Annotated in this window: 55 protein-coding genes (2 of these 55 only partly in view); 26 read left to right on the top strand and 29 right to left on the bottom strand. The window is 62.2% G+C overall.

Annotated elements, in window-relative coordinates; genetic code table 11:
- From eno to ispD, 3 genes are all read left to right on the top strand, one after another.
- Positions 1-1,136 carry the 3' portion of a phosphopyruvate hydratase gene (eno, locus tag AC07SI_RS22680; RefSeq protein ID WP_065903054.1) on the top strand. The gene continues 154 nt to the left of window position 1, outside the view, so only the last 1,136 of its 1,290 coding nucleotides appear in the window; its start codon lies off the left edge, out of view; its stop codon occupies positions 1,134-1,136.
- A gap of 171 nt (positions 1,137-1,307) precedes the next feature.
- Complete coding sequence (gene ftsB, locus AC07SI_RS22675) at positions 1,308-1,586, top strand: cell division protein FtsB (protein WP_003172294.1); 279 nt, start codon at positions 1,308-1,310, stop codon at positions 1,584-1,586.
- Positions 1,583-2,290 (top strand): 2-C-methyl-D-erythritol 4-phosphate cytidylyltransferase, encoded by a 708-nt coding sequence (ispD, locus tag AC07SI_RS22670; RefSeq protein ID WP_065903051.1) that lies wholly within the window; start codon positions 1,583-1,585, stop codon positions 2,288-2,290. Before ftsB ends, ispD begins: the two co-directional genes overlap by 4 nt.
- A 263-nt stretch (positions 2,291-2,553) precedes the next feature.
- Here ispD and AC07SI_RS22665 read toward each other — a convergent pair whose 3' ends face one another.
- Positions 2,554-3,450 carry a LysR substrate-binding domain-containing protein gene (locus AC07SI_RS22665; protein WP_495006547.1) on the bottom strand — a complete coding sequence of 299 codons (897 nt, stop codon included), beginning with the start codon at positions 3,448-3,450 and terminating at the stop codon, positions 2,554-2,556.
- Between the two features lie 109 nt (positions 3,451-3,559).
- Here AC07SI_RS22665 and AC07SI_RS22660 point away from each other — a divergent pair, with 109 nt between their 5' ends.
- The 8 genes from AC07SI_RS22660 to rpoS all read left to right on the top strand — a co-directional run bounded on the left by AC07SI_RS22660 (position 3,560) and on the right by rpoS (position 10,759).
- Positions 3,560-4,672 (top strand): S-(hydroxymethyl)glutathione dehydrogenase/class III alcohol dehydrogenase, encoded by a 1,113-nt coding sequence (locus AC07SI_RS22660; RefSeq protein ID WP_010212435.1) that lies wholly within the window; start codon positions 3,560-3,562, stop codon positions 4,670-4,672.
- 88 nt (positions 4,673-4,760) lie between these two features.
- The gene (gene fghA, locus AC07SI_RS22655) at positions 4,761-5,606 is read left to right on the top strand and encodes an S-formylglutathione hydrolase (protein ID WP_106804951.1); all 846 of its coding nucleotides are present in this window, start codon (positions 4,761-4,763) and stop codon (positions 5,604-5,606) included.
- 54 nt (positions 5,607-5,660) lie between these two features.
- Entirely contained in the window at positions 5,661-6,134 is a 474-nt protein-coding gene (gene ispF, locus AC07SI_RS22650) for a 2-C-methyl-D-erythritol 2,4-cyclodiphosphate synthase (RefSeq protein ID WP_012722614.1), read from the top strand.
- On the top strand, positions 6,131-7,189 hold the full coding sequence (gene truD, locus AC07SI_RS22645) for a tRNA pseudouridine(13) synthase TruD (RefSeq protein WP_120447788.1): 1,059 nt from the start codon (positions 6,131-6,133) through the stop codon (positions 7,187-7,189). The genes ispF and truD overlap by 4 nt, the downstream gene beginning before the upstream one ends.
- The gene (gene surE / locus AC07SI_RS22640) at positions 7,177-7,926 is read left to right on the top strand and encodes a 5'/3'-nucleotidase SurE (RefSeq protein WP_065903045.1); all 750 of its coding nucleotides are present in this window, start codon (positions 7,177-7,179) and stop codon (positions 7,924-7,926) included. Before truD ends, surE begins: the two co-directional genes overlap by 13 nt.
- A gap of 41 nt (positions 7,927-7,967) precedes the next feature.
- Entirely contained in the window at positions 7,968-8,603 is a 636-nt protein-coding gene (locus tag AC07SI_RS22635; protein ID WP_177343936.1) for a protein-L-isoaspartate(D-aspartate) O-methyltransferase, read from the top strand.
- A gap of 208 nt (positions 8,604-8,811) precedes the next feature.
- Positions 8,812-9,648 carry a peptidoglycan DD-metalloendopeptidase family protein gene (locus tag AC07SI_RS22630; protein ID WP_495006546.1) on the top strand — a complete coding sequence of 279 codons (837 nt, stop codon included), beginning with the start codon at positions 8,812-8,814 and terminating at the stop codon, positions 9,646-9,648.
- A gap of 106 nt (positions 9,649-9,754) precedes the next feature.
- On the top strand, positions 9,755-10,759 hold the full coding sequence (rpoS, locus tag AC07SI_RS22625; protein WP_025855149.1) for an RNA polymerase sigma factor RpoS: 1,005 nt from the start codon (positions 9,755-9,757) through the stop codon (positions 10,757-10,759).
- A gap of 197 nt (positions 10,760-10,956) precedes the next feature.
- On the opposite strand, the gene AC07SI_RS22620 is transcribed toward rpoS, so the two are convergent.
- Positions 10,957-11,166: a cold-shock protein gene (locus tag AC07SI_RS22620; protein ID WP_002554837.1), complete on the bottom strand. Its 210-nt coding sequence runs from the start codon at positions 11,164-11,166 to the stop codon at positions 10,957-10,959.
- A gap of 389 nt (positions 11,167-11,555) precedes the next feature.
- On the opposite strand from AC07SI_RS22620, the gene dcd reads away from it, so the two are divergent.
- A complete protein-coding gene (dcd, locus tag AC07SI_RS22615) occupies positions 11,556-12,122 on the top strand; it encodes a dCTP deaminase (RefSeq protein ID WP_065903042.1) in 567 nt (188 codons plus the stop codon).
- 108 nt (positions 12,123-12,230) lie between these two features.
- The gene (locus tag AC07SI_RS22610; RefSeq protein ID WP_010212420.1) at positions 12,231-12,428 is read left to right on the top strand and encodes a hypothetical protein; all 198 of its coding nucleotides are present in this window, start codon (positions 12,231-12,233) and stop codon (positions 12,426-12,428) included.
- Positions 12,429-12,443: 15 nt separating this feature from the next.
- On the opposite strand, the gene pdeM is transcribed toward AC07SI_RS22610, so the two are convergent.
- The 15 genes from pdeM to AC07SI_RS22535 all read right to left on the bottom strand — a co-directional run bounded on the left by pdeM (position 12,444) and on the right by AC07SI_RS22535 (position 31,959).
- Positions 12,444-13,094 carry a ligase-associated DNA damage response endonuclease PdeM gene (gene pdeM / locus AC07SI_RS22605; protein ID WP_495006545.1) on the bottom strand — a complete coding sequence of 217 codons (651 nt, stop codon included), beginning with the start codon at positions 13,092-13,094 and terminating at the stop codon, positions 12,444-12,446.
- A complete protein-coding gene (locus AC07SI_RS22600) occupies positions 13,094-15,574 on the bottom strand; it encodes a ligase-associated DNA damage response DEXH box helicase (RefSeq protein ID WP_495006544.1) in 2,481 nt (826 codons plus the stop codon). The genes pdeM and AC07SI_RS22600 overlap by 1 nt, the downstream gene beginning before the upstream one ends.
- Positions 15,575-15,728: 154 nt before the next feature.
- Positions 15,729-16,493: an ABC transporter ATP-binding protein gene (locus tag AC07SI_RS22595; RefSeq protein WP_065903037.1), complete on the bottom strand. Its 765-nt coding sequence runs from the start codon at positions 16,491-16,493 to the stop codon at positions 15,729-15,731.
- A gap of 13 nt (positions 16,494-16,506) precedes the next feature.
- Entirely contained in the window at positions 16,507-17,625 is a 1,119-nt protein-coding gene (locus AC07SI_RS22590) for a succinylglutamate desuccinylase/aspartoacylase family protein (protein WP_495006543.1), read from the bottom strand.
- Positions 17,626-17,634: 9 nt separating this feature from the next.
- Positions 17,635-18,345 (bottom strand): ABC transporter permease, encoded by a 711-nt coding sequence (locus AC07SI_RS22585; RefSeq protein ID WP_065903025.1) that lies wholly within the window; start codon positions 18,343-18,345, stop codon positions 17,635-17,637.
- Positions 18,342-19,070, bottom strand: coding sequence for an ABC transporter permease (locus AC07SI_RS22580; protein WP_065903023.1), 729 nt, complete (start codon positions 19,068-19,070; stop codon positions 18,342-18,344). Before AC07SI_RS22580 ends, AC07SI_RS22585 begins: the two co-directional genes overlap by 4 nt.
- A gap of 60 nt (positions 19,071-19,130) precedes the next feature.
- Entirely contained in the window at positions 19,131-19,910 is a 780-nt protein-coding gene (locus AC07SI_RS22575; RefSeq protein ID WP_065903021.1) for a transporter substrate-binding domain-containing protein, read from the bottom strand.
- A gap of 315 nt (positions 19,911-20,225) precedes the next feature.
- Complete coding sequence (locus AC07SI_RS22570; protein WP_495006542.1) at positions 20,226-21,866, bottom strand: ATP-dependent DNA ligase; 1,641 nt, start codon at positions 21,864-21,866, stop codon at positions 20,226-20,228.
- Positions 21,863-22,867: a ligase-associated DNA damage response exonuclease gene (locus AC07SI_RS22565; RefSeq protein WP_495006541.1), complete on the bottom strand. Its 1,005-nt coding sequence runs from the start codon at positions 22,865-22,867 to the stop codon at positions 21,863-21,865. The genes AC07SI_RS22570 and AC07SI_RS22565 overlap by 4 nt, the downstream gene beginning before the upstream one ends.
- A 180-nt stretch (positions 22,868-23,047) precedes the next feature.
- Positions 23,048-25,489, bottom strand: coding sequence for a penicillin acylase family protein (locus AC07SI_RS22560; RefSeq protein ID WP_495006540.1), 2,442 nt, complete (start codon positions 25,487-25,489; stop codon positions 23,048-23,050).
- Between the two features lie 225 nt (positions 25,490-25,714).
- The gene (locus AC07SI_RS22555) at positions 25,715-26,359 is read right to left on the bottom strand and encodes a glutathione S-transferase N-terminal domain-containing protein (protein ID WP_106804942.1); all 645 of its coding nucleotides are present in this window, start codon (positions 26,357-26,359) and stop codon (positions 25,715-25,717) included.
- A 93-nt stretch (positions 26,360-26,452) separates the two neighbouring features.
- Positions 26,453-27,238, bottom strand: a complete 786-nt coding sequence (locus AC07SI_RS22550) for an ABC transporter ATP-binding protein (RefSeq protein WP_495006539.1) — start codon at positions 27,236-27,238, stop codon at positions 26,453-26,455.
- Entirely contained in the window at positions 27,235-28,293 is a 1,059-nt protein-coding gene (locus tag AC07SI_RS22545; protein WP_495006538.1) for a FecCD family ABC transporter permease, read from the bottom strand. The genes AC07SI_RS22550 and AC07SI_RS22545 overlap by 4 nt, the downstream gene beginning before the upstream one ends.
- Before the next feature lie 131 nt (positions 28,294-28,424).
- The gene (locus tag AC07SI_RS22540; protein WP_065903009.1) at positions 28,425-29,552 is read right to left on the bottom strand and encodes an ABC transporter substrate-binding protein; all 1,128 of its coding nucleotides are present in this window, start codon (positions 29,550-29,552) and stop codon (positions 28,425-28,427) included.
- A 25-nt stretch (positions 29,553-29,577) separates the two neighbouring features.
- Positions 29,578-31,959, bottom strand: coding sequence for a TonB-dependent receptor (locus tag AC07SI_RS22535; RefSeq protein ID WP_495006537.1), 2,382 nt, complete (start codon positions 31,957-31,959; stop codon positions 29,578-29,580).
- Between the two features lie 197 nt (positions 31,960-32,156).
- On the opposite strand from AC07SI_RS22535, the gene AC07SI_RS22530 reads away from it, so the two are divergent.
- Both AC07SI_RS22530 and AC07SI_RS22525 read left to right on the top strand, forming a co-directional pair.
- Positions 32,157-32,867, top strand: coding sequence for a response regulator (locus tag AC07SI_RS22530; protein WP_106804937.1), 711 nt, complete (start codon positions 32,157-32,159; stop codon positions 32,865-32,867).
- Entirely contained in the window at positions 32,864-34,249 is a 1,386-nt protein-coding gene (locus tag AC07SI_RS22525; protein ID WP_495006536.1) for an ATP-binding protein, read from the top strand. The genes AC07SI_RS22530 and AC07SI_RS22525 overlap by 4 nt, the downstream gene beginning before the upstream one ends.
- Before the next feature lie 92 nt (positions 34,250-34,341).
- Here AC07SI_RS22525 and AC07SI_RS22520 read toward each other — a convergent pair whose 3' ends face one another.
- From AC07SI_RS22520 to AC07SI_RS22505, 4 genes are all read right to left on the bottom strand, one after another.
- Positions 34,342-34,551 carry an SEC-C metal-binding domain-containing protein gene (locus AC07SI_RS22520; protein ID WP_065890089.1) on the bottom strand — a complete coding sequence of 70 codons (210 nt, stop codon included), beginning with the start codon at positions 34,549-34,551 and terminating at the stop codon, positions 34,342-34,344.
- A complete protein-coding gene (locus AC07SI_RS22515; protein WP_065903001.1) occupies positions 34,548-35,030 on the bottom strand; it encodes an LEA/WHy family protein in 483 nt (160 codons plus the stop codon). Before AC07SI_RS22515 ends, AC07SI_RS22520 begins: the two co-directional genes overlap by 4 nt.
- Positions 35,031-35,148: 118 nt before the next feature.
- Complete coding sequence (locus tag AC07SI_RS22510) at positions 35,149-35,619, bottom strand: YchJ family protein (RefSeq protein WP_065902999.1); 471 nt, start codon at positions 35,617-35,619, stop codon at positions 35,149-35,151.
- A 4-nt stretch (positions 35,620-35,623) separates the two neighbouring features.
- Positions 35,624-36,121, bottom strand: a complete 498-nt coding sequence (locus tag AC07SI_RS22505; RefSeq protein WP_065902997.1) for a DUF6231 family protein — start codon at positions 36,119-36,121, stop codon at positions 35,624-35,626.
- Between the two features lie 191 nt (positions 36,122-36,312).
- Between AC07SI_RS22505 and AC07SI_RS22500 the strand changes: the two genes are divergently transcribed.
- Positions 36,313-37,008 carry a PA1041 family peptidoglycan-binding anchor lipoprotein gene (locus tag AC07SI_RS22500; protein ID WP_065902995.1) on the top strand — a complete coding sequence of 232 codons (696 nt, stop codon included), beginning with the start codon at positions 36,313-36,315 and terminating at the stop codon, positions 37,006-37,008.
- 155 nt (positions 37,009-37,163) lie between these two features.
- Entirely contained in the window at positions 37,164-37,922 is a 759-nt protein-coding gene (locus AC07SI_RS22495; RefSeq protein ID WP_065902993.1) for a collagen-like triple helix repeat-containing protein, read from the top strand.
- 160 nt (positions 37,923-38,082) lie between these two features.
- Here AC07SI_RS22495 and AC07SI_RS22490 read toward each other — a convergent pair whose 3' ends face one another.
- Entirely contained in the window at positions 38,083-38,547 is a 465-nt protein-coding gene (locus AC07SI_RS22490) for a CopD family protein (protein ID WP_106804935.1), read from the bottom strand.
- Positions 38,548-38,646: 99 nt separating this feature from the next.
- Between AC07SI_RS22490 and dinG the strand changes: the two genes are divergently transcribed.
- The 6 genes from dinG (at position 38,647) to AC07SI_RS22460 (ending at position 47,101) form a co-directional block, all read left to right on the top strand.
- Entirely contained in the window at positions 38,647-40,791 is a 2,145-nt protein-coding gene (gene dinG / locus AC07SI_RS22485; protein WP_065902986.1) for an ATP-dependent DNA helicase DinG, read from the top strand.
- A gap of 98 nt (positions 40,792-40,889) precedes the next feature.
- Complete coding sequence (locus AC07SI_RS22480) at positions 40,890-43,187, top strand: beta-galactosidase (RefSeq protein ID WP_495006535.1); 2,298 nt, start codon at positions 40,890-40,892, stop codon at positions 43,185-43,187.
- Between the two features lie 82 nt (positions 43,188-43,269).
- Positions 43,270-44,415, top strand: coding sequence for a serine hydrolase domain-containing protein (locus tag AC07SI_RS22475; protein ID WP_106805713.1), 1,146 nt, complete (start codon positions 43,270-43,272; stop codon positions 44,413-44,415).
- 144 nt (positions 44,416-44,559) lie between these two features.
- Positions 44,560-45,696, top strand: a complete 1,137-nt coding sequence (locus AC07SI_RS22470; protein WP_495006534.1) for an OmpA family protein — start codon at positions 44,560-44,562, stop codon at positions 45,694-45,696.
- Positions 45,697-45,723: 27 nt separating this feature from the next.
- Complete coding sequence (gene pdxH / locus AC07SI_RS22465; protein ID WP_495006533.1) at positions 45,724-46,371, top strand: pyridoxamine 5'-phosphate oxidase; 648 nt, start codon at positions 45,724-45,726, stop codon at positions 46,369-46,371.
- 265 nt (positions 46,372-46,636) lie between these two features.
- Entirely contained in the window at positions 46,637-47,101 is a 465-nt protein-coding gene (locus tag AC07SI_RS22460) for an outer membrane lipoprotein (RefSeq protein ID WP_003189251.1), read from the top strand.
- A 77-nt stretch (positions 47,102-47,178) separates the two neighbouring features.
- Here the strand turns inward: AC07SI_RS22460 and nhaA are convergent, their stop codons facing one another.
- The gene (gene nhaA / locus AC07SI_RS22455) at positions 47,179-48,354 is read right to left on the bottom strand and encodes a Na+/H+ antiporter NhaA (RefSeq protein WP_065902978.1); all 1,176 of its coding nucleotides are present in this window, start codon (positions 48,352-48,354) and stop codon (positions 47,179-47,181) included.
- A 215-nt stretch (positions 48,355-48,569) separates the two neighbouring features.
- Between nhaA and AC07SI_RS22450 the strand changes: the two genes are divergently transcribed.
- Positions 48,570-49,664, top strand: a complete 1,095-nt coding sequence (locus tag AC07SI_RS22450) for a PLP-dependent cysteine synthase family protein (protein ID WP_065902976.1) — start codon at positions 48,570-48,572, stop codon at positions 49,662-49,664.
- A 74-nt stretch (positions 49,665-49,738) separates the two neighbouring features.
- Here the strand turns inward: AC07SI_RS22450 and AC07SI_RS22445 are convergent, their stop codons facing one another.
- Both AC07SI_RS22445 and AC07SI_RS22440 read right to left on the bottom strand, forming a co-directional pair.
- Entirely contained in the window at positions 49,739-51,352 is a 1,614-nt protein-coding gene (locus AC07SI_RS22445; protein WP_065902974.1) for an NAD(P)/FAD-dependent oxidoreductase, read from the bottom strand.
- A gap of 106 nt (positions 51,353-51,458) precedes the next feature.
- The gene (locus AC07SI_RS22440) at positions 51,459-52,130 is read right to left on the bottom strand and encodes a COG3650 family protein (protein ID WP_065902972.1); all 672 of its coding nucleotides are present in this window, start codon (positions 52,128-52,130) and stop codon (positions 51,459-51,461) included.
- 181 nt (positions 52,131-52,311) lie between these two features.
- Between AC07SI_RS22440 and AC07SI_RS22435 the strand changes: the two genes are divergently transcribed.
- Positions 52,312-52,692 (top strand): hypothetical protein, encoded by a 381-nt coding sequence (locus AC07SI_RS22435; protein WP_495006532.1) that lies wholly within the window; start codon positions 52,312-52,314, stop codon positions 52,690-52,692.
- On the opposite strand, the gene AC07SI_RS22430 is transcribed toward AC07SI_RS22435, so the two are convergent.
- Positions 52,677-53,276, bottom strand: a complete 600-nt coding sequence (locus AC07SI_RS22430; protein WP_120447802.1) for a short chain dehydrogenase — start codon at positions 53,274-53,276, stop codon at positions 52,677-52,679. The two genes, AC07SI_RS22435 and AC07SI_RS22430, sit on opposite strands and share 16 nt — an antisense overlap.
- Positions 53,277-53,379: 103 nt before the next feature.
- On the opposite strand from AC07SI_RS22430, the gene AC07SI_RS22425 reads away from it, so the two are divergent.
- A complete protein-coding gene (locus tag AC07SI_RS22425; RefSeq protein WP_120447803.1) occupies positions 53,380-54,288 on the top strand; it encodes a LysR family transcriptional regulator in 909 nt (302 codons plus the stop codon).
- Here AC07SI_RS22425 and AC07SI_RS22420 read toward each other — a convergent pair.
- The 3 genes in view from AC07SI_RS22420 to bufB are tightly spaced (each overlapping or abutting the next) and all read right to left on the bottom strand, a layout consistent with a single transcriptional unit that may run on beyond the window.
- Positions 54,285-54,770 carry a DoxX family protein gene (locus AC07SI_RS22420; RefSeq protein WP_106804928.1) on the bottom strand — a complete coding sequence of 162 codons (486 nt, stop codon included), beginning with the start codon at positions 54,768-54,770 and terminating at the stop codon, positions 54,285-54,287. The two genes, AC07SI_RS22425 and AC07SI_RS22420, sit on opposite strands and share 4 nt — an antisense overlap.
- Positions 54,767-55,543: an HvfC/BufC family peptide modification chaperone gene (locus AC07SI_RS22415; protein ID WP_495006531.1), complete on the bottom strand. Its 777-nt coding sequence runs from the start codon at positions 55,541-55,543 to the stop codon at positions 54,767-54,769. The genes AC07SI_RS22420 and AC07SI_RS22415 overlap by 4 nt, the downstream gene beginning before the upstream one ends.
- Positions 55,540-56,130, bottom strand: partial view of an MNIO family bufferin maturase gene (bufB, locus tag AC07SI_RS22410; RefSeq protein WP_495006530.1) — the 3' portion only. Its footprint extends 288 nt past the window's final position; 591 of the gene's 879 nt are visible here — the last part of the coding sequence; the start codon falls outside the window, past its right edge — the gene reads right to left on this strand; its stop codon occupies positions 55,540-55,542. The genes AC07SI_RS22415 and bufB overlap by 4 nt, the downstream gene beginning before the upstream one ends.

Raw genomic sequence — 56,130 nt, 5'->3', positions numbered from 1 at the left:
GTGATGGCGACAAGAGCCGTTACCTGGGCAAGGGTGTACTCAAGGCCGTAGCCAACATCAACGGCCCGATCCGTGACCTGTTGCTGGGCAAGGACCCGCTGGACCAGAAAGCCCTGGACCACGCGATGATCAAGCTCGACGGCACTGAAAACAAAGGTAGCCTGGGCGCCAACGCCATCCTCGCGGTGTCCCTGGCAGCTGCCAAGGCCGCGGCCCAGGACCAGGACCTGCCGCTGTACGCCCACATCGCCAACCTGAACGGCACGCCGGGTGTCTACTCGATGCCGGTCCCGATGATGAACATCATCAACGGTGGCGAACACGCCGATAACAACGTCGACATCCAGGAATTCATGGTGCAGCCGGTGGGCGCCAAGTCGTTCTCCGAAGGCCTGCGCATGGGCACCGAGATTTTCCATCACCTGAAGGCTGTACTGAAGGCCCGTGGCCTCAGCACTGCTGTGGGTGACGAAGGTGGTTTCGCGCCGAACCTGGCGTCCAACGAAGATGCACTGAAAGTGATCTCCGAAGCGGTGGCCAACGCTGGCTACACATTGGGCACCGACGTGACCCTGGCCCTGGACTGCGCGGCCAGCGAGTTCTACGAGGACGGTAAATACAACCTGTCCGGCGAAGGCCACGTGTTCACCTCCGAAGGTTTTGCCGACTACCTCAAGGGCCTGACCGAGCGCTACCCGATCATCTCGATCGAAGACGGCCTGGATGAGTCCGACTGGGCTGGCTGGAAAGTCCTCACCGACAAGATCGGCGAGAAAATCCAACTGGTGGGCGACGACCTGTTCGTGACCAACACCAAGATCCTGAAAGAAGGCATCGACAAAAAGATCGCCAACTCGATCCTCATCAAGTTCAACCAGATCGGCACCCTGACCGAAACCCTGGAAGCCATCCAGATGGCCAAGGCTGCGGGCTACACCGCCGTGATCTCCCACCGCTCCGGCGAAACCGAAGACTCGACCATTGCCGACCTGGCCGTGGGCACCTCGGCGGGCCAGATCAAGACCGGCTCCCTGTGCCGTTCCGACCGCGTTTCCAAGTACAACCAATTGCTGCGTATCGAAGAGCAACTGGGCGGCAAAGCCAAATACAACGGTCGCAGCGAGTTTCGCGGCTGATTGTTAAATGGTAAAAAGTCCGCGGATTGCGTCGGAAAAATCACGACAGTGTGCATTTCGACGCTAATCTGATGACTATCTAGCACAAGCCTGGTTCTTCCAGGCTTCGTGCTATCAGTTGCTGCAAAAGTTTTGCATGGCGGTCTTTTTTCACTGGATACCCGATATTCGATGCGCAGTCCCAATTGGTTGTTCCTCGTCTTGCTCTTGTTGCTGGCTGGCCTGCAGTACCGCCTATGGGTGGGTAATGGCAGCTTTGCGCAGGTAAAAGACCTGACGCAGCAAATTGCCGACCAGCATGCCGAGAACGAGCGTCTGCTGGAGCGTAACCGCGTCCTCGATGCCGAAGTGCTTGAGTTGAAAAAAGGCACCGAGACCGTGGAAGAGCGCGCGCGTCATGAGCTGGGCATGGTCAAGGAGGGCGAAACCCTCTACCAGTTGGCCCAATGAGTCACCGTTTGCCGGCCTTCTGGGCCGTGATACCTGCCGCGGGCATCGGTGCCCGTATGGCCGCGGACCGTCCCAAGCAATATCTGCAACTGGGCGGGCGCACTATTCTCGAACACAGCCTCGGCTGTTTCCTTGACCACCCTACGCTCAAGGGCCTGGTGGTCAGTCTTGCGGTTGATGATCCCTATTGGCCCAGCCTGGCGTGTGCCACTGACCCGCGCATCCAGCGTGCGGACGGCGGTTCGGAGCGCTCGGGGTCGGTGCTCAATGCACTGCTGCATCTGAATGCGCTGGGCGCCGGCGACGACGATTGGGTATTGGTGCACGATGCGGCGCGACCCAACCTGAGCCGCGATGATCTCGACAAACTCCTGGCGGAGCTGGCGGACGACCCGGTGGGTGGCCTGCTCGCCGTGCCGGCCCGCGACACCCTCAAGCGTGTCGACAAGCACGGCCGGGTGCAGGAAACCGTGGATCGCAGCCTGATCTGGCAAGCGTACACCCCGCAGATGTTCCGCCTCGGTGCTTTGCACCGTGCGCTGGCTGACAGCCTGGTGGCGGATGCGGTGATCACCGACGAAGCGTCGGCCATGGAGTGGGCCGGTCAGGCCCCCCGGCTGATCGAAGGGCGCTCGGACAATATCAAAGTGACCCGGCCGGAAGATCTGGAGTGGTTGCGCTTGCGGTGGGCGAATCGGCGCTAGTCGGCGATATGTGGGAGCTGGCTTGCCTGCGAAGAGGCCGGCACCAACAGCCCAGCATTACCGGCTCCTACATTCAATCTCCATATGCCCAGGGGCCTGGGCTCACCCCAACCCCCTGTGGCAGCAGCCTTGCTCGCGAAAACGGTGTGATGCATTCGGTGGCTGACCCGCCGTCGTCGCAGGCAAGCCAACTCCTGCAGGATAAACGCGGTCAATGTGGGAGCTGGCTTGCCTGCGAAGAGGCCGGCACCAACAGCCCAGCATTACCGGCTGTACTCCGGCCGCTCAGCCAACCCTTCCTTCAAGAAATCCACTAATTTCCTTACCTTCGGCGACAAGTGCCGTTGCTGCGGATACAGCGCCCACACCGCTGTATTCGGCGGCTGATGCGCCTCCAGCAGTGACACCAGCGTGCCGCTGTGCAAATGCTCCAGGACGTAATAGTCCGGCAGCTGGCACAAGCCGACGCCTTGCAAGGCCGCGTCCAACACCGCTTGCCCACTGTTGCAGCGCCAATTGCCCTGCACCCGCTGGGAAAATTCGCGCCCGTCCTGGGCCAGTTGCCAGATATCCGAGCTGCCGATCAGGCAGTTGTGCCGGCTCAATTCCGACAAACTATGTGGCCGACCATACCGGGCGAGGTAGGACGGTGACGCGCACAGGTACATGCGCCGGGGAGCGAGGCGGCCGGCGACCATGCGTGAATCCTGCAAGCGTCCCAGGCGAATCGCCAGGTCCAGGCCCTCGTGCACCAGGTCGAGCTGGCGATTGGTCAATTCGATATCTACCCGCAACTGCGGATACAGCGCCATGAACCGCGTCACCAACGGCACGATAAAGCGCTCGCCGTAGGCCACGGCGCAGGTCATGCGCAACATGCCCTTGGGCTCGCTGGTCAGGTCACCCACGGCGCGCAGCGCTTCCTCGCGGCCATCCTGCAGGCGTTGGCAATGTTGCAGGAAAGTCTGGCCGGCCTCAGTCAGCGTCACTTTGCGCGTGCTGCGATAGAGCAAACGCGTCTGCAGGCGTTCTTCCAGGCGTGCCACTTGCCGGCTGATATGCGATGACGACACGCCCAGCCGCTCGGCTGCCGCAGTGAATTGGCTGCACTCGGCGACGGCGACGAACTCATCGATGCCTTCCCAGCGGTTTTCCAGCATGGTGATTATCCCTGTACAGCAATAAAGTTTTGCTTTCGCCTGGATTATTAATCAGGGAGCCATGTTTTACACTCACCGTCTCAGTTTTTAACCCGATGGAGAATCCCGGATGATCAAGTCCCGTGCCGCCGTAGCCTTCGAAGCCAAGAAGCCCCTTGAGATCGTTGAAGTGGATGTGGCCATGCCCAAGGCGGGCGAGGTGCTGTTGCGGGTGGTTGCGTCCGGTGTGTGCCATACCGATGCCTACACCCTGTCGGGCGCCGACCCGGAAGGTATCTTCCCGTCGATTCTGGGCCATGAAGGTGGTGCGGTCGTTGAAGCGATCGGCGAGGGCGTGACCTCGGTGGCCGTCGGCGATCACGTGATCCCGCTGTACACCCCGGAATGCGGCAAGTGCAAATTTTGCCTGTCGGGCAAGACCAACCTGTGCCAGGCCATTCGCTCCACTCAGGGCAAAGGCTTGATGCCTGATGGCACCACGCGCTTTTCCTACAAGGGCCAGCCGATTTTCCACTACATGGGTACCTCGACATTCTCCGAGTACACCGTGCTGCCGGAAATTTCCGTGGCGAAAATTCCTAAAGAAGCCCCATTGGAAAAAGTCTGCCTGCTCGGCTGTGGCGTCACCACGGGGATCGGTGCAGTGATCAACACCGCCAAGGTCAAGCCGGGCGACACCGTGGCCATCTTCGGTCTCGGCGGGATCGGCCTGTCGGCGGTGATCGGCGCGGTGAAGGCCAAGGCGGGTCGTATCATTGCCATCGATATCAACCCGGCCAAGTTTGAAATCGCCAAGCAACTGGGCGCCACCGACTGCATCAACCCGAAAGACTACGATCGCCCGATCCAGGACGTGATTGTCGATTTGACTGACGGCGGCGTGGACTTTTCCTTCGAGTGCATCGGCAATGTGCAACTGATGCGCGCCGCCCTCGAGTGCTGCCACAAAGGCTGGGGCGAGTCGGTGATCATCGGCGTTGCCGGTGCTGGCCAGGAAATCGCTACGCGCCCCTTCCAGCTGGTGACCGGGCGCGTCTGGCGCGGTTCGGCCTTCGGTGGCGTGCGCGGCCGCAGCGAATTGCCAAGCTATGTGGAAATGGCCCAGACCGGCGAAATCCCGCTGGATACCTTCATCACCCACACCATGGGCCTGGAAGACATCAACAAGGCGTTTGACCTGATGCACGAAGGCAAGAGCATTCGTACCGTCATCCACTTCTGAAGCAGCGGCAAGCTACAAGCGACAAGCTGAAAGTGAGCACGCCTTACTTGCAGCTGATTGCTTGCCGCTTGCAGCTGGGAGCATTCTCGTGACCCTGGAAAACATCTCATGCCAGAAGAGTTTTGGTGGCTGGCATAAACGCTACAAGCATCATTCCGATGTGCTCGATTGCGACATGACTTTCGCCGTCTACCTGCCGCCGCAAGCGGAGCAGGGCGGCAAGTTGCCGGTGCTGTACTGGCTGTCCGGGCTGACCTGCACCGACGAAAACTTCATGCAGAAGGCCGGCGCCCAGCGCATGGCCGCCGAACTGGGGTTGATCATCGTGGCGCCGGACACCAGTCCCCGTGGTCCCGGTGTGCCAGGCGACCCGGATAACGCCTGGGATTTTGGCCTGGGCGCGGGTTTCTATCTGAATGCCACCCAGCAACCCTGGGCCAAGCACTATCGGATGCATGACTACGTGGTGCAGGAATTGCCGGCACTGGTCGAGGCCCATTTCCCCGCTTCGGATAAACGCGGGATCAGCGGGCACTCCATGGGCGGCCATGGTGCGCTGGTGTGTGCCTTGCGCAACCCCGGGCGTTACCTGTCGGTGTCGGCATTTTCGCCGATCAACAACCCTATGGATTGCCCCTGGGGCCAGAAAGCCTTCTCCCGTTACCTGGGCGAAGAGCGCTCGAAATGGCGTGAATGGGATGCTTGCGTGCTGATCAGCGAAGCCTCGCAGAAGCTGCCGCTGCTGGTAGACCAGGGCGACCGCGACGACTTCCTCGCCGTGCAACTCAAGCCGGAAGCCTTGCAGCAAGCGGCCAAGGCCGCCAACCATCCGCTGGAACTGCGCCTGCAGCCCGGCTATGACCACAGCTACTTCTTTATCGCCAGTTTCATCGAAGACCATTTGCGACATCATGGTCGTGCTTTGCTCGGTTAATGTGAGGCAAAAGTAGGTAGAATCACGCCCTGAATTAAATCGGGGCGTTTTTTTATGCGTATTGGCCACGGCTACGATGTGCACCGTTTCGCTGAAGGCGATTTCATCACCCTGGGCGGCGTGCGCATTGCACACCACCATGGGTTGCTGGCTCATTCCGACGGCGACGTTGTCCTGCATGCCTTGAGCGATGCCTTGCTCGGCGCAGCGGCGTTGGGCGATATCGGCAAGCACTTTCCGGACACCGACCCCACCTTCAAGGGGGCGGACAGCCGCGTGTTGCTGCGCCATGTGGTCGGCCTGATCCATGCCAAGGGCTGGAAGGTCGGCAACGTCGACAACACCATTGTGGCCCAGGCGCCGAAAATGGCCCCGCATATCGAATCGATGCGCGCGCTGATTGCCGCAGACCTGCAAATTGAATTGGATCAAGTCAACGTGAAAGCCACCACCACCGAAAAGCTCGGGTTTACCGGTCGTGAAGAGGGCATCGCGGTGCACTCCGTCGCCTTGTTGCTGCGCGCATGAATGACCTGCAACTGCTGGGCCCACGGGCCTACGGCGAGGCCTTGGGCAGCGCGGTCCTCAAGGCCACGGCGGAAGATTTCCAGGTGGACGAGGTGCTGGACATCCCGCTGAGCGGCGAGGGCGAGCACCTGTGGCTGTGGGTGGAAAAGCGCGGTCTGAATACCGAAGAAGCTGCGCGGCGGATTGCCAAGGCCGCTGGCGTGCCGTTGCGCACCGTCAGCTACGCCGGGCTCAAGGACCGCCAGGCGTTGACCCGCCAATGGTTCAGCGTGCAACTGCCGGGCAAGGCCGACCCGGACATGAGCGGCGCCGAAAACGACACCCTCAAGATCCTCAAGACCGGTCGGCATAAACGCAAGCTGCAGCGGGGCGCGCATTCGGCCAACGGTTTCACCTTGCGCCTGACCCAGTTGGACGGTGACACCGCCGCCATCGACGCGCGGTTGCAACTGATTGCCCAACACGGCATTCCGAACTACTTCGGCGCGCAGCGCTTTGGCCACAATGGCGGCAACGTCGCCGACGCCCGCGAGTGGGCGGCGCGCAAGGCCTTGCCGGAACAGCGCAATGTGCGTTCGCGCTTGCTATCTACCGCGCGCAGCTACCTGTTCAACAAAGTCCTGGCAGCCCGTGTGGCTGATGGTTCGTGGCAGAAGGCCCAGGTCGGCGACCTGCTGGCCTTCACCGACAGTCGCAGCTTTTTTCCGGCGGGGGAGGCGGAATGCAGCGACCCGCGCCTGGCGATTCTGGACCTGCACCCCACCGGTCCACAGTGGGGCGAGGGCGACTCACCGGCGGCGGGTGCCACCCACGCGTTGGAACAGGCGATTGCCGCCGAAGAAGCTGACCTGCGCGATTGGCTGGTGAAAGCCGGCATGAGCCAGGAACGTCGCATTCTGCGACTGCCCATTGGCGGGTTGACGTGGCATTATCCCTCGCTGGACATTCTGCAATTGGAATTCGTCCTGCCGGCCGGATGCTTCGCCACTGTCTTGGTGCGCGAGCTTGTTGATCTGGTGCCGGTGGGGCAGACGGACAACCCATGCGTATTCTGATATCAAACGATGACGGTGCCACCGCACCCGGGCTTGCCGCGCTCTATGCTGCGCTGCAGGATTATGCCGAGTGTGTGGTGGTCGCCCCCGACCAGGACAAAAGCGGCGCCAGCAGCTCGCTGACGCTCGACCGTCCGCTGCACCCGCAGGTCCTGGCCAATGGCTTTATCAGCGTCAACGGTACCCCTACCGACTGCGTGCACCTGGCGATCAACAGCCTGCTGGACCAGGAACCGGACCTGGTGGTGTCGGGCATCAACCTCGGGGCGAACCTGGGCGATGACGTGCTGTATTCCGGTACCGTGGCGGCGGCCCTTGAAGGGCGCTTCCTGGGGCGTACCGCGTTCGCTTTTTCGTTTGCCTCGCGCCAATTGGACAACCTGCCCACTGCCGCCTATTTCGCGCGCAAGCTGGTGGAGGCCCATGGTTCCCTCGACCTGCCGCCACGCACGGTGCTCAACGTCAATATTCCCAACTTGCCCCTCGACCATATTCGCGGCATCCAGCTGACGCGCCTGGGCCATCGCGCCCGTGCGGCAGCGCCATTGAAGGTGGTCGACCCGCGTGGCAAGGAAGGCTACTGGATCGCCGCTGCGGGCGACGCTGAAGATGGCGGCCCAGGCACGGACTTTCATGCGGTGATGCAAGGTTATGTTTCGATTACCCCGTTGCAACTTGATCGCACCTTCAGTGATGCCTTCAGTGGTCTCGATGGATGGCTGGAGGGCCTGCGCTGATGGCTCGTGAACAAGACGACCTGCTGCGCCGTGGCATCGGGATGACGTCCCAGCGCACCCGCGAGCGTTTGATCCAGCGCCTGTACGAGGAAGGCTTGTCCAACGCCCAGGTGCTGGAAGTGATCCGGCGCACGCCTCGGCATCTGTTTGTCGACGAGGCCCTGGCCCACCGTGCCTATGAAGACACGGCATTGCCGATCGGCCATAACCAGACCATCTCCCAGCCTTATATGGTGGCTCGCATGAGCGAGCTGCTGCTGGCCGCCGGGCCGTTGGACAAGGTGCTGGAAATCGGTACCGGCTCCGGCTACCAGACCGCGGTACTGGCGCAACTGGTGGAGCGGGTGTTCTCGGTAGAACGCATCAAGGTGCTGCAGGACCGCGCCAAGGAACGCCTGGTGGAGCTTAACCTGCGCAACGTGGTGTTCCGCTGGGGTGATGGCTGGGAAGGCTGGCCGGCGCTGGCACCGTATAACGGCATCATCGTCACCGCCGTGGCCACGGATGTGCCGCAAGCGTTGCTTGACCAACTCGCGCCGGGCGGCCGCCTGGTGATCCCGGTGGGTTCCGGCGAAGTGCAACAATTGATGCTCATTATCCGTGAGGACGACGGCTTTTCCCGGCATGTGCTGGGGGCCGTGCGATTCGTACCGTTGCTGAACGGCCCGCTGGCCTGATCATTTGTTCATGGGCAGTGAATTCTGCTGGTGAGGATGTGTCTTACGGCGGGGTTCATCGAGTCAACAAGATGAGCGGCGGCATTCAACAGGATGAATTTTTCGTTTCAGTCGTGTGCCGGTAAAAAGCCAATGCCCAGTTATACTTGCGTCATATTTCAAGCCTGATACAGGCGTTCATGTTCAGCCACCACAAAGGGAGCGGCGGGTGAGTCTCACAGGTCTTGCGCAGCGTATGAGTAAAACAAGCTTTCAGCGACTGGTGCTTGGCCTTGTCTTGAGTTCCCTGTTGGCGGCGTGCTCCAGCTCGCCAAGCAGCGGCGCGCGGGTGGTTGACCGTAATAGCGCAGTGCCGCAAAAGCCGACGGTCACCACTGGCCAGTACGTGGTTCGCAAAGGCGACACACTGTTCTCGATTGCCTTCCGCTATGGCTGGGACTACAAGGCACTTGCAGCTCGCAACAATATTCCTGTGCCGTATACGATACATCCGGGTCAGACCATTCGCTTCGATGGGCGCACTGGTTCAACGCCTACGGCAGTGGTGACAAACAGCGGATCTTCGCCGTCGTCTTCGAGCAAGACCACCATCATCACCCGGCCTGCAGGCACCGCCGCGCCTACGGTTGCGAGCAAGCCGGCACCCGCGGCGCTGCCGCCGGCAGGGCCTGCACCGACCGGTTGGGGGTGGCCTTCAAACGGGGTATTGATTGGAAAATTCTCTTCAAACGGTAGTTTGAATAAAGGCATTGATATCGCCGGAGATTTGGGACAGCCTGTTTTAGCTGCGTCTGATGGGACAGTGGTGTACGCCGGGAGTGGTTTACGGGGCTACGGCGAGCTGGTCATCATCAAACACAGCGATACCTACGTCAGTGCCTACGGTCACAACCGCAGGCTGTTGGTTCGGGAGGGGCAGCAGGTCAAAGTCGGACAGACAATTGCCGAAATGGGGTCAACTGGTACAGACCGGGTGAAACTGCACTTTGAGATTCGCCGTCAGGGGAAGCCCGTAGATCCGCTGCAATTCCTACCCCGTCGTTGATGTGTTGCACAGCCTGTTCCCTCACGTAGAAGGAACAGGCTCCAGCGTTGCCAAGGATAAAGGCGTCGCTTGAGCTTGAGGTCGAACTCACCAAAGGACTATAACAATGGCTCTCAGTAAAGAAGCGCCGGAGTTTGACATCGACGATGAGGTTCTCCTTATGGAGACCGGTATCGCTACGGAATCGATGTCGAATGAGGGACCTGCTGTACCTTCAGTTCGTACCAAATCCAAGAACTCCACCGCGTTAAAGCAACACAAATACATTGACTACACCCGGGCGCTCGACGCGACCCAGCTGTACCTCAATGAAATCGGCTTTTCCCCCCTGCTGACCCCCGAAGAAGAAGTCCATTTTGCGCGCTTGTCGCAAAAGGGCGATCCGGCTGGGCGCAAGCGCATGATTGAAAGCAACCTGCGACTGGTGGTGAAAATCGCCCGACGCTACGTCAATCGTGGGCTGTCGCTGTTGGACCTGATCGAGGAAGGCAACCTGGGCTTGATCCGGGCGGTGGAGAAGTTCGACCCTGAGCGGGGCTTCCGCTTCTCAACCTATGCCACCTGGTGGATTCGCCAGACCATCGAACGGGCGATCATGAATCAGACCCGCACGATCCGGCTGCCAATCCATGTGGTCAAGGAGCTCAACGTCTACCTGCGGGCGGCGCGTGAGCTGACACAAAAACTCGATCATGAACCCTCGCCCGAAGAAATCGCCAACCTGCTGGAAAAACCGGTAGGGGAGGTCAAGCGCATGCTGGGCCTTAACGAGCGGGTGTCTTCGGTCGACGTCTCGCTGGGTCCGGATTCGGATAAAACCCTGCTGGACACCCTGACGGATGACCGTCCTACAGATCCTTGCGAACTGTTGCAGGACGATGATCTGTCCCAAAGCATTGACCAGTGGTTGTCGGAGCTCACGGACAAGCAGCGTGAGGTGGTGATCCGCCGCTTCGGCCTGCGTGGCCACGAGAGCAGCACCCTGGAGGATGTAGGCCTGGAGATCGGCCTGACCCGTGAGCGGGTGCGGCAGATCCAGGTAGAAGGGCTCAAGCGCTTGCGTGAGATCCTGGAGAAGAATGGCTTGTCGAGTGAGTCGTTGTTCCAATAGGCGACGCAGGACGAAATGTGGGAGCGGGCTTGCTCGCGGATGCGCAGTATCAGTAGGCAGATGTGCTGACTGATCCACCGCTTTCGCGAGCAAGCCCGCTCCCACATTGCTTTGTGCGTGGCATCACAGCACCAAATTGCAGACATAAAAAAACCCCGCTTTTGAGGGCGGGGTTTTTTCGACTAAGTCAGTACAAGTTAGATAACTTGAACTTCTTCAGCTTGCATGCCTTTCTGACCGCGGGTAGCGATGAAAGAAACCTGTTGGCCTTCTTTCAGGCTTTTGAAGCCGTCGGATTGGATAGCTTTGAAGTGAACGAACAGGTCGTCACCGGATTGTGGAGTGATGAAGCCGAAGCCTTTTTCATCGTTGAACCACTTAACGGTACCAGTTTGGCGATTAGACATGGTGTATCTCCTTGGACAAAGTTAACTGCGACTCAGGAAAAGCCCTGGCCGAGACTGAGTGCAAAGAGCAGGAAAAATTCTTGGAGATGGTTGGATCGAAATTCAACATATCGTGTAGAGATTCTCAGTGACACAAGCAGCACAGTGGCGCCACCTTAACCCTTTTTCCGGGACGTGCCAATGGTATTTCCGAAGGTTTCTCTATTTTCGTGACTGGCGGTGGTATTTACCGCCACCAGCGCCTGCAACCCGGGTCCCGGCCCCGCTGGCCGCGACTTACAGGAGCGTGCGCATTCATCAACAAATCCCCCACGCCCTTTGAACCCCAACGCTGGCCCCGGTAAGATGCCCCACAGAATTTTTCCACCTCGCTATTCAGGACACCCGCCATGAGCATCAAATCGGACAAGTGGATTCGCCGCATGGCGCAAGAGCACGGCATGATCGAGCCCTTCGTAGAGCGCCAGATGCGTGGCGAAGGCGCTGAACGCCTGATTTCCTACGGGGTTTCCAGCTACGGCTACGATGTGCGTTGCGCCGATGAATTCAAGGTGTTCACCAATATCAATTCGGCGACCGTCGATCCGAAAAACTTCGACGAAAAAAGCTTCGTCGACGTGAAGAGCGACGTGTGCATCATCCCGCCAAACTCCTTCGCCCTGGCGCGTACCGTGGAGTTTTTCCGCATTCCGCGCGACGTGTTGACCATCTGCCTGGGCAAGAGCACCTACGCTCGCTGCGGCATTATCGTCAACGTGACGCCGCTCGAGCCTGAGTGGGAAGGTCACGTGACCCTGGAGTTCTCCAACACCACCACGCTGCCGGCGAAGATCTACGCCAACGAAGGCGTGGCGCAGATGCTGTTCCTGCAGTCCGATGAGGCCTGTGAAGTGTCCTACAAGGACCGTGGCGGCAAGTACCAAGGCCAGCGTGGCGTGACCTTGCCGCGCGCTTGATCGAAAGGTCCTACACGCCAAGGGAATTAGTCTGCGGAAAGTGACTCTATTGGGTGTACTGCCTCGGCGCGTGCAAGACGCGCCGGGCCACGCTTGAGGAGTACTTTTATGAAGATCGACCCGCGAATCAGCGCCGAACTTGCCCGGCTTGAACCCAACCAGATTGGTGTTCTGGCCTGGTCCCTGATGGCCGATCCCGCCTACGCAGGCGGCATCCCCGGCCAACCCGAGCCGGATTACCCCCAGCCGACCGAGCCCGGTGAACCGACCCTTCCGGACGAGCCACCGCCCGCGCCTGTCGCCTGATAACTGGGAGGCCGGTCAACGCACTGGCCATACCTCGTGATCACCGATCACAAAGATCCGGTGGTCATTGTCCTGCTCCACCGCATAACCCCCCGTAAACGCCCCGAATGCCGGCAACAGGCTGACGTGGCTACCCAGCTGGAAGCACGGCAGGCGCAAGCGTTGCCGGCCTTTGCCGCGCAAGTGATACACCGGGTGCACATGCCCCGCGAGTACATGGTGGCTGGCATGCGCATCCGGTTCGTGTTGCAGTGCGAAGGGCCCCATCAGCAGCGGCTCCACGACCACCTCGATGTCCAAGTCCGCCGGCGGGTCGCCTGCGCGCTTGTCGTGATTGCCGCGAATCAAGGTCAGGTGCAGCCCTGTATGGCGTTCACGCCACGCCCGCAAGGCGCCCAGCGTGCCACTGGCATGCGAGCCGGGGCCATGCAGGAAGTCGCCCAGGAAGATCACGCGCGTGCAGGTAAAGGCCGCTAACAGCCGATCCAGTCGTTGCAGGTTCTCGGTGGTAGTCCCCTGTGGCACCGGTTGCCCGAGGCTGCGGTAGGCCGAGGCCTTGCCGAAATGCGCATCGGCGATCAGCAAACACTGATGCGCAGGCCAATACACGGCCTTGTCCGCCAGCAGCCATAACGTTTCACCTTCCAATTGCACGGTGTAATACATCAAGCCTTCCCGTTATCCGCGACTTTCTCCAGGTCCTTGACCATCCGCGCGATGCGCTCGGAGAGTTTTTCCGAACTCATGCTTTCACGCATCCGTTCCACCAACAGCGGAAAGGCCAGCGGCGTCGGCCGTTCGATCACGTGCAAGTCCAGTTGCAGCGCTGACAGACGCCGCAGTGTCTGTTCCAGCCGACGAATATCCAACTCATCACGCAGGACTTCTTCCCCCGCCTGGGTCAGCAACAGGTTCTGCGGGTCATATTGCTTGAATACCTCGAAGAACAGGCCGCTGGACGCCTGTACCTGGCGTGTACTTTTCGGCGCGCCGGGGTATCCGGCAAACACCAGTCCGGCGATCCGCGCAATCTCGCGAAAGCGGCGCAGGGCGAGTTCGCCTGCGTTCAGGCTGGCCACGACGTCGGCCAGCAAGTCTGCCGGGCTCAGCAATGCCTCATTCAGCAGGGCAGGCCACTCCACCGGTGTCGCGCTCAGCAGCTCCAAGCCGTAATCATTCACTGCAATCGAAAAGGTCACGGGTTGGCGTTGGCTGACCCGCCATGCCAACAGGCTCGCCAGGCCCAAGTGCACCTGGCGCCCGGCAAACGGGTAGAGAAACAGGTGCCACCCCTCGCGTGATTTCAGGGCTTCGGCCAACAACCCGTCGTGCGTCGGCAGGCCGGACCAGCGCAATTGCGTCTGCAACAAAGGTTGCACCGCGCGCATTTCCGGGCCGTCGTAGTGCCCGCGCGCCGCAGCGTCGAAGCGTTCCACCACGGCTTGCGCCAACTCGTTGGAAAGCGGCATGCGCCCGCCATTCCAGCGCGGCACTGCGGCTTTTTTGGCGCTGCTGCGACGTACATAGGCGGTCATGTTTTCCACTCGGACCAGCTCCAGCAAGCGCCCGGCAAACAGAAACCCATCACCCGGCTTGAGGCGCGCGATGAAGCCTTCTTCGACACTGCCGAGGTTCTTGCCGCCGCCGCCCTTGCTCCAGAATTTCAGCTGGATGCTGGCGTCGCTGACAATGGTGCCCACGCTCATGCGATGCCGGCGCGCGAGCCTGGCGTCGGGGACGCGCCAGATGCCGTGTTCGTCGGGCTCCACGCGGCGGTAGTCCGGGTAGGCAGTCAGCGACAGCCCGCCATGGCGCACAAAGCCCAGGGCCCAGGCCCAGTCGGCCTCGGTCAGGTCGCGATAGGCCCAGGCACCGCGCACTTCCGCCAGCAACGCATCAGGGGTGAAGCCACCTCCCAGCGCCATGCTCACCAAGTGCTGTACGAGTACATCCAACGGCTTGTGCGGCGATTCCCGCGCTTCGATGTGCCGCTGCGCAATGGCATCCTGGGCGGCGGCGGCTTCCACCAGTTCCAGGCTGTGGGTCGGCACCAGCGTCACCCGCGATGGCCGCCCCGGCGCGTGGCCCGAGCGCCCGGCGCGTTGCATCAGCCGCGCCACGCCTTTGGCCGAGCCAATCTGCAGGACTCTTTCCACCGGCAGGAAATCCACCCCCAGGTCCAGGCTCGAGGTGCACACCACGGCCTTGAGCTGCCCGTCCTTGAGTGCGCGCTCGACCCAGTCACGCGTCTCCCGGGACAGTGAGCCATGGTGCAGGGCAATCAAGCCGGCCCAGTCCGGGCGCGCCTCGAGCAACGCCTGGTACCAGATTTCCGATTGCGCGCGGGTATTGGTGAATACCAGGCAACTGCTGCTGGTTTCCACTTCGGCCACTACCTGCGGCAACATTTTCAAGCCGATATGCCCGGCCCAGGGGAAGCGTTCCGCGACGGGCGGCAACAAGGTGTCGACCAACAGCTGCTTGGCTGTCTGCCCCTGCACGTTGATCCCGCCACCTTGTGGGACCAATACCTCCAAGGCGTGAGCCTGATTACCCAGCGTTGCCGAAATCCCCCATACCATCAGTTCGGGATGCCAACGCCGCAGCCGTGCCAGCGCCAGCTGCAGTTGCACGCCGCGCTTGTTGCCGATCAGCTCATGCCATTCATCCACCACCACCATGCGCAGGTGCGCCAGGCTCACTTCGCTGTCCGCGCGGGCGAGCATCAGGGTCAGGCTTTCCGGGGTGGTGACCAGTGCGGTGGGCTGTCGGCGTGTCTGGCGTGCACGCTCGCTGCTGCTGGTATCGCCAGTGCGCAGGCCGATGCTCCAGGGAATCTGCAAGGCCTCGAGCGGTGCTTCGAGTGCGCGGGCGGTATCGGCGGCCAACGCCCGCATGGGCGTGATCCACAGCACCGTCAAAGGCTCTGCGGGCGCTTTGCGTTTGCCGCTGGCCGGCGGGCGAGTGATGGCGAAGCGATTCAGGGCGGCAAACCACAGCGCATAGGTTTTGCCCGCACCAGTGCTGGCATGCAGCAAGCCAGACTGGCCTGCCTTGACGGCAGCCCAGACCGCTTTCTGGAAGGCGAACGGTTTCCAGCCCTTGGCGGCGAACCATGTTTTGGCGAAGTCGTGGGGTTTTGCCATGCGACGGCTGACACTCTGGAAGGCCTATTCCACAGACCTTCACCGAGCATCAAAGGTTTAACGCAATCCTTGCAGGCGCGTCGCACCGCGGCGAGGGTGGCGCAAAGATCGCCGCAGGGCTCAAGGCCCTATCGCCAGGCCGGTTCCTACACGTTTATTTCAGGTTGCCGCTGAGAAATTGCTGCAGCCGCTCGCTTTTCGGGTTGCCCAGCACATCCGCCGGCGCACCTTGCTCTTCCACCAGGCCCTTGTGCAGGAACAGCACCTGGCTCGACACCTTGCGCGCGAAGCTCATCTCATGGGTCACCATGATCATGGTGCGGCCTTCCTCGGCCAGGCCCTGGATCACCTTCAATACCTCGCCCACCAGCTCCGGGTCGAGGGCTGAAGTAGGTTCGTCAAACAGCATCACTTCCGGCTCCATGGCCAGGGCGCGGGCGATGGCCACCCGTTGCTGCTGCCCGCCGGAGAGAAAGGCCGGGTATTGATCGGCCACGCGTGCCGGCAGGCCGACCTTGTCGAGGTAGCGACGGGCACGGTCTTCGGCGTCCTTCTTGCTGCAACCCAGCACCCGGCGCGGGGCCATGGTGATGTTTTCCAGCACGCTCATGTGGCTCCACAGGTTGAAGTGCTGGAACACCATCGCCAGGCGTGTGCGCAGGCGCTGCAGTTCGGCATCGTCAGCCACGCGCATGCCATGGCGGTCGCTGACCATGCGGATCGGCTGGCCATCGAGGGTCATGGCGCCGTCGTTGGGGGTTTCCAGGAAGTTGATGCAGCGCAAAAAGGTGCTCTTGCCCGAGCCGCTGGCGCCGATCAGGCTGATCACGTCACCGGTCTTGGCCTTGAGCGAGACACCTTTGAGCACTTCATTGTCGCCATAGCTTTTATGCAGGCCTTCAACGGTCAATTTGTACATGGGGCGTGCATCCTCAAGGCGAAAGTAGATAGCCGCTACGGTAGGCCTCTGAGCCGGCGACATGGCCGATGACCATCCCGGCAGTGGCCATGCGGCGTAGCGAACGGGCGTAAAGCAGGCCGGCCTTCTGGCAGTGCACAGGCGTTACGCGGTCGGTAATGGGGTCGATGATGTCGGCGATCAGTTGCCCGGCCTCCAGGTATTCCCCCGGCAGGGCGCTGAACACCAGCAGGCCGCCGACCGGTGTCGCCACCGGTTCCACGCCTGCCAGCGGCGTGGCGGGGTAGGGCAGCGCCGGCAGCGGGGCGGCTTCGCCCTCGATCGCGCCGAAGTGGATCAGGTAGTCGATGATCGCCTGGCAATCGAGGCTGGCCAGCCCATGGTTGACGTCGCCCTGGCCACGCAGCTCGACGGTGACGGAAAAGCTGCCCATGGGGATCGGGAAGCGCTCGCCGAAACGCTGCTGCAATTGCCACCACACCAGGGTGAAACACTCATCGAAGGATTGCCCGCCGGAATCGGTGGCGAGCAAGTTGGCTTCCGAGCCGAGATAGCGCGCCAGTGGCTCGACCTGCGGCCACGCCTCGGGCGTGGTGTACAGGTGCGCCACGGCTTCGAAATCGCAATGCAGGTCGAGCACCATGTCGGCATCGCAGGCCAGGCGTTGCAGCACCAGGCGCTGGGAGTGCAGCTGGGTCTCGGCGGTTTGCGCGGCGAGGGCGTTGGACAGCGCGGTGCGGATCAGTTCGACGTTGTGCCGCGGATCATCCCCGAGCAATGCCTCGACCTGGTTACCCACCGCGTCACTGAGGTCGACAAACAAGCGATTGAAGTTCTGCCCGCTTTCCAGCTCGTAGCGGCCCAGCGGAATATCCATCAACACCTGTTCCAGGCCCACCGGGTTGGCGATCGGCACCAGCACGATTTCGCCGCGCAGGCGCCCGGCGGCCTCCAGTTGCGCCAGGCGCAGCTTGAGGTGCCAGGCCACCAGCATGCCGGGCATTTCATCGGCATGCAGCGACGACTGGATGTAGATCTTGCCTTCAGCCTGTTCCGGGCCGAAGTGGAAACTGTGAATCTGCCGCGCCGTGCCAGGCACAGGCGCGATCAGTTCATGAACCTGATGACGCATGAAGGCTCCTTAATGACTCGGCCCGAGGAAGGCCAGCCAGCGGCGCTCCGCCAGACGAAACAGGCCGACCAGGGCAAAGGTCACTGTCAGATAGATCAGCGCGGCGATGCCGAAGGATTGGAAGGTCATGTAGGTCGCCGAGTTGGCGTCCCGTGCGACCTTGAGAATGTCGGGCACTGTCGCGGTAAACGCCACGGTGGTCGAGTGCAGCATCAGGATCACTTCATTGCTGTAGTACGGCAACGAGCGGCGCAGGGCCGACGGCATGATCACATACGCATACAACTTCCAGCCGCTGAGGCCATAGGCCTTGGCGGCCTCGACTTCGCCGTGGGCCATGCTGCGGATCGAACCGGCGAAAATCTCGGTGGTGTAGGCGCAGGTGTTGAGGGCGAAGGCCAGGATCGTGCAGTTCATCGCGTCGCGAAAAAATGCGTCCAGCACCGGCTGCGCGCGCACCGCGGCGATGCTGTAGATGCCGGTGTAGCAGATCAACAACTGGATATAGAGCGGCGTGCCACGAAACAGGTAGGTGTAGAACTGCACCGGCCAACGCACCAGGCGATTGCGCGAGACGCGGGCGATGGACAGCGGGATCGAGACCAGGAAACCAATCACCAGCGAGGCGCTGAGCAGCCACATGGTCATTGCCAGCCCGGTGATGTGCTGGCCGTCGCTGTACAGGAAGGGGCGCCAGTATTGCTGCAGGAGTTCGATCATCGCACGGCCTCCCGGGACCCAGCGGAGTAGCGGCGTTCAAGCCGACGCAGGACGAAATTGGATGCACTGGTGATCAGCAGGTAGATAAACGCCGCGATGACCAGGAAGTAAAACAGTTGATAGGTGCTCTTGCCGGCATCCTGGGCGGCCTTGACCAGGTCCGCGAGACCAATGATCGATACCAGCGCCGTGGCCTTGAGCATGACCATCCAGTTATTGCCGATGCCCGGCAGGGCAAAACGCATCATCTGCGGAAAGGTCACGAAGCGAAACCGCTGCCCGCGACTCAGCCCGTAGGCGGTTGCAGCTTCCAACTGGCCACGCGGGACCGCGAGGATCGCACCGCGAAATGTCTCGGTGAAGTAGGCACCGTAGATGAAGCCCAGGGTGATCACCCCGGCGCTGAATGGGTCGATCTCGATGTAGTCCCATTCCATGAAGTCGGTCAAACCGGTCAGCCAGATTTGCAGGCTGTAGAAAATCAGCAGCATCAGTACCAGGTCAGGTACGCCGCGAATCAAGGTGGTGTAGAGCTGGGCGGGAATACGGATCAAGCTGACGCTGGACAGTTTCGCGCTGGCCCCAATCAGGCCGAGCAGGACACTGACAGCCAGGGAGGCGACCGAGAGTTTTACGGTCATCCACGTCCCTTGGAGCAACAGCGGGCCGAACCCCTTCAAACTGAAGGCGCCCAGCCCCAGGGTTTGCAAAAGATCTTCAAACATGAATTCAGGACCTAATGGCGATAAAAAAGCGCCCACCGCAAACCGGTGGGCGCCAGGGTGTTATTTACCGCTGTAGAGGTTCAGATCGCCGAAGTGTTTCTTCTGGATGGTGGCGTAGGTGCCATCATCGTGTAACGCTTTGATACCTTTATCGAGCAAGGCCTTGAGGTCTTTGTTACCTTTTTTGATACCGACCGCAGTTTTCGACGGCAGCAGAGGGTCGTCGATAGCCTTGCTGACTTCGTAGTCAGCGCCGGCCGGCGACTTCAAGAAGCCCAGTTCGGCTTGCAGCATGTCCTGCACGGACGCATCCAGACGGCCGGAGGTCAGGTCGGCGTACACCTGGTCCTGGTTGGCGTAGGCCTTGGTGGTCACACCGGCTTTGTCCAGCACGGCCTTGGCGTAGGCTTCCTGGATAGTGCCTTGCTCGTAGCCCACCGATTTGCCCTTGAGGGACTCAGGCGTGGAGTAGTTCGCGCCTTTTTTGAACACCAGGGAGGTCGGGCCGGAGAACAGCTCGCTGGAGAAGTCGATCGCCTTTTCACGGGCTTCGGTCACGGTCATCGACGAAATCACGCCGTCGAATTTGTTGGCGTTCAGGCCTGGAATCATGCCGTCGAAGTCACTTTCGACCCACTTGCACTTCACTTTCAGCTCGGCGCAGATCGCATTGCCCAGGTCGATATCGAAGCCCACCAGGCTGCCGTCGGCGGCCTTGGATTCGAATGGCGCGTAGGACGGATCGACACCAAAACGCAGTTCCTTGTATTCCTTGGCCAACGCAGTACCAGCGGCCATGCACAGAGCCAGTGCAGAAAGGGTCAGCAATGCTTTTTTCATTATGTAATCCCTGGAAACCAAGATAAGCGCTTGTGGCGCGTTTAGGACTGTTACTGAACGGTGTCAGACGCAACACAAGTAGCAATTTCTGCACCATAGTTCCGAATGGTCGTTTTAAAAGGTGGGAAGAGGGAGATCTCAGTGTAGGAGATGCCCGAAAATGGGCACGCAAAAAACAGTGCACCCATTTGGGGCTGATGCAGATCGAAAACCTGGGAGCTGGCTTGCCGGGGATGGCGGCGGGTCAGCTTATTCATCTGTCACTGATCCGCCGCCATCGCAGGCAAGCCAGCTCCTACAGGGATTTGTGGGGTTTTAGCATCCGGTCAGCAGGTCTTGCAGCGTGGCCAGGTTGTCAGCCTCATCCACCGCCTTGTCCTGCCGCCACCGCAACATCCTCGGAAACCGCACCGCGATCCCACTTTTATGCCGCTTGGACAGGGCAATGCCCTCGAACCCCAGCTCGAACACCATGCTCGGCGTGACACTGCTGACCGGCCCGAACTTCTCTACGGTGGTCTTGCGCACAATCGCGTCGACCTTGCGCATCTCTTCGTCGGTCAGCCCTGAATAGGCCTTGGCGAAGGGCACGAGCGTGCGCTCGCTGCCGGGCGGGCCGTCCCACACGGCGAAGGTGTAGTCGCTATAGAGGCTGGCGCGCCGACCATGGCCGCGCTGGGCGTAGATCAACACGGCGTCGACGCTGAACGGGTCGACTTTCCACTTCCACCACAGGCCCATGTCCTTGGTGCGACCCACACCGTAAAGGCCTTTGCGCTCCTTGAGCATCATGCCTTCGACGCCCAACTGACGGGAGGCTTCGCGTTGCTGCGCAAGATCCTGCCAGGTCGCGCCCGTGAGCAGGGGCGATGGAATCAGCACGGGTTGGTTGCACTGGGCGATTACCCGCTCGAGTTGAACGCGACGTTCGGCCTGGGGCTGGTTGCGCCAGTCGGCGCCCTGGTATTCCAGCAGGTCATAGGCGAGGACGGCGACCGGTGCATCGTCGAGCACCTTTTTGCTCAGGGTCTTGCGGCCAATTCGCTGTTGCAGCAGAGCGAAGGGCTGCACTGCGTCCTTCCACACCACGATTTCGCCGTCGATCACCGTACCATCGGGCAGACCACTGGTCAGGCTGTGCAGTTCGGGGAAACGCTCGGTGACCAATTCTTCGCCACGCGACCACACCCACAAGCGGCCGTCGCGCTTGACCAGTTGCGCGCGAATGCCATCCCACTTCCATTCCACCTGCCAATCGGCGGGGGAGCCGAGCAATGCGTCGAATTGCTCCACCGGTTGCGACAAGCCATGGGCGAGAAAAAACGGATAGGGCTGTCCGCCGCGCTGCGCATGTTCGTCGTCTGATTCGGCGGCGATCAGCTTGAGGTAGCCTTCGGCCGTCGGCCGGTTGGACAGGTCGGTATAACCCACCAACCGCTGCGCGACCCGCTTGCTGTCGAGGTCGGCCATTGCGGCGAGTGCACGGGTGACCAGCAATTTGGACACGCCGACGCGAAAGCTGCCGGTGATCAGCTTGATGCACACCATCAGGCTCGGTTGATCCAGTTGCGCCCATAACGCCGGCAGGCGCTCGGCCAGATCCTGAGGTGCCAGGCCGCGCAGCGGCAGGAGCTTTTCTTCCAGCCACACCGCCAGGCCATCCTGCGAGGTGTAGGTAGATTCCGGTAACAGCAGGGAAATGGTCTCGGCCAGGTCGCCGACCGACTGGTAGCTTTCCTCGAACAGCCACGGCTCGATGCCCGCCGCCTCGGTGGCCATGTCCCGCAGCAGGCGCGTCGGCACCAACTGGCGAGGGCGCCCGCCGGACAAAAAATACACCGCCCATGCCGCATCTTCTGCCGGGGCTTGCAGGAAGTAGGCTTGCAATGCCGCGAGCTTGGCATTGCTGGATGTGGTGGCGTCAAGGTTGGCGTAGAGCTGCGCGAAGGCTTTCATGCCGTGGCCTCTTCTTCGTCATCCCCGTATTCGGTGGTGAAGCCTTGGGCATCCAGGCCTTTTTCCCGCAGGTGGCGCACCAGTACGCCGACCGAACCGTGGGTCACCATCACGCGTTCGGCGCCGGTCTGTTCGATGGCCCACAACAGCCCCGGCCAGTCGGCGTGGTCGGACAGCACAAAGCCACGGTCGACCCCGCGCCGCCGCCGTGTGCCGCGCAGGCGCATCCAGCCACTGGCGAAGGCGTCGCTGTAGTCGCCGAAGCGCTTGATCCAACTGCTGCCGCCGGCGGAGGGCGGGGCGATGATCAGGGCTTGGCGCAGCAGCGGGTCGGTTTTTTTGAAGTCGCCGGCGTAAAGGGTTTCCGGGATATAGATACCCGCTTCGCGGTACACCCGGTTCAGCGGTTCGACCGCGCCATGGCTGAGGATCGGGCCGATGCTGGCATCGATGCCATGCAGGATGCGCTGGGCCTTGCCGAACGAGTAACAGAACAACACGCTGGCCTTGCCGGCGGCGATATTGGCCTGCCACCAGGCGTTGATCCCGGCAAAGATCTGCGCCTGGGGTTGCCAGCGGTAGATCGGCAGGCCGAAGGTCGACTCGGTGATAAAGGTGTGGCAACGCACGGGCTCGAACGGCGCGCAGGTGCCGTCGGGTTCGACTTTGTAGTCGCCGGAGGCAACCCAGACTTCACCCTGGTATTCCAGGCGCACCTGGGCCGAACCGAGTACATGCCCGGCAGGGTGGAAGCTCAGGGTCACGCCGTGGTGGACGAGTCGTTCGCCATAGGCGAGGGTCTGCAGGTTGATGTCCTGGCCCAGGCGCGAACGCAAGATGCCTTCACCGGGGGCGGCGGCAAGGTAGTGCTGGTTGCCGGTGCGGGCGTGGTCGCCGTGGGCGTGGGTGATGACCGAACGTTCCACCGGGCGCCAGGGGTCGATGTAGAAATCTCCGGCGGGGCAGTACAGGCCTTCGGGGCGGGCGATGACAAGGTCCATGGGCGTGCCGGGAGCAATGGGCTTATCAGGTAGGAGGCAGGGGCGGGGCGAGAAGTTCTATCTGAATGCAGGTGGTCCATTGTCGGCGCCGGCTTGCCGGCGATAGCGCTGTGTCAGACGGCTGGGACGCCGGCTCACAGTGCACCATCGCCGGCAAGCCGGCGCCTATAAGGAGGCGGGTTATTTGCCCGGCGTCAGGGTCAACCGCGCCTTGCCATACACCTTCTCGAAGTTCTGCGGCTGCATCGGGAAGCTCAGGTATTGCGCCTTGAGCGCCGGGTCGATGCCGTTGGCGTAGTTCGGGCTGGCGGGGTTGCCGGACTGGCCGATGCCACCTTGGCCCATCATCGGTTCCACCTGGCCGAAATCGACGATCATGCGCAGCGCCGGCACCTGGGTGGTGTTGAAGTCCTGGCCCCAGGCATACGGTGCCGGGTTCAGGGTGTTGTGGTCGCCACCGGACGCCAGCGGGCCGCGAATTACCTGGCCAGTGCTGTTTTTCCAGGTGGTGCTGTGCAGCTTGCCCCACTGCCAGGCCTTGTGGTCGGCACCGAGTTGGCTGTCGCCGACGGTGATCGCGGCGGCCAGGCTGCGCGCAAGGATCGCGGGTTTGTCTTCTTTTTGCGGCGTGCGCACGTCATCCCAGAACGGGCTGTCTTCACGGCCCAGCAGGTGGTCGGCCTGGGCGGCATAGGACAGGCTGGCGTTGCTGACGAAGGCCTTCCAGCTCGCGCTGTTTTCCGGACCCAGTTCGTCGAGGAAGATCTGCTTGGTGCTTTCCTGCAGGAACAGCTCGTAGAGCGCGGCGTCGGCGGACGTTGCCACGAGCCGGCCATCAAACGCCATCAAGCGACTCAGCGCCTCGCGCGCCTTGGCCTGTTCGGCGGCCGGCAATGCTGCAATCGCCTGTTTCAGCGGCTGGGCCATGCCCGGTGCCTGGAACATGGTCTTGAGCTTGGCGGCGAACAGGGTGGTCTGGTCGTACTGCATGGCGATCATGCTGCGGCTGTCGTGCTTGCCGGCATTGGCCAATTGCGCCAGGCGCTCGCTGCGCTCCGGCGCGTCCCACGAGTTGGACAGTTGCATGCCGTAGCCGCGCGGCGCGGTGCGCTGGTTGGCGGTGCCGATCCAGCCTTGGGCCGGGTCCTGGTCGTAGGGGTGCAGCATCGCATCGGCGTAGCCGTCCCAGTCAAAGCGGGTGTCCCAGCCCGGCGAGGGCAGCAGGCCTTCGCCTTCGCGACGGTTGGGGAAACGCCCGGTGACTTGCCAGCCGATATTGGTGGCGTCGGCGAAGATCATGTTCAAGGCAATCGCGCGGATTTCGCGGGTGGCGTCCGACGCCTTGGCGACGTTTTGCGCCCGGGACAAGTCGAAGAACGCATCCAGGCTCTTGTCATCCTTGAAGTCGGCCGTTTGCAGGGCCAGACCCAAGCCGCTGGTCAGGGCCTGGCTGCTGTTGAGAAGGGCGCCGTGACGGGTTTCGTACACCACTTCACGCAGTGGGCGCTGGCCCTTGGCGAAGTAGGTTTCGTTGCGCACGCCAGCCGGTAGCCATTTTCCGTTGTTCTCGTAGTACAACGCGTTGCCTTGGCGCTTGACCTTCTCCAGGAACAGGTCCTGGGTGTCGCCCTTGACCGTGCTCATGCTCCACGCGACTTTGCCGTTGAAACCGGACAACAGGGTCGGCAAGCCGGCAATCGAAGCACCGACCCCCTGGTATTTCGGCGCACGAATCTGCACGTAGCTCCACGGCGACGGAGCCTGGGGCTGGGCGGCGAGGTCGCTGGCCAGCAGACTTTTGCCGCTGCGGCTGCGTTGCGGGCCAATCGCCCAGTTGCTCGAGGTAGTGACAGCCAGCGCGTTGAGGCTGCTCAGTTGCTGGCTGACCGTGTCCAGTCCGGCCAGGCCAGTGATCTGGCTAAGGTTCACGCCTTTGAGTTTCTCGGCTTCGGCCAGCGGAATCGGCTCATCCGGCGTGCTCGGCGTCAGCCAGGCGAGCTTGTCGACGCCAACTTTTTGCGCCAGCACCAGGGAGGCAAGTTCTTCCTGCAGGTTGGCCGACTCGCTGAAATTCAGCAGGCAGAACAGCAGCGCCGAATCTTCCGGCTTCCAGTACTCGGGCTTGTAGCCGGTCTGGGCCAGATCCGGCGGCAGCTTGTCGCGGTAGCGGAACAGGTAGGCGTTGACGCCGCGCGCATACACTTCGAAGAAGCGCTTGAGGCGCGGCGAGGAGGCGTTATACAGCTCGCCGGCGCTTTTCTTGAGGTTGACTGCACGCATGAAACGGTCGACATCCAGTACCTCAGGGCCGGACATTTCTGCCAGGCGGCCCTGGGCCAGCAGGCGCAGGGTGATCATCTGGGTGATGCGGTCACTGGCGTGCACATAACCGAGGCTGAACAGCGCGTCGTGGAAGGTGTTGCTTTCGATCAGCGGCATGCCCTGGGCATTGCGGCGTACCGATACATTCTGTGCCAGGCCTTTGATCGGCTGCACGCCGGCAACTGGCGGCAGGGTGTCCTGGGTGCTCTGGAGCTGGCAACCGGCCAGGCTTAATGCACTGGCCACTGCCGCGGCAACGCCGAACCGGGGAAGAAAATGTGAGAGGGCTGGCGAGGCCATGGCAAAGCTCCTGCGGGGGGTAGCGTCAGTAAAGGCGCTACGTTAGTGAGCGCGGCGAAACGACGCAAGCGGGAGTTTTGGGTTAAGCGTGAGAACTTGATTCGGACAGCGATCAAGGTGGGCGTTGGCCTGCCTGCGATGCCAGCACCCAGGTGCGTCAGTCACACCATCGTGAGGCTATCGCAGGCAGGCCAGCGCCCGGATTTGATCGCGTGCTGCTTCAGGTCAGGCCTTGGGCGGGTTCACTTTCTGTACCAGTTCATACGCGCGCACGGTCGCTGGCCGCTCCTTGATGCTGTTGAACCAGCGCAGCACATGTGGGAAGTCTTCCAGGCGTTGGCTCTGCCACTTGTGGGAAACGATCCATGGATAGATCGCCATGTCGGCAATGCTGTAGTCCTCACCGGCCACGAACGCGCGGTCGGCCAGGCGCCGGTCGAGCACACCGTACAGGCGCGCGGTTTCGTCCACATAGCGCTTGATCGCGTAGGGAATCTTCTCCGGGGCGAACTGGCTGAAGTGGTGGTTCTGGCCCGCCATCGGCCCCAATCCACCCATTTGCCAGAACAACCATTGCAGCGCTTCCTGGCGACCACGCAGGTCTTGTGGAATGAACTGGCCGGTTTTTTCCGCGAGGTACAACAGGATTGCGCCGGATTCAAACAGCGAAATCGGCGCACCGCCGTCGGTCGGATTCTGATCGACGATGGCCGGGATGCGGTTGTTGGGAGCGATCTTCAGGAAGTCCGGCTTGAACTGGTCGCCCTGGCCGATATTGATCGGGTGCACCTTATAGGGCAGGCCGGCTTCTTCCAGGAACAGCGATACTTTGTGACCGTTGGGGGTAGTCCAGTAGTACAGGTCGATCATGAAGCTCTCCAAATGAGCGAATGCCTGCAGCTATAGGTGAAGACCAAAGGGCAATAATTCAATCAAACATTTGCGTCTAACCTTAGAAGCGTTTTACACAGCGCCGTCCACCAACACTTGCAGCGACTGCTGCGAGCAGCGTTCGATGCGCACCTGCACGCCATACACCTCGGCAAACAGCGCCGGGTCGAGCACCTCATCTGCCGTGCCGCTGGCATACAGCCGGCCCTGGCGCAGCACGGCGATATGGTCGGCAAAGCGTGCGGCAAGGTTGATGTCGTGCAGCACCACCACGGCGATCAGTTGGTGCTCGCGCACCAGCCCGCGCACGCACTCCATGACTTTCAACTGGTAGTTGAGGTCGAGGGCGCTGGTGGGTTCGTCCAGCAGCATCACCTGGGGGCGACGCGCGATCAGTTGGGCAAGACTGACCAATTGGCGCTGGCCACCCGACAACGTGCTGAGTAACTGGTCGGCCAAGTGCGCGATGCCAATGCGTTGCAACGCCTCGAAGGCTTCGCGCAGGCAGGCCTCGCTGGAGAGTGGAATGCCCTCCACATGAGCCACGCGCAGCGCGGCGATCACGCTTTCCATCACGCTGAGGCTCAGGCCGGGCGGCAGGTTCTGCGGCATGTAGGTCACCCGTCGCGCGCGTTCGGCAACGGACATGGCCGACAGGTCGAGGTCGCCCAATCGCACCACGCCTTGCATCTTTTCCAGTCCGGCCACGGCACGCAGCAAGGTGGATTTACCCGCGCCGTTGGGGCCGATCAAGGCGGTCAGGCTGCCGTGGGGCAGGGGCGGCAAGCTCAGGTCGTGCACGATCTGCCGGCGCCCGTAGCTCACATTGGCGTTGTGTACCGATAAGCCCGCATTCATAACTGCCTCCCCCGCTTGAACACCAGCACCACGAAAATCGGCACGCCGACCAAGGCGGTGACAATGCCCACCGGCACAATCACCCCGGGCATGATCAGCTTGCTCGCAATCGACGACAGCGACAGCAGCAACGCACCGGTCAGGGCGCTGGCCGGCAACAGGAAGCGTTGATCCTCACCCACCAGGATCCGCGCGATATGCGGACCTACCAGACCGATAAATCCGATGGTGCCTACAAAGGCCACGGCGGTGGCCGACAACAGGCTGATGCGCAGCAACGAGAAAAACCGCAGGCGCTTCACGTCCACGCCAAAGCTTTGCGCGCGGTCCTCGCCCATGCGCAATAGGGTCAGGCGCGGTGCGGCGGTGAAGGAAAACGGCAGCACCACCGCGACCACCAGCGCCAGGATGCCGAGCTTGTCCCAATTGGCCCGGGTCACGCTGCCGAGGGTCCAGAACACCAGCTGTTGCAGCACGTCTTCGGTGGCCACCAGTTGCAGCAAGGCCACCACCGCGTTGCAACTGAACACCAGCGCGATGCCGAACAACACCAGGCTTTCCACGCCGGCGCCGCGCAGGCGTGACATGGCCTGCAGCAAAAACACCGAGGCGGCGGCGAAGATAAACGCCGAGATCGAAATCGCGGTGTTGGCCGAGACCCACAGCGTGGTCATCGGGAACACAATCACCAGCGAGGCGCCCAACGCCGCCGCCGACGACACGCCCAAGGTAAACGGGCTGGCCAGCGGGTTGTTGAGGATCGCCTGCATCTCGGCCCCGGCCAGCGACAACGCGCAGCCCACCAGCACCGCCATCAGCGCGTAGGGCAGGCGCACGTTCCAGATGATCACCTGGTCGGTGGCGCTCAAGTGCGAGGGATGCAGGATGCCGTCGAGTAACGCCAGCAGGCCCATGCCCGACGGGCCGCTGGCCAGGTCGACGAGAATCGCGCAGGCCAGCGCGGTGCCGAGCAAGGCCAGCAGCCAGGCACGCCGCGCCAGCAGGCGACGGTAGCCGTGGGTGGCGCTGGCGAGGTCGAGGGTTTGAGTGGTCATGGCGTTCACACAATTTTGAAGACGATGAAAATCCAAATGTGGGAGCGGGCTTGCTCGCGAATGCGCGGTGTCAGTCACTGAATAGGTCGACTGATACACCGCCTTCGCGAGCAAGCCCGCTCCCACAGTTTTTACCGCGTTTCGACAGCAGGCTTGCTGTTGATCCAATAGGCACCCTGCAGCGGCATCCCCAGGAACTGCTGGTTGATCTGTGCCATCGTCGCCTGCGGGTCCAGTGTGGCGAACAGCTGCGGGTGTACCCACTTGGCCAGCGCTTCAATCGCCAGCAGGTTGTAGGGCGAGTTGTAGAAGTCATGCCACAGGCCGTGGGAATTGCCTTCGCGGATCGCGCGAAGATTGGCGAATTCCGGCCGTGCCAACACGCGGTCAAACGCTTCACGCGCCTCGTCCTGGGTAACGCCTGCGCCCAGGATCAGGCCGGGTTTGTGGTTACCGGTGGCCACGTACACATCCGGATCAGCCTTCAGCGCATATTCAACGCTGATATCACCCAGCGCGCCGGGCACGACATCGGCAGCGATGTTGCGTCCGCCGACCAGCTTGATCACTTCACCCATGCCGCTTTTGCCGGTGGTGTGCCCCGGTGCCTGCCAGGCGCCGGCCAGCAGCTCGAGGAACACACTCGGGCGCGGTCCGGCCGGCAAGGTGGCGACGGCGTCGCTGATCACCTTGATGTGCTGGTCATAGAACGCGAGGAATGCCTTGGCCTGGGCTTCACGCCCCAGCGCCTGGCCGAGCGCGCTCATGCTGCTATGGGTGCCTTGTACCGGGTTGATGCGAAAATCGACGAACAGCACCGGGATTCCGGCCTTGGCCAATACATCGGCGACCGGGCTGTGTTCGGTCGGGCCGTGCCCGGAGATGCTGAACACCGCCAGGTCCGGTTTCAGCGAGAGAATTTCTTCAGCGCTGACGCTTTGTTCCGACGCCTGCCCGATCAAAGGGATGTCTTTGACCGTCGGAAATTTCGCCACGTAGGCGTTATAGGTGTGTTGGTCCAGCAGCTTCAGATCGTTCTGCCAGCCGACGATGCGCTGGAACGGCGCGTCCTTGTCGAGCAGGGCAAACGCCGAAATCAGGCGGCCTTCACCCAGTACCACGCGTTTGACGTCGTCCTTGACCTCGACCTTGCGGCCGAGCACGTCGGTGACTTCGTGGGCGGCGGCGGTTTCGGCATGGCCGAGGACCAAGGCGCCGAACAGCACGCCGAGCTTGAGCAAGTGAAGGGGTTTGCGCATGGCAGAGGCTCCTGGTGAGAGAGGATCAGAATTCATAATCGACGCTGGCGGTGAGGGTGCGCCCGGCACCTGGGATGCCGTAGAGCTGGAAGCCATCGAGGGAGGCGCCGACCTGGCTGTAATAGAACGTATTGAACACGTTGTTGAGGTTGAGGTTGACCGTGGTGTCCCTATTCACCTTGTATTGCGCGGCCAGGCTGCTGAGCCAGTAGCCGGGGGCTTTTTCATGGTCGCGGGTGTAGATCGCATTCACGCCGGAGGGGCCATTGGCGTAGCTGCTGTTGTTGTTCAAGCCGCCGACGTATTTGTTGTCGGTGTAGCGGCGCCGGCCGACGTATTGCTCGCCGTAGCTCAGGCTCAGGGCGTCGGTGACGGCATAGGTGGTCCACAGGTTGGCGGTCAGGTCAGGGACGTTCTTGGCTTCGGCGCCCTTGTTGATGCCTTTGGTCTGGGTACTCTTGAGCGCCGAGAAACCGGTGTAGGCGGTCCAGCGCGAGGTGATATTGCCTTGCAGGCCGAGTTCCACGCCGTCCACGCGCTTGGCGGGCAGGGCGCGTACCGGGGCGGATTCGCCGTCCTGGTATTCCCAGGCGTTGTCGAGTTCGGTGCGGAAAATCGCGGCGGTGACGTTAAGCATGTCGTGGGCAATGTCCCACTTGGTGCCCAACTCGTAGGTCTTGGACTTGGCCGGGCTGTAGTTGCTGGTGCTGGCCGCGCCGTAGATCTGGTTGTTGGTGGATGCGCCCAACGCCGAGGGTTGCGCTGCTTCGCTGTAGGACACATAGACGCTGCCGTTGGGCAACGGCTTGTACACCGCGCCGACCCGTCCGCTCACCGCACCGTCGGTGCTGCTGATGGTCGATTGGCCGCGTTGGCTGGTTTGCGCCCGCCAGTTGTCGTAGCGCAGCGAGCCCAGCACCTGCCACTGCTCGTTGAGGGTGACGGTGTCACCCAGGTAAATACCGGCGTTGTCGATCACCGAGCGCGGGTCGCCTTCGCCCTTGGTTACGTAGGTGCTGGCGAAGCTGTGGCTGGGCTCGCTCATGTCGAAGAACAGGTTGCCTGCCGGCACTTCGGCGTTGCGCTTCAGCCCGCCGTAGGTCTCGTGGTAGAACTCGAGACCCGAGACCACCGCGTGCTGCAGGCTTGCTGTGTTGAACTTGAAGCTGAAGTCGGTCTGGTTATCCAGGATGGTGTAGCGCTTGGACAAGCCAAAGTCGCTGCCGCGCAGGATGCCGTAGGCGGTGTTGCTGTTGTTCACGTAGTCGGTGTAGGCATTCACCGTGCTACCTGGTACTTGGCTGATCGGGCCTACACCGGTGTAGCCCAAAGTCGCACAACGGGCGCCGGTGCAGGTTTTGTTGCCATTCGCGTCGGCGGCAAAAAAACGCGCCGGGGAGAGCACGGCGAAGTTGTCGCTGCGTTCCCAGCGAGTCTGGTTGCGCAGGTTGGCTTCATTCCAGTCGAAGTCGTGCTCCAGGCGGGCAGTCAGCGAGGTGGTTTTGTTTTGCTGGGTGTAGAGGCTGGAGTCGCCGTACCAGTTCGAGCGTTTCACCCCGGGCATGCGGTCGCCGTCGGTGCCCCGCTGGATCGGCACGCCGCCGTCCGGGGTGTTGGTGTCTTTCTGGTAGAAAGTGTCGATGAACAGGCGCGTGTCGGTGCCCAGGCCGAAGCCGAACGAGGTGGCGATGCCCCAGCGGTCGTAGTCCACGTCGTCGCGCTCGGCCACCTGGTTGTAGTGTTTCATCAGGTTGATGCGTACGGCGGTGGTGTCGTTCAGTTGCTTGTTCAGGTCGGCCGTGAGCCGGCGATAGCTGTCGGTGCCGATCCCGACTGAGACCTTGTTGGCATCGCCCAGGTGCGCTTCCTTGCTGACCAGGTTGACACTGCCGCCCACCGCAGAAACCCCGGACTCGATGGAGCCGGTGCCCTTGAACACTTCGGCCTGTTGCAGGTTGAAGGTGTCGGTACGGGTCGACATGCCGGCATCGCGCACGCCGTCGACGGTCAGGCTCTGCTCCGAAGAAAAGCCCCGGATCGAGAACAGATCGCCCCAGCCCAGGTTGCCCTCGCCAGACATGAAGGTAATGCCCGGCACGTTGCGCAACACTTCCTGCAGGGTCTGCGCGTTCTGCTCCTTGAGCACCTGCTGCGGCACGATGGTCACGCTTTGCGGCGCGTCCAGCAGCGGCTGGCTGATTTTCGCCGAGGTCACCCGGTCCACTTTGAAGGTGGAGGTGGCTTCACCGTCGACCTTGATTTCCGGCAGGCTCAGCACCGAGCCACTGGTCGTGGCGGCTGTCGTATCGGCCAAGGCGGTCGGGGCGACGCCGCCAGCCGCGAGGAAACCGAACATCGGCGCCAGGGTACTGTGCAACGTATGACGGTGAGGGGTGGGCAATGACATAGGCAGTGATCCGAGTCTAAATTACAATTACTCTCATTTAGGTTCGGTAGTCTAAAGAGCGATTCCGCCTGCCATACCGGGGCTTTGTATCGCTGATGCGTGATTATGGTTTCCTACAACATTCCATTACATTTGCCTGCACTGCTGGCTGAACTTTCGGCTATCTCCTGCGTTTTGAGTTTTCGGATCGACTGCCCATGGCCAAGCAAGACCACCTGCTGATCGTTGATGACGACCCGCAAATCCGCCAATTGCTCTGCGACTACCTGAGCGACGCCGGTTTCCAGGTATCCACCGCCGCCGACGGCAAGGAAATGCGCCGCCGCCTGGCGCTGAACGTGATTGACCTGATCGTGCTCGACCTGATGCTGCCGGGTGAAGACGGCCTGAGCCTGTGCCGCGAACTGCGGGTCAGCTCCAACACGCCGGTGGTCATGCTCACGGCCAAGGGCTCGTTGATCGACCGCATCGTCGGCCTGGAGATCGGCGCCGATGACTACCTGCCCAAGCCGTTCGACCCGCGTGAGTTGCTGGTACGGATCAAGGTCGTGCTGCGACGCGTGCAGAGTTTTCCGGATCGCGCGCGCCTGGACGAGGCGCCGAGCATTCGCTTCGCCGGCTGGCAGCTCGACACGCGGGCGCGACAGTTGCTGTCGCCGCAAGGCGTGGTGGTGAGCCTGGGCAACTCGGATTACCGCGTGTTGCGCCTGCTGTTGCAGCACCCCAACCGCCCGTTGAGCCGCGACTTTTTGCTCAACCACGTGTTCGACAAGGACAGCACGCCGTTCGACCGCTCCATCGACGTGTGCGTCAGCCGCCTGCGCTCGCAACTGCCGGCGGGGCTGATCAAGACCGTGCGCAACGAGGGTTACATGCTCACCGCCGATGACGTGGTGCTGGAATCGTGAGACTGCTGCCGCGCTCGCTATTCGGGCGGCTGGTGCTGATCCTGGTCAGCGGCATGCTCGCGGCCCAGGCCCTGACCAGCAGCATCTGGTACGACCGGCGGCATGGCCAGGTGCTGGAAATCCCTGCGCGGCTGATCGCCACTCGGCTGGCGGATGTGGTGCGGCTGGTGCACAGCGATCCGCAGCAGGCGGACCTGCTGATCAAAATGCTCGATACGCCGAACTTCCGCCTGACCCTGAGCGATCAGGCCAGCAGCACCCCCAGTACCCTCAACGATGCCGACCGGCCTACCGAGCGCTTGATCAAAAAGGTGTTGTCGCAGAAGACCGGCTACGCCCAGACCCTGGTGCTATTGCGCCTTTCCCTGGTGGATGGCGAAGGGCAAAGCGCCGGCCTCTCGACACTGCTCAGCTCCCAACCGGTGGTGGGGCAATTCTTGATCGACCTGCGTCTGCCCGATGGGCGCTGGTTGCAGGTGGATGCCAGTGAAGAGCAGGGCTGGACCAGTACCTCGCCGCTGGACCTGCTGTTCGACTACGTGATGCGCATCTATTTGTTGCGCGTGTTGGTGCTGGTGGTGATTGCCCTGGTGGCGGTGCGCCTGGCCATCCGTCCGCTCAATGCGCTGGCCAAGGCCGCCGAAGCCCTGGGGCGTGATATCCAGCGTCCGCCGCTGTCGGAGGATGGCCCCACCGAAGTGCGCCGCGCCGCCCAGGCCTTCAACGCGATGCAGCAACGGCTGATTGCCAACATCGCCGAGCGCACGCGTTTTCTTGCGGCGATTTCCCACGACTTGCGTTCACCGATCACACGCCTGCGCCTGCGTACCGAGATGCTCGATGACCCTCGCACCCAGGAGCGTTTTCGCAGCGACCTCGAAGAAATGGAGCACATGGTCTCCAGCACCCTGGATTTTGCCAGCAGCGGTGAAATCAACGAGACGCGGCAGAACATCGACATCAATGCCTTGCTGCAAAGCTTGCAGGCGGACTTGCAGGATGTGGGCGAAAGCGTGCGCATCGAAGGTCGTGCCAGGCAACCGTTTCCGGGGTACGCGCGCAGCCTCAAGCGTTGCGTGCAGAACCTGCTGGAAAACGCGGTGCGTTATGGTCGCGACGTGGTGGTGCGGGTCGAGGACCAGGCGGACAGTTTGAAGATCATCATCCGCGACCGAGGGCCGGGGATTCCCCAGGAACAACTGGAGCAGGTGATGGAGCCGTTCTACCGCGTGGAGGGTTCACGCAATGCCGAGACGGGCGGGTATGGGCTGGGGTTGAGCATTGCGCACACCATTGCCCGGGCGCACGAGGGACGGTTGAGCTTGAGCAATCGGGACGGCGGGGGGCTTGAGGTGGTGTTGCAGTTTCAACACAAACCCTGACGTGCTAACTCAACCTGGAGGAGCCGGCTTGTCGGCGACAGCGATGTTGGGGACGCCATCGCCGGCAAGTCGGTTCCTGCAGGATCAGGGCATCAAGCCCCGTGGCACTTCTTGAATTTCTTCTCGCTGCCGCACGGGCAAGGATCGTTGCGGCCGACGTCCTTCAACGCGTTGCGCACCGGCTCCTGGTGAGCGTGGCCGCAGTTCGGGCCGTGGACATGACCGTGGTCGTGATCGTGGTGATCGTGGTGATCATGATCGTGGTTGCAGTCAGGACCATGGACATGGGGTTGCTGAGTCATCGATGTCGCTCCGGAATAAAATCGCCGGGGATTATCTCGCCATTGTGGTTCACCTGCACGTCATAACCGATGAATAATCCGGTTTTCAGCTCACCCTCCAGGCGATAAGGCACGGGTTTGTCGGGATTTTTCAGCATCTGCACGACATCGCGGATCTGCGGCCAGAGGTTGGTGCGCACCGACACCTTGAAAAACGCGTGGCCCCGGGGCGGCACGGTCAGCCATTCGTTGGACTCACCTTCGGTCAGCACAAAATCGCCGAGGCTGACCTTGTAGATCAGGCCGCGCACCGTCAGGTCGGCGTCGTCGCGGTTGTCCACGCGAAAGTACAGCTTGAATTTCTGCTCGAGCAACTTGGCCCGCACCACTTCGACTTTCACCAGCGAGACGTGGGGCGGCGGCGCATCGTCTTCGAACCAGGACGCGCAGCCGGTGAGGCCGAGGGTCAACGCCAGCATCAAGCTGTACATCCGAAGCATGGCGTTATCCATCCTGTGTAGGAGCGAGCTTGCTCGCGAAGGTCGTCAACGATGACGCGCTAAGCCTGACACACAAAGGTGCCCCCGGGGTTTTCGCGAGCAAGCCCGCGCTTGCAGGTCAGAGGTAGCTGGAACAACACTTCTTGAATTTCTGCCCACTGCCGCACAGGCAGGCATCGTTGCGTCCGGCCTTCACTTCCACTGTCGGGTCGATGAAGTACCAGCGCCCTTCATTCTGTACGAAAGAAGACTGCTCGCGGTGGCTATGTTCGCCGGTGCTGTCGTGCCAACGCGCGGTAAAGGTCACAAAGGCATGTTCTGGCTGGCCGCCGAACACCTCCGAGTTTTCGACTTCCAGGCCGAGCCAGGTGCTCTGGGCGCTCCAGGCAGCGATGGCGTCGCGGTCGAGGCCGGCCTGTTGCGCGGGCAGAGTGGTGGCCACCAGGTAGTCCACCAGGCCCAGCACATAGGCGCTGTAGCGTGAACGCATCAGGGCGCTGGCGCACGGGGCCGGGTGCCCGGCGTGATAATGGCCGCAGCAGGCATCCAGCAGGTTGCCACTGCCGCAGGGGCAAATGGATGTACTCATCGGGTTACCACCAATACTTTCCGAAATTTTCCGGGTTGGCCCAGAAGCGGGCATTGAGCCAGTCCGGCACCTGTTTATAGTCAAGCAGATCGTAGGTAAACAGCGTCAGAACCTGTTCATCGCGCTGGAAACGCTCGCCGGCCTGCAGGGCCAGGGAGAAGAAGTCGGTGTCTTTCCAGTCGCATGCGCCCAGGTCCACCAGCACGGCAATGCGGCTGGCGTTGAGGTTGCGAATGCCACCGAGCAAGGTCAGGCCTTGCGGTTTTGACAGGTGCTCCAGGCAGTCGACCACCAGCGCCAGGTCAAAACGCTGCGCCGCAAGTTCCGCCGGCAGGGCGCCGGGGGCTGCCACGGACACCTGGGTATCCGGGTGCGCGGCTTGAAACGCGTCCAGCGCCGGAAACTGACTGGCGCCCAATAACAGCAGGCGTTTGGGCTGGTGCAGATCCAGCAAGGCAGCCAAGGCTTGCTGGGGCGTACGGGAAGAAATGCCAGCGGTCATCAGAGATCCTCACATCAAGACGCTAGAGACTAGCGCGGCTGAGCGTGCGGGCCTAGAGCGGGTGGCTGCGAAAAGTCCGACGAGAACGACGATCCCTAACAAATACGGGGGCGTGGCGTAGTGGCGCAGTTGAAAAGAGCGGTCTTTACTCCACCCATCGGCCCCCGCCGATCCCCTCAGGAGAAAGTCAGATGAGCATCATGCGGACAGCTCTACCCTTGGTTCTGCTCACCGGGTTATTGACAGGTTGCGCAGGCTTGCAAAAAACCGATTGGCCGACCTGCGCTGCCGTTGGCGGTGTGACCGGCGCGGCGATCGGCGCCACGGAAAGCTCGGCCTATGCAGGCTATGGCGCCTTGCTGGTCGGCGGCATGGCCGGCGCCTATTGCTGGGTGCACGGTGATGGCGACGAGGACGGCGATGGTGTGCCGGACAGCCGTGACAAGTGCCCGCACACGCCAAAAGGCGTGCAGGTCGATGCCAATGGCTGCCCACCGGTGCCGCCGGCTGCGGTGGTTGAGGAAGTGGTGGTGGTCAAGGAAGAAACCATCGTGATTCGCGATGTGCACTTCGAGTTCGACTCGGCCAGGCTGACCGCTGCCGATAAAACCAAGCTCGACACCATTGCCACGCGCCTGAAACAGGAAGCCCCGAGTGCTCAACTGCGGGTCAGCGGGCATACCGACAGCGTCGGCAAGGATGCCTACAACCAGAAACTCTCGGAAAAACGTGCTCACTCGGTCACCGATTACCTGATCGGCGCCGGCGTGCCGCGCAGTGCCTTTGTGTCTGTAACGGGGGCGGGCGAAAGCCATCCGGTTGCCGACAACAAAACCGCTGAAGGTCGTGCCTTGAACCGTCGTACGGAAATCCAGATCAACCGCTGACAAACCTTGCCCCTGTGGGATCCACAGGGGCATTGCCGCGCGCCTCGCCTGCACCTCTCCCTGCACAAGTTTTTTGATGCTTCACTGGCAAATCGCCTGTAGAAGTCGTTACTGTGCGTCCAAAGAAAAATTCGAAATCAGTCAGGAGCCCCATGATGCGTAAGGTTTTACTGTTGGCCGCGTTGGTCAGCCCCGTCGCCCTGGCCCAGAGCGTCAGTGTTGAGACCAATTCATTGATGCGCCTGCCCAACAGCACCAGCGTGTTGCAACTGGAGCGTCTGGAGGTAGCGGACTACGGCACCTTGCTGATCCCGGCCACCATCAGCCAGGTCACGGTGGATGAGCTGCACCTGGGCCGCGATGCGCGGATTGCGATTGTCCCCGGCGGCACCGTGCTGCAACTGCAGGTGCGCCATGCGCAGTTGGACCACGGCAGCCAGATCACTTCGCGGGGCGCGCCGGGCACCCATGAAAAACCGGCCAAGGCCGGGCGAGACCTGACCTTGCGGATCAATTCACTGGTGGCTGAAGAGCTGTCGGTGGATGCCCGTGGCGGCGCGGGCGCCCAAGGGTATGCCGGGCTGGATGGTGCCAACGGCGTGGACCCGGGTTGCACCTGGGGTTCGGCCGGGCGTGGCGCCAACGGTGACAATGGCGGCGACGGCTTGCCGGGCGCTGCGGGCGCGCAGGTGCGGGTCGAGTTGCCGCAGGACTTCCCGGCCCAACAGATCAAGGTCTGGGTCGACGGCGGTGCCGGCGGTCTGGCTGGCACGGCGGGCAAGCCTGGCAAAGGTGGCGAGTCCAAGGGCTGCCTGGTGTACCGCGCCGACGGCGGCGAGAAGGGCCGCCCAGGGCTGGAAGGGCAACCAGGGCCAGCAGGGCCTGCGGGCACTGTGACCGTACAGCGTCTGTAACACCTCTAATGTGGCGAGCGGGCTTGTCCCGCGTTGGGCTGCGCAGCGGCCCCAAACCCAAACACCTCGGTTTGCCTGAAACAACGCACCGATTCCTGGAGGGGCCGCTTCGCAGCCCAACGCGGGACAAGCCCGCTCGCCACAGGGGGCTTGGCCGGCCTCAGAACATCGGCCGGGCCGACGCGATTGCCACCACCACCAGTCCCACGATCAAGTTGATCCCGACCAATTTGCGGATCTGCCCCAGCGCGGCCGCGCCTGCCGGCCAGTCTTCAGCCGCCACTGCCTTGCGCAATTCCGGGAATTTCAACGCCTGGATACGGATAAACAGCGCCGTCATCACCAGGTACAACCCCATCATCACCTGCACGTAGCGCGGCGCGGTTTCAAAGCCACTGAAGCGCAGTTGCAACAGGCCGATGCCGCTGATCGGCAAAACCAGCACCGCCACCCACACCCACACGAAAAAACGTTGAAACACATTTGCCCACAACTTGAGCCGTGCGGGGCCCTCAAGTGCCGCCACGGCGGCGGGGCGCAGGATCATCCAGGCGAAAAACATACCGCCGACCCATACCAGGGCGGCCAATACATGCAGGGTGTAAGCGAGGCTAAACGCGGTCATTGTGGTACTCCGTTCTGCGCGGGATTAATTAGCGGGGTATGATAGCGGCCGATCCGAACCACTGAAAATTTATCCAGCGTTTTTTGCGCCCGACTATCCATGATCAGCACTGAACTCAAAACCACGATCCAGGGCGCCTATTCGCGTTTTCTCGAAGCCAAGAGCTTGAAACCGCGCTACGGCCAACGCCTGATGATCGCCGAAGTGGCCAAGGTCCTCGGGGATATCGACGTCGACGACGAAGGCCGCCGCGAAGGTGAGCCCGCCGTCGTGGCCGTCGAAGCCGGCACCGGTACCGGCAAGACCGTGGCCTACAGCCTGGCCGCGATCCCCACCGCCAAGGCCGCCGGCAAGCGCCTGGTGATCGCCACTGCGACTGTCGCCCTGCAGGAGCAGATCGTCTACAAAGACCTGCCCGACCTGATGCGCAACAGCGGCCTGAACTTTACGTTCGCCCTGGCCAAGGGCCGTGGGCGCTACATGTGCCTGTCCAAACTCGATGTGCTGCTGCAGGAAGGCCATGCGCAAACCGCCACGGCGCAGCTGTTCGAAGAAGAAGGCTTCAAGATCGAAGTTGATGAAGCCAGCCAGAAGCTGTTCACCAGCATGATCGAGAAACTGGCCGGGAATAAATGGGACGGCGACCGCGACAGCTGGCCCACCGCGCTTGAAGATTCCGACTGGGCGCGCCTGACCACCGACCACAGCCAGTGCACCAACCGCCATTGCCCCAACTTCGGCCAGTGCGCCTTCTATAAGGCCCGCGAAGGCATGGGCAAGGTCGACGTGATCGTCACCAACCACGACATGGTCCTGGCCGACCTGGCCCTGGGCGGCGGCGCCGTGCTGCCGGACCCGCGCGATACGCTCTACGTATTCGACGAGGGCCATCACCTGCCGGACAAGGCCATCGGCCACTTCGCCCATTACACGCGCCTGCGCTCCACCGCCGACTGGCTGGAAACCACCGCCAAGAACCTGACCAAACTGCTCGCCCAGCATCCGCTGCCCGGCGACCTGGGCAAGTTGATCGAACAAGTGCCGGAGCTGGCGCGCGAGATCAAGACCCAGCAGCAATTCATGTTCAGCGCCTGCGAGCAGGTCGCTGACTTCAAGCCCGGTGAAGACGTGGAGGGGCGCGAGCGTCCACGCCACCGTTTTGTCGGCGGGCTGATCCCCGAGCACATGCGCGAAATGGGCATCGAGCTGAAAAAAGGCTTCTCGCGCCTGACCGACCTGTTTACCCGCCTGACCGACCTGCTCAAGGAAGGCATGGACGGCGAGGTCAACATCGGCATCGCCAGCAACCAGGCCGAGGAGTGGTACCCGCTGTTCGGCAGCCTGTTGTCGCGTTCCCAGGGCAACTGGGAGTTGTGGACCGCGTTTACCGTCGAAGACCCGGAAGACAACCCGCCGATGGCCCGCTGGCTGACCCTGTCGGAAAGCGGCGCGCTGTTCGACATCGAGGTCAACGCCAGCCCGATCCTCGCGGCCGAAATGCTGCGCCGCAACCTCTGGAACGTGGCCTACGGCTGCCTGGTGACGTCGGCGACGCTGACCGCCCTGGGCACTTTCGACCGCTTCCGCATGCGTGCCGGCCTGCCGAAAAAAGCCGTCACGGCCGTGGTGCCGAGCCCGTTCCATCACGCCGACGCCGGCGTGTTGCGCGTGCCCGACCTCAAGGCCGACCCTCGGGATGCGGCGGCGCACACTGCTGCGATCATCCGCGACCTGCCGGAACTGGTGGAAGGCTCGCGCGGCACGCTGGTGCTGTTTTCGTCACGCAAACAGATGCAGGACGTGTTCGACGGCCTCGACCGCGACTGGCGCAAGCAGGTGTTTATCCAGGGCAACCTGTCCAAGCAGGAAACCCTCAACAAGCACAAGGCGCGCGTCGATGGCGGCGATTCCAGCGTGCTGTTCGGCCTGGCAAGCTTCGCCGAAGGCGTGGACTTGCCCGGTGCCTACTGCGAACACGTGGTGATCGCCAAGATCCCGTTCTCGGTGCCGGATGATCCGGTCGAGGCGGCGTTGGCCGAATGGATCGAGGCGCGCGGCGGCAACCCGTTCATGGAAATCTCGGTGCCGGATGCGTCCCTGAAACTGGTGCAGGCCTGCGGTCGCTTGCTGCGCACCGAAGAAGACCGGGGCACCATCACCTTGCTTGACCGCCGCCTGGTTACCCAGCGCTATGGCAAGGCTATCCTGAATGCCTTGCCGCCGTTCAGGCGCGAAATTTCTTAAGCCACTGTGGGCGAATTCGCCCACTTCGTGGTCTATCTGACTGCCAACGCTTTACGTCATCAGGCCATTCATCGGCCGTTTGGGAGAACCTTGTTCGTATGATTCGCACGCTGCCCGCCCTTTTTGCCCTGCTGTTCGCCGCGCCCTTGATGGCCGCGCCTGCCGGGCAACAGACATTGTTCAACTTCGTCCGGCCTGCCGATGTGGTCAAGGTGGCGACCCAGGACGCCAGCCTGCCGCAATACAATGCCGAACAAACCCCCGAAGGCGAGGTGCTGCGCCGCATCACCTTCAATCCGGCCGCCGAGCCGAGCCTGGTGCTCAGCCCGCAGACCGGTGTGTGGGACTGGTCACAGTCCGGCGCCATGAGCCTGCGCATCCAGAGCGCGATGGACTGGGCGCTGACGCTCTACGTCAAGGTGCAGAGCGCCGACGGCAAGACATTGGTCAGCCGCATCGACCTGCCGGCCGGCCCGGTGCAGACCCTGCTGGTGCCGCTGCAAGCCAATTCCCCGTTGAGCCAGGGCATGAAGGCCGGCCCGCCGATGCCGATCACCGTGGACGGCCAGCGCGTGCTGCTCGCCGCCAGCACCGGGGCAATCGACCGCAGCCAGGTGGTCTCGGTGACCCTGTCGATGATCAAGCCTGTCGCCGCGCAGAGCATCCTGCTGGAGCGCTTTGGCGTGCAGGACAGCGAGCCGGTGTTGAAAGCAGCCTACAGCGAACTCGTGGATGCCTATGGCCAGTCCACCCGTGCGCGTTGGCCGGAAAAAGTCAGCAGCGACGAGCAACTCAAGGCGGCCGCCGCCAAGGAGCAGCAACAGCTCAAGGGCTGGCTGGCCGAGCGGGATAAATCCTCGCTGGATCAGTATGGCGGCTGGAACAAAGGCCCGGCGTTCGACGCCAGCGGCTTCTTCCGCACCGAAAAACGCGACGGTCGCTGGTACCTGGTGACGCCGGAAGGCCACCCGTTCTACTCCCTGGGCGTGAATACCGTGGCGGCGGACAACAACCAGACCTACGTGGCCGGGCGTGAATGGATGTTTGCCGCGCTGCCCAAGGCCGGCGAGCCCTTCGACAAGTACTACGGCCGTGGCGACAACCGTGGCGGCAACGGCGCCGATCAGGGCCGGGGCTTCAACGTCGGGCGCTGGTACGACTTCTATGGCGCGAACCTGCAGCGCACCTATGACACCGATGGTTTCGACCAGAAACGCTGGGTCAGCCACACCCTCGACCGCCTGCAAGCCTGGGGTTTCAATACCGTGGGCAACTGGAGCGAGCCGGACCTGGCCACTGCCGACCGCGTGCCGTATACCTTGCCACTGTCGATCGTCGGCGATTACGCCAGCATCAGCACCGGTACTGACTGGTGGGGCGGCATGCCTGACCCGTTCGACCCGCGTTTCGCGATGGCCACCGAACGCGCCGTGGCCATCGCGGCCCGTGACCACCGCGATGACCCTTGGCTGATCGGCTTCTTTGCCGACAACGAACTGGCCTGGGCAGGCCCCGGTGATGACCCGAAATCGCGCTACGCCCTGGCCTACGGCACGCTGCGCATGACCACCGACGTACCGGCCAAGCGCGCGTTCCTCAAGCAACTGCGCGACAAGTACCGGAATGAAGAAGGCCTGTCGAAAGCCTGGGGCATCGACCTGGCGGGCTGGGAGCTGATGGAAGACCCGGGCTTCGAACCGCCGATGCCGAGCCCCGAGCACCCGGAAATCGAAGCTGACTTCAAGTACTTCCAGAAAACCTTCGCCGATGCCTACTTCAAGACCATCTCCGATTCGCTGAAGTGGCACGCGCCCAACCAGCTGTTGCTGGGCGGCCGTTTTGCGGTGAGCACGCCGGAGGCCGTGGCGTCCTGCGCGCAGTATTGCGACGTGCTGAGCTTCAACATGTATACCCTCAAGCCCCAGGACGGTTATGACTTTGCCGCCCTGCGTGCCCTGGACAAGCCGGTGCTGATCACCGAATTCAACTTCGGCTCGGCCGACCGCGGCCCGTTCTGGGGTGGCGTGACGCAATTGGCCCGCGAAGAAGATCGCGGCGCGGCGTATAGCACCTTCCTCAAGCAGGCCATGGCTGAGCCATCGATTGTCGGTGTGCACTGGTTCCAGTACCTGGACCAACCGGTGACCGGTCGCTTGCTGGATGGTGAAAACGGTCACTTCGGCCTGGTCGGCATCACCGATGTACCGTTCCAGGGCTTCGTCGACAGTGTGCGCAAAAGCAACCTGGCGGCAATCGACCAACTGGGCAAGGAAGCAGAAAAAGCCAAGGCCGCCAACGCCGTGCGTGAAAGCGAAGGCGGGCGCGGTGGGCATGAAGGCAAAGGCCCGGGGCAGGGCGCCGGGCATGCGGGCGGGCACTCTGGAAATGGGCATTGATTGAGGGCTGACGGGTTCACAAAAGCCACAAGGGCTGGAACAATGTCGGCCACTTTTAACGGTGTTTTTCGAGGGCGCTCAGGTGCAGATTCAGGGTCATTACGAACTTCAGTTTGAAGCGGTACGTGAAGCGTTCGCCGCCTTGTTCGATGACCCGCAGGAGCGTGGTGCCGGGCTCTGCATCCAGATCGGCGGCGAAACCGTCGTCGACCTGTGGGCCGGTACCGCCGACAAGGATGGAGCCGAGGCCTGGCACAGCGACACTATCGTCAACCTGTTCTCCTGCACCAAGACCTTCACCGCCGTCACGGCCCTGCAATTGGTTGCCGAAGGCAAGCTGCAACTGGATGCGCCCGTCGCCAACTACTGGCCGGAATTTGCCGCTGCTGGCAAGGAAGCCATCACCCTGCGCCAACTGCTCTGCCACCAGGCGGGCTTGCCGGCGATCCGCGAGATGCTGCCCACCGAAGCCCTGTACGACTGGCAACTGATGGTCGACACCCTGGCGGCCGAAGCGCCGTGGTGGACCCCAGGCCAAGGCCACGGCTACGAGGCGATCACCTATGGTTGGCTGGTGGGTGAACTGCTGCGCCGCGCCGACGGGCGTGGGCCCGGTGAGTCCATCGTCGCCCGGGTGGCGCGGCCGCTGGGACTGGACTTTCATGTCGGCCTGGCCGATGAAGAATTTTATCGCGTCGCCCATATAGCGCGCAGCAAAGGCAATATGGGTGATGAAGCCGCACAACGCTTATTGCAAGTAATGATGCGGGAACCGACCGCCATGACTACGCGGGCATTTGCCAACCCACCGTCTATTCTGACCAGTACTAATAAACCTGAATGGCGACGCATGCAGCAGCCAGCGGCAAATGGCCACGGTAATGCACGCAGCCTGGCGGGTTTCTATAGCGGTTTGTTGGACGGTAGTTTGCTCGAAGCCGACATGCTCGAACAATTGACCCGCGAACACAGTATCGGGCCGGATAAAACATTATTGACACAAACCCGTTTTGGCCTGGGTTGTATGTTGGATCAACCGCAGCTGCCCAATGCCACCTTCGGCCTTGGCCCGCGTGCTTTCGGGCACCCTGGCGCCGGTGGTTCGGTGGGTTTTGCCGATCCGGAACATGATGTAGCGTTCGGTTTCGTGACTAATACACTGGGGCCTTACGTACTAATGGACCCACGGGCACAGAAGTTGGTCGGAATATTGGCCGGTTGTCTGTAAACCCCTTGCTGTTTCACGTTTTTTTGTTACAAAGGCAACTATAAGAAAGACGCTGAACGAAATGTTGTAACTTTAATGTTCTGTAAGCGTCTGTTTAACGGGTCATCCAGACCCCCGTTTCTTTTCTCATTTTGTGGATATCTCATGTTATCGAACAAGTCCTTGGCACTGGCGCTTTGCCTCACCATTACCGGTTGCGCACAAACTCCACAAAATGATGCCGAAGGCGGGCATTGGTGGTCATTTGGATCGGATAAAGCCGCTACCAAGGATGCAGTCGCCCAAACCGACGCCAAGCCGGATGCCAAGCCTGCTGCCGGCGCCAAGCCTGCCGCACCGGTAGCCGCCGCTGCTGCCCCGGCACCAGCCGCTGCACCTGCGCCGGTCGCCAAGGCTGACACCGGTTCCAGCTGGTGGCCGTTCTCTTCCAAGAGCGCCGACGAGAAAGCCGCTGATGCCAAGGCTGACCTGAAGGCTGCAGAACCTGCACCGACCGTTGCCAAGACCGACACCGAGACCCACTGGTGGTGGCCGTTCGAAAGCAAACCCAAGCCATTGGCCAAGGTCGACGTGACCAACGTGCCGATGCCTGACCCGAAAATCACCCAGGCCTGGCTGGACGACTATGAGCCACGCCTGCGCGCGGCCATCAAGGACAGCAACCTGCAACTGGAACGTCGTGACAATGTACTGGTGGTGATCGCCCCGGTAGACGGCTCCTACAACCCTAAGCGCCCGGCCATGTTGCTGCCGGTCACCCTGGGCCCGTTCACGCGCGTCGCCAAGGCAGTTGAAGCGGATCCGAAAACCGCCGTACTGGTACTCGGCCATGTGGATGCCACCGGCACTGCTCCGGCCAGCCAGGCGTTGACCAAGGAACGTGCGCAATCGATCGCCTCGATCTTCAGCCTCAGCGGCCTCAAGCAGGACCGCCTGATGCTGCGTGGCATGGGCGACCTTATGCCGCGTGCCGCCAACGACAGCACCCAGGGGCGTGCGCTGAACCGTCGCATGGAAATCATGTTCACTCAGCGTACAACGATGTTGGCCTTGCTGAGCAAATACCAGTCGGGCAAAACGCCGCCTGTGGCTGAGATGGTCGCCGTGCAGGATGTTCCAGCACCGGCTCCGGCCGCCAAGGCTGCGGCGAAAAAAGCGCCTGTCGCCAAGAAAGCCGCTGCCAAGCCCGCCGCCAAAAAGGCCCCGGCCAAGCCCGCTGCCAAGAAGCCGGCGCCAGCCAAGGCCGCTACTCCGGCCGCGAACGACCAGGCGAAAAACTGATCCGTTGAACCAGAAGGATAAAGCTGCATGACCCAGGCACTGGCCGATATGCGCCGTGACTACACACGGGACGGTTTGAGCGAGGCCCAGGCCCCGAGCGAACCGTTTGCGTTGTTCCACCAGTGGTTTGGCGATGCGGTGAAAACCGAGCAACCGCCGGTGGAGGCCAATGCCATGACGTTGGCCACGGTTGACCAGGACGGTCGCCCACATTGCCGCATCCTGTTGCTCAAGGGCCTGGATGCGCAGGGCTTTACCTTCTTCACCAACTATCAGAGCGCCAAGGGCGAACAGCTCGCGGCGCGGCCCTTCGCGGCCATGACCTTCTTCTGGCCGACCCTCGAGCGCCAGGTGCGCATCGAAGGGCGGGTGGTCAAGGTCACGCCTGAGGAATCGGACGCTTACTACCAGGTGCGCCCATTGGGCAGCCGCCTGGGAGCCTGGGCGTCTCCGCAGAGCCGGGTCATCCGTGATCGCGAAGAACTGCAGGACCTGCTCAAGGCCACCGAGCAGCGCTTCAGTGACAGCCAGCCCGACTGTCCCGAGCATTGGGGCGGTTACCGCCTGCTGCCCGAGCGCATCGAGTTCTGGCAAGGCCGCGCGAGCCGCCTGCATGATCGCCTGAACTACCGCCTGCAAGGGGCCGACTGGGTCCGCGAGCGCCTCGCGCCCTGAACCTCACCTTTCGTCACTTCGCCTGAATGTTGTCCGCCGCGCTCACGTCTCTATATCAGGAGGTTTGGGTTGCGTGCGGCTGCGCGGCTACAATGATGGAACAGTCGATACATCTCTTGGCACAAAGGCCAAGCTACCGTTCGTCGAGTTTTCTGTTACTGGCTGTCTGTACTCAGGCTGAATGAAAGCAATTTTCTGCGGGGCTTGCCGTGACAGGCGCCAAGCCGCAGCGTCTAATGAATACCTGTCCTTTGGAGTTGATGCTATGCGTAAGTCCGTTTTACTGGTTGCCTGCTTTACCACCCTGTCGTTGCTGTTGGGTGGCTGCGCCTCGAGTCTGACCGGCGACTCGTACTCCCGTGACGAAGCACGTCGTGTGCAGACCGTGCGCATGGGCACCATCGAATCCCTGCGTCCGGTGAAAATCGAAGGTACCAAGACCCCAATCGGCGGCGCTGCTGGCGCAGTCATCGGCGGCGTAGGCGGCAGCGCCATCGGTGGCGGCCGTGGCAGCATCGTGACTGCCGTGATCGGCGCCGTTGCCGGTGGCCTGCTGGGCTCGGCGACCGAAGAAGGCCTGACCCGCACCCAAGGTGTGGAAATCACCGTTCGTGAAGACGATGGCAGCATGCGCGCCTACGTGCAGGCCGTGCAGGAGAATGAAATCTTCCGCATCGGCGACCGCGTGCGCATCATGACCGTTGATGGCACCAGCCGCGTTACCCGCTAAGCGGTAATCGGCAGGCAAAGAAAAACCCCAACCGGGTAACCGGTTGGGGTTTTTTCATGGGTGAGGGTTCAGTCAGCTCAGGCTTTCTTGCGGCTCGCCATCGCCGTTACCGCGTAGCCGATGCATGCCGCCAGGATCGACCCGGTCAGAATCCCCATGCGGTCCTCGCCGGCGAACTCGCTGGCCCCCGGTACAAACGCCAGGGAACCGACGAACAGGCTCATGGTGAAGCCGATGCCGCACAGGATTGCCACGCCGAACACCTGGCCCCAATTTGCGCCGCTGGGCAGGGCGGCGAGGCCGGTCTTGATGGCCAGCCAGGTGAGGCCGAACACCCCGACGGTTTTGCCGATCAACAGGCCGGCGGCGATGCCCATCGGCACGTGGTGGGTGAAGCTTTCGAGGCTGACGCCGGTCAGCGAAACACCCGCATTGGCGAAGGCGAACAGCGGCAGGATGCCGTAGGCCACCCACGGGTGCAGGGCGTGTTCCAGGGTCATCAGTGGCGAGGCTTCGGCGTTCTTAGTGCGCATCGGGATGCAGAACGCCAGGGTCACGCCGGCCAGGGTCGCGTGTACACCGCTCTTGAGTACGCAGACCCACAGGATCAGGCCAATGATCAGGTACGGCCCGAGCTTGATCACGCCCAGGCGGTTCATCGCGATCAGGGCGATCAGGCAGGCGCCCGCACCTGCCAGGGCGGCACCCGACAGGTCGGCAGAGTAGAACACGGCAATGACAATGATCGCGCCCAGGTCATCGATGATCGCCAGGGTCATCAGGAACAGCTTCAACGACACTGGCACGCGCTTGCCCAGCAGCGCCAGCACGCCCAGGGCGAAGGCGATGTCGGTGGCCATCGGTATCGCCCAGCCGGAGAGTGCGGCGGGGTAGTCCTTGTTGATCGCCCAGTAGATCAGCGCTGGCACGACCATGCCGCCGATGGCGGCTGCACCGGGCAGTACCACTTGCGATGGCTTGGACAGGTGACCATCAAGCAGCTCGCGCTTGACCTCCAGGCCGATCAGCAGAAAGAACAAGGCCATCAGGCCATCGTTGATCCACAACAGGGCTGGCTTGGCGATTTTCAGCGCGCCTATCTGCGCCACCACCGGCACGTCGAGAAACGCCGCGTACAGGTGTGACAAGGGCGAATTGTTGATAATCAGGGCCAGGGCCGCAGCGGCGATCAATAACAGACCGCTGGCGGCTTCCAGCTGGAAGAAACGCGTGAAAGTGCTACGCAGAGGCAAGGGATGCTCTCCAATGAGGTTCAATAGGTGGGTACCCTAACCCGTACCGTTAGTTGTTAAAACAAAAGTTATATTCTTATTTGTTATAAGGGACAGGCTCGGGTGGCATTGCGCCTGAGCCTAGCAATTGTGTGTCCAATTGAGTCTTCACTGTATCTGTGTGCAGTGTAGGAAAACCCTTAAAGTTAGCGCTGAAACCCTTAGAGAGCCCCGCCATGAGCGACCACCGTCCTTGGGCCCGCGAAGCCATTCGTATCATTGAAGCAGACTTCCAGCGCAGCGCCGACACGCACCTGATTCCCTTGCCGCTGCCAGGCTTGCCGGGTATTGAGTTGTACTTCAAGGATGAGTCCAGTCACCCCACCGGCAGCCTGAAACATCGCCTCGCGCGTTCGCTGTTCCTGTACGCACTGTGCAATGGCTGGCTCAAGCCCGGCGCGCCGGTGATCGAGGCGTCCAGCGGTTCGACGGCGATCTCCGAGGCCTACTTCGCACGCCTGCTCGGCTTGCCGTTCATTGCGGTGATGCCGGCCACCACCTCCCAGGAGAAGATCGCGCAGATTGCCTTCTATGGCGGCAAGAGCCATCTGGTTCAGGATCCGACGCAGATCTACGCCGAATCCGAGCGCCTGGCGCAGGAAAGCGGCGGGCACTTCATGGACCAGTTCACTTACGCCGAACGCGCCACCGATTGGCGCGCGAACAACAACATCGCCGAGTCGATTTTCCAGCAGATGCGCTTCGAGCAGCATCCTGAGCCAAGCTGGTTGATCTCCAGCCCCGGCACTGGCGGCACCACCGCCACCCTCGGACGGTATGTGCGCTACCGCCAGCACTGCACCCGCGTGTTGTGTGCGGATGCCGAGCGCTCGGTGTTTTTCGATTTCTACCAGAGTGGCGACGCCAGCCTGCGCCTGGACTGCGGTTCGCGCATCGAAGGCATTGGCCGGCCACGCGTCGAGGCGTCGTTTTTGCCCAAGGTCATTGATGCGATGGTCAAGGTCCCGGATGCGCTGTCACTGGCGGCCATGCATTACCTGGCCGAGCGGTTGGGGCGGCGGGTCGGGGGTTCCAGCGGGACCAACCTGATTGGCGCGCTGGTGGCGGCGCAGCAGATGAAGGCTGCGGGGGAGTCGGGGTCGATCGTGGCGATTTTGTGCGATGGCGGCGAGCGGTATGCAACCACCTATTACGATCAGGCGTGGCTGGCGGGGCAGGGCTATGCCCTGGACGGTTTGATCGCGGCCGTGGCGGCCAGCGTGGAGCACGGCGAGGCGTTGCCGGACAGCATCCTGCGCGCCAACATTTAACCTTGCAGGAGCCCGGCTTGCCGATTCGAGGCGCTGCGCCGAATCGACAAGCCGGGCTCCTACAGGGGAATGTGTCAGGCTTGGAGGCCCAACATATCCCGCGCCAACGCCTCGGCAATCCGAATCCCGTCAACACCGGCCGACAGAATCCCGCCGGCATAGCCTGCGCCTTCACCCGCCGGGAACAGGCCTTTCACGTTCAGGCTCTGCATCGATTCATCACGGGTAATCCGCAGCGGCGACGAGGTGCGAGTCTCGATACCCGTCAACACCGCATCGTGCAGCGAGTAACCCTTGATCTGCTTCTCGAACGCCGGCAGCGCTTCGCGGATCGCCTCGATGGCAAAGTCCGGCAAGGCCAGGGCCAGGTCACCGAGGGCCACGCCCGGTTTGTAGGACGGTTCCACACTGCCAAGGGCGGTAGACGGCTTGCCGGCAATGAAATCACCTACCAGTTGCGCCGGTGCTTCGTAGTTGCTGCCGCCGAGGATGTAGGCGTGAGATTCCAGGCGTTCCTGCAGCTCGATACCGGCCAACGGGCCGCCGGGGTAGTCCACCTCAGGGGTGATGCCGACCACGATGCCGGAGTTGGCGTTGCGCTCGTTACGCGAGTACTGGCTCATGCCGTTGGTGACCACGCGGTTCGGCTCGGAGGTTGCTGCCACCACGGTGCCGCCCGGGCACATGCAGAAGCTGTAGACCGAACGACCGTTCTTGGCGTGGTGCACCAGTTTGTAGTCGGCGGCACCGAGTTTCGGGTGCCCGGCGTATTTGCCCAGGCGCGCGGCATCGATCAGCGACTGCGGGTGTTCGATACGGAAACCCACCGAGAACGGCTTGGCTTCCATGTACACGCCACGGCCATGCAGCATGCGGAAGGTGTCGCGGGCGCTATGGCCCAAGGCCAGGATCACGTGCCTGGAAAGGATCTGCTCGCCACCGTCGATGACCACGCCGTTCAGTTGGCCGTCCTCGATCAGCACGTCGGTGACGCGCTGCTCGAAGCGCACTTCACCGCCGAGGGCGATGATCTGCTCGCGCATGTTTTCCACCACGCCGGTCAGGCGGAATGTACCGATGTGCGGCTTGCTGACGTAGAGGATTTCTTCCGGCGCGCCGGCCTTGACGAACTCGTGCAGGACTTTGCGGCCGTGGAATTTCGGGTCCTTGATCTGGCTGTAGAGCTTGCCGTCGGAAAAGGTCCCGGCGCCGCCCTCGCCGAATTGCACGTTGGACTCGGGGTTGAGCACGCTTTTACGCCACAGGCCCCAGGTGTCCTTGGTGCGCTGGCGCACTTCCTTGCCGCGTTCGAGGATGATCGGCTTGAAGCCCATCTGCGCGAGCAACAGCCCGGCGAAGATCCCGCACGGGCCGAAACCGACCACGATTGGGCGCTCGACCAGGCCTTCCGGCGCCTGGCCGACGACTTTGTAGCTCACGTCCGGCGCGGGGTTGACGTTGCGGTCGTCGGCGAACTTGAGCAGCAGCGCGGCTTCGCCTTTCACGTTCAGGTCGATGGTGTAGATGAAGCACAGCTCCGACGACTTCTTGCGGGCGTCGTAGCTGCGCTTGAACAGGGTGAAATCGAGCAGGTCATCACTGGCGATGCCCAGGCGCTGCACGATGGCAGGCCGCAGGTCTTCTTCGGGATGGTCGATGGGCAGCTTGAGTTCGGTGATTCGTAACATGACGGGATCCGGTAGGCGGCGGGCAGAGAGGCCGGCTGTTTTGCAAACCGGCGATTATAAGCCCCAATGGCGGTTTTCCGACATGTTAAAACAGCGCAGGGCCGAATCAGTCGTCCCGCGAGCCGCCGAACGACGCGCAACCACGCTGTACCTGGCCGTTGACGCGTAACTCGGCAGTCATGTGTTGCAAGCTGCCGCTGACGCTGTCGATGCAACGCTGCGGGGCCACCCACAGTTCGATGTGCTGGTTATTGGCTTCGGTCATCAGGTTGAAACGGCCGTCGCCCATCTGCTCTTCGACGTACGGCACCGCCAGTGGTGGCTGGCCTTCGCGTTCCAGCACCATGCCCTTGGCCGTGACATTCATCGCCCAGGCCGGTTTGTGGCCGTTGGCCCGCAGGATCATGCGCTTGAAGTCCGGGTCGTCGCAGGCCGAGGTCGAGCGTTCCACACGGTAGAGCTGTTGCAGGTCTACCGAACCCTGGGTGCCGCTGGCGACCCCGGAAAACTTGCCGCGCAGGTCGGCAAACAACGCGCCCTGCTGGCCGGCCAGGGAGGCGGCCTCCTGCAGGATGCTGGTGCCGCCGGTGTCGTTGACCACGTAGTTGCGTTTATCGTTGCACGGCTGGAACAGCAGCTTGCCACCCACTGCGGTGAGTTCACCCTGCATGCGGGTCATTCCGGCGAGAGACGGCTTGGCCGGCTCGCTTTCGAACATCTGGCAGGCGGCGAACAGGGGGAGCAAGGCAAACAGGGCGAGGGTACGGGCGGCGCGCATATCGGGTCTCCAGACAAGTGCCGCCACGTTACGCAGGCTGGCGCTGCATCACAAGTACGGGACACAGTTTGAATACCTGTTCTCCACGCGTTGGGAAATCAGGCGGTGCAAAGGGGAATGTTTCCTATAGTTAGGGCAGATACGTCGTGAGAAAGTCGAGATCTTTGGGTCGGAGATTGCCATGAACATCAAATGGAGCCTGTGCGTTCTCCTGCTCTGGGCGAGTGCGGCCTGTGCAGACGAGCCCGCCCGGCTCGTCTACTGGTCGGCCACCGACTTCACGAAGATCTCGGTGACGCTGAAAAGACCTGAAGACCCCGACCCGTCTCGCGTTGAAGTCAGTGTCACGTTGAGTCCAGAGGCCAGGGCGAGGACCCAATCCATCACGCTGCTGACGTATCAGCGGGACCTGACGCTCTATGTGGACGGCTACCGGCTGAATACGTCCAGGGTTCAAGGCCAGCTGGGCGGGGAGTTCGTGATGTTTGCCCCGCGCGCGCTGGTGAATGAATGGATGTCTCAAATCTCCCGTGAGGCCGTCGCGTCTCAACCGACGATGTAGGTCTGACCGGTCTGCAAGCCTTCCACGCTTTTGGCGTAGGCCAACGCCACGTCGGCGCCGGTCGCCGGCTTGTAGCCACGGAAGTACGGTGCGTAGCTGTCCATGGCTTCCAGCAGCACCGTCGGGCTGACGGAGTTGATGCGCAGGCCACGTGGCAATTCGATTGCCGCGGCTTTGACGAACGCATCCAGCGCGCCGTTGACCAGTGCCGCCGAGGCACCGGTACGGATCGGGTCGCGGTTCAGAATGCCGCTGGTGAAGGTGAACGAGGCGCCATCATTGGCGTACTCACGCCCGATCAGCAGCAGGTTGACCTGGCCCATCAGTTTGTCCCGCAGGCCGAGTTCGAAGTCGCTGTCGTGCATGTCACCCAGCGGCACGAAGTTCACACTGCCTGCCGCGCAGACCAGTGCATCGAACTTGCCGGTTTGTTCGAACAGCCGGCGGATCGAGGCGCTGTCGCTGATGTCCACCTGGAAGTCGCCGCTGCTGCGACCGATGCTGATCACGTCGTGACGCTGGGCCAGTTCTGCCTTGACCGCAGAGCCGACGGTGCCGCTGGCGCCAATCAAAAGGATTTTCATGCTGCTGTTCCTCCAGGGGTAAGTGAAGGTTCAGTCTAGTGTGGCTTTTCTGCTGGATAAACGCGCTAATAGGCAACCTTTGGTTTTCAAATGGAAACAATCCATGAGCGAGATGGATGACCTGGCGGCCTTCGCCGTACTGATCGAGGCGGGCAGTTTTACCGTGGCGGCCGAGCAGTTGGGCTGCAGCAAGGGGCAATTGTCCAAGCGCATCAGCCAGTTGGAGGCGCAGTACGCCGTGGTGCTGCTGCACCGCACCACGCGCAAGCTCAGCCTGACCGCTGCCGGTGCGGCCTTGTTACCCCAGGCCCAGGCGCTGGTGGTGCAAGTGGATCGCGCCCGCCAGGCGTTGGCGCGGCTCAAGGATGACTTGGCCGGGCCGGTGCGCATGACGGTGCCGGTGTCGCTGGGCGAAACCTTCTTCGATGGCTTGTTGCTGGAGTTTTCCAAGCAATACCCGCAGGTGCAGATCGAACTGGAGCTCAATAACAGCTACCGGGACCTGGCGCGGGACGGCTTTGACTTGGGTGTGCGCTCGGGGGCGATTGAAAACGAGCGCCTGGTGGCCAAGCCGTTGCTGGCCTGGCACGAGATGACGTGTGCCAGCCCGGCTTACCTCGAGCAATATGGCGAACCCCAGACCCCGGCAGACCTGGCCGCACACCGCTGCCTGCTCAACAGCCACTACAGCGGGCGGGAGGAATGGTTGTACCACCAGCAACACGAATTGCTGCGGGTGCGGGTCAGTGGCACCTTCGCCTCCAACCACTACAACCTGCTGAAAAAGGCCGCCCTGGTGGGGGCCGGCATCGCTCGCCTGCCGTCCTACGTCTTGCCGGCGGAACTGGCTGACGGCCGGTTACGCTGGCTGCTGCGCGATTATCAGACGCGGAGCCTGCCGATGTACCTGGTCCATCCTTACCAGGGCGGGCTGCCGCGCCGCACCCAGGTACTGGCCGACTACCTGGTGGACTGGTTCAAGCGCAGCGGCGAGGCCCTGGACCGGCTTTAACGGTAACGGCGCGCGATCAGGTGATCGATGGACAGGCAACCCGGCCCCTTGGCGACCAACAGCAGCAACAAGGCGATCCAGGTGCCGTGGGTCGGGTAGGCATCGGGGTATACAAACAGCTGAATCACCAGGGTCATGCCGATCAGGGCCAGGGCCGAAAAGCGCGTGGCGAACCCGACCAGGATCAACACCGGGAAAAAATGCTCGGCAAACGCTGCCAGGTGCGCCGCCACTTCCGGTGACAGCAGCGGCACGTGGTATTCGCTGCGAAACAGCGGCAAGGTCGAGGCCGCCAGTTTCGGTGCGCCCAGCTGGAAGGTGCCGCTGACCAGGTCAATCGCAAAGCCTTCGACCTTGGTCTGCCCGGACTTCCAGAACACCGCGGCAATCGAGAAGCGTGCGAGAAAGGCGATCAGGCTGTAGGGGATTTTTTCGAAAAGCACGATGGCCCGCTTTACCAGGCACGATGGGGATGTGTTCATGGCGATACCTTCGGTTCAAGGTGCAAATGAGTGATGACGTCGTGGCTGATCAGCAGGGTCAGGCAGTGGTGCAGGTCGAATTCGGCCGAGGCTTCGAGGGCGTGGGTCACGGCCATTTCCAGCGCTGCGCCGTGCTTGAGGCTGTCGATAAAGGCGACTGAGCCGCTGTCGATGGCGAACACCTTGACCGCCAGGCCCTGGCGCAACACCAGCGCGCCTTGGGCGTGCCAGGGGTTCAGGGTGGCCATGGCGTCCTCGGTCTGGTGCGCGGCCCACACTGCCACCACCGCATAGGCGGAATTCAGGGTGGCGAGGGACGGGTGCAATTGCAGGCGCAATTGCCCCAGATCTGTCTGGCCTTGCAGCGCATGGAGAATGGCTGGCTGCTCCAGCACAGGCGTATCCGCAGCGTGATAGGCGCACACGCGCAGACGCTCAAGGCGCGCCACGTCAGCGAGGTACGGCACGCTGGCGGCGGGTTCGAACGCGTGGATGAACTCGGCCAGCGTGCTGCCGTACTCACTGATCAACGGGCTGGTGGGGGGCGACGCTTGCACGTAGAGCCCGGCCATGGCGCGAAAGAACTCATCTCCCACCAGTTGCAAGGTCACCGGGTAGGCTGTCGCCAAGGCGTTGATCAACGCGCTGTGTACATTGTTGCGATACACCGCAAAGCGGCTGGCAGGGTCGGCGCCATTGCTGCTGAAGAGTCCGTCGGGGCAAGCCTGGTCGGGCGCCAGCAGGGCCTTGGCAAATGCGTCGTGAAGGCTCATGGGCGTACCTGCGACAAGTGCTGTTCGGCGTGCTCGGCTTCGGCCAGGAGCACGCTGAAGGCCGGTACCTGGTTGTCTCGCTCGATCAGCGTCGCCACCGGGCCGATGCGTGCCAGTACCTGTTCGTACAACTGCCACACGGCGTTATCGATGGGCGCGCCGTGATCATCAATCAGCAGGCGGTCGCCCAGGCTGTCAGTGTCTTCGGCAAAGCCGGCCAGATGAATCTCACCCACCGCGTGCAGCGGCAGGGCGTCGAGATAGGCCTGCGGGTCACGTTCATGGTTGATGCACGACACGTAGACGTTGTTCACGTCGAGCAGCAGGCCACAGCCGGTGCGCCGGATGACCTCGCTGATGAAGTCGGTCTCGTCCAGGGTGGAACGCTCGAACTGCAGGTACGTCGACGGGTTCTCCAGCAGCATCGGCCGCTTGAGCGTGTCCTGGACCTGGTCGACGTGTGCGCACACCCGGTTCAGGGTGGCGGCATCGTAGGCCAGCGGCAGCAGGTCGTTGAGAAACACCGGGCCGTGGCTCGACCAGGCCAGGTGTTCGGAAAATGAGTGGGGTTGATAGCGTTCGATCAG

Source organism: Pseudomonas sp. GW821-FHT05D12, assembly GCF_059419825.1.
This window is presented reverse-complemented; position numbering and strand designations above follow the sequence as displayed.

Coding starts and splice junctions, on each gene's coding strand:
- ftsB (WP_003172294.1), top strand. CDS start 1,308: ATGCGCAGTCCCAATTGGTTGTTCCTCGTCTTGCTCTTGTTGCTGGCT.
- AC07SI_RS22595 (WP_065903037.1), bottom strand. CDS start 16,493: ATGTACAAATTGACCGTTGAAGGCCTGCATAAAAGCTATGGCGACAAT.
- pdxH (WP_495006533.1), top strand. CDS start 45,724: ATGACCCAGGCACTGGCCGATATGCGCCGTGACTACACACGGGACGGT.
- ispD (WP_065903051.1), top strand. CDS start 1,583: ATGAGTCACCGTTTGCCGGCCTTCTGGGCCGTGATACCTGCCGCGGGC.
- AC07SI_RS22520 (WP_065890089.1), bottom strand. CDS start 34,551: ATGACTCAGCAACCCCATGTCCATGGTCCTGACTGCAACCACGATCAT.
- dcd (WP_065903042.1), top strand. CDS start 11,556: ATGAGCATCAAATCGGACAAGTGGATTCGCCGCATGGCGCAAGAGCAC.
- AC07SI_RS22555 (WP_106804942.1), bottom strand. CDS start 26,359: ATGATCGACCTGTACTACTGGACTACCCCCAACGGTCACAAAGTATCG.
- AC07SI_RS22515 (WP_065903001.1), bottom strand. CDS start 35,030: ATGCTTCGGATGTACAGCTTGATGCTGGCGTTGACCCTCGGCCTCACC.
- AC07SI_RS22440 (WP_065902972.1), bottom strand. CDS start 52,130: ATGCGCGCCGCCCGTACCCTCGCCCTGTTTGCCTTGCTCCCCCTGTTC.
- AC07SI_RS22505 (WP_065902997.1), bottom strand. CDS start 36,121: ATGACCGCTGGCATTTCTTCCCGTACGCCCCAGCAAGCCTTGGCTGCC.
- AC07SI_RS22540 (WP_065903009.1), bottom strand. CDS start 29,552: ATGCGCAAACCCCTTCACTTGCTCAAGCTCGGCGTGCTGTTCGGCGCC.
- AC07SI_RS22445 (WP_065902974.1), bottom strand. CDS start 51,352: ATGTTACGAATCACCGAACTCAAGCTGCCCATCGACCATCCCGAAGAA.
- AC07SI_RS22580 (WP_065903023.1), bottom strand. CDS start 19,070: ATGTTTGAAGATCTTTTGCAAACCCTGGGGCTGGGCGCCTTCAGTTTG.
- AC07SI_RS22550 (WP_495006539.1), bottom strand. CDS start 27,238: ATGAATGCGGGCTTATCGGTACACAACGCCAATGTGAGCTACGGGCGC.
- AC07SI_RS22425 (WP_120447803.1), top strand. CDS start 53,380: ATGAGCGAGATGGATGACCTGGCGGCCTTCGCCGTACTGATCGAGGCG.
- truD (WP_120447788.1), top strand. CDS start 6,131: ATGAATGACCTGCAACTGCTGGGCCCACGGGCCTACGGCGAGGCCTTG.
- AC07SI_RS22665 (WP_495006547.1), bottom strand. CDS start 3,450: ATGCTGGAAAACCGCTGGGAAGGCATCGATGAGTTCGTCGCCGTCGCC.
- AC07SI_RS22495 (WP_065902993.1), top strand. CDS start 37,164: ATGCGTAAGGTTTTACTGTTGGCCGCGTTGGTCAGCCCCGTCGCCCTG.
- AC07SI_RS22460 (WP_003189251.1), top strand. CDS start 46,637: ATGCGTAAGTCCGTTTTACTGGTTGCCTGCTTTACCACCCTGTCGTTG.
- dinG (WP_065902986.1), top strand. CDS start 38,647: ATGATCAGCACTGAACTCAAAACCACGATCCAGGGCGCCTATTCGCGT.
- AC07SI_RS22585 (WP_065903025.1), bottom strand. CDS start 18,345: ATGATCGAACTCCTGCAGCAATACTGGCGCCCCTTCCTGTACAGCGAC.
- rpoS (WP_025855149.1), top strand. CDS start 9,755: ATGGCTCTCAGTAAAGAAGCGCCGGAGTTTGACATCGACGATGAGGTT.
- AC07SI_RS22470 (WP_495006534.1), top strand. CDS start 44,560: ATGTTATCGAACAAGTCCTTGGCACTGGCGCTTTGCCTCACCATTACC.
- AC07SI_RS22510 (WP_065902999.1), bottom strand. CDS start 35,619: ATGAGTACATCCATTTGCCCCTGCGGCAGTGGCAACCTGCTGGATGCC.
- AC07SI_RS22620 (WP_002554837.1), bottom strand. CDS start 11,166: ATGTCTAATCGCCAAACTGGTACCGTTAAGTGGTTCAACGATGAAAAA.
- AC07SI_RS22545 (WP_495006538.1), bottom strand. CDS start 28,293: ATGACCACTCAAACCCTCGACCTCGCCAGCGCCACCCACGGCTACCGT.
- surE (WP_065903045.1), top strand. CDS start 7,177: ATGCGTATTCTGATATCAAACGATGACGGTGCCACCGCACCCGGGCTT.
- AC07SI_RS22420 (WP_106804928.1), bottom strand. CDS start 54,770: ATGAACACATCCCCATCGTGCCTGGTAAAGCGGGCCATCGTGCTTTTC.
- AC07SI_RS22565 (WP_495006541.1), bottom strand. CDS start 22,867: ATGGACCTTGTCATCGCCCGCCCCGAAGGCCTGTACTGCCCCGCCGGA.
- AC07SI_RS22430 (WP_120447802.1), bottom strand. CDS start 53,276: ATGAAAATCCTTTTGATTGGCGCCAGCGGCACCGTCGGCTCTGCGGTC.
- AC07SI_RS22570 (WP_495006542.1), bottom strand. CDS start 21,866: ATGAAAGCCTTCGCGCAGCTCTACGCCAACCTTGACGCCACCACATCC.
- AC07SI_RS22535 (WP_495006537.1), bottom strand. CDS start 31,959: ATGTCATTGCCCACCCCTCACCGTCATACGTTGCACAGTACCCTGGCG.
- AC07SI_RS22415 (WP_495006531.1), bottom strand. CDS start 55,543: ATGAGCCTTCACGACGCATTTGCCAAGGCCCTGCTGGCGCCCGACCAG.
- AC07SI_RS22530 (WP_106804937.1), top strand. CDS start 32,157: ATGGCCAAGCAAGACCACCTGCTGATCGTTGATGACGACCCGCAAATC.
- AC07SI_RS22610 (WP_010212420.1), top strand. CDS start 12,231: ATGAAGATCGACCCGCGAATCAGCGCCGAACTTGCCCGGCTTGAACCC.
- AC07SI_RS22635 (WP_177343936.1), top strand. CDS start 7,968: ATGACGTCCCAGCGCACCCGCGAGCGTTTGATCCAGCGCCTGTACGAG.
- ispF (WP_012722614.1), top strand. CDS start 5,661: ATGCGTATTGGCCACGGCTACGATGTGCACCGTTTCGCTGAAGGCGAT.
- AC07SI_RS22660 (WP_010212435.1), top strand. CDS start 3,560: ATGATCAAGTCCCGTGCCGCCGTAGCCTTCGAAGCCAAGAAGCCCCTT.
- AC07SI_RS22560 (WP_495006540.1), bottom strand. CDS start 25,489: ATGGCCTCGCCAGCCCTCTCACATTTTCTTCCCCGGTTCGGCGTTGCC.
- AC07SI_RS22480 (WP_495006535.1), top strand. CDS start 40,890: ATGATTCGCACGCTGCCCGCCCTTTTTGCCCTGCTGTTCGCCGCGCCC.
- AC07SI_RS22600 (WP_495006544.1), bottom strand. CDS start 15,574: ATGGCAAAACCCCACGACTTCGCCAAAACATGGTTCGCCGCCAAGGGC.
- AC07SI_RS22490 (WP_106804935.1), bottom strand. CDS start 38,547: ATGACCGCGTTTAGCCTCGCTTACACCCTGCATGTATTGGCCGCCCTG.
- AC07SI_RS22500 (WP_065902995.1), top strand. CDS start 36,313: ATGAGCATCATGCGGACAGCTCTACCCTTGGTTCTGCTCACCGGGTTA.
- pdeM (WP_495006545.1), bottom strand. CDS start 13,094: ATGTATTACACCGTGCAATTGGAAGGTGAAACGTTATGGCTGCTGGCG.
- AC07SI_RS22435 (WP_495006532.1), top strand. CDS start 52,312: ATGAACATCAAATGGAGCCTGTGCGTTCTCCTGCTCTGGGCGAGTGCG.
- AC07SI_RS22590 (WP_495006543.1), bottom strand. CDS start 17,625: ATGCGTCATCAGGTTCATGAACTGATCGCGCCTGTGCCTGGCACGGCG.
- AC07SI_RS22575 (WP_065903021.1), bottom strand. CDS start 19,910: ATGAAAAAAGCATTGCTGACCCTTTCTGCACTGGCTCTGTGCATGGCC.
- AC07SI_RS22450 (WP_065902976.1), top strand. CDS start 48,570: ATGAGCGACCACCGTCCTTGGGCCCGCGAAGCCATTCGTATCATTGAA.